This window comes from Sphingopyxis sp. LK2115, from assembly GCF_014595975.1.
Taxonomy (GTDB): Bacteria; Pseudomonadota; Alphaproteobacteria; order Sphingomonadales; family Sphingomonadaceae; genus Sphingopyxis.
This window is the reverse complement of sequence record NZ_JABWGQ010000036.1, coordinates 56,702-111,249: the sequence shown is the minus strand read 5'-3', so window position 1 is coordinate 111,249 and position 54,548 is coordinate 56,702. Positions and strand designations below refer to the sequence as shown.

The following is a 54,548-nucleotide window of genomic DNA, read 5'->3' as shown; positions in this document are numbered from 1 at the left end:
TGCGGAGCTGTGTGCCCGCCGCGCTGCGGCTGCTCACCGTATAGAGCCCCGCCTGCGGGTTCAGCTGCGCTGCGACGTCGCCCGACCGCAGCGACACGCCGACGATGCCCCAGTCGCGGTCGCCCGCGTCCATCGCGTCGTCGGTATACACCGCCTGATGCGCGCGGTGGAAAGCGCCGATGCCGATATGGACGATGCCCACCGCCTGGGCGGCGCGGTCGTATCGGGGCCGCCGCACCGATGCAGGCAGCGGCGTGTCGGCGCCCAGCCTCACAGCTTGTAGGCCGCCTTGGCGAGATTGTAGCTGAGGTCGACCGCGAGTTCGGCGGCCTCCCATTCCTCCAGCCGATGTTCGGCGACAAGCGCGGCGAGAAAGCCGCAGTCGATCCGCCGCGCGACATCGTGCCGCGCGGGGATCGACAGGAAGGCGCGCGTGTCGTCGTTGAACCCGACAGTGTTGCAGAAGCCCGCCGTCTCGGTCATCTGCGACCGGAAGCGCCGCATCCCTTCGGGGCTGTCGTGAAACCACCAGGCCGGGCCGAGCCGCAGCGCCGGATAGTGGCCCGCAAGCGGCGCGAGTTCGCGCGCATAGCTCGTCTCGTCCAATGTGAAGAGGATGATCGTCAGCGCGGCTTCGTTGCCATATTTTCCGAGGAGCGGACGCAGCGCGTGGACATAGTCGGTCGCGGTTGGAATATCTGCACCCTTGTCGCGCCCATAGGTCGCGAACAGCCACGGGTTATGGTTGCGGAACGCGCCGGGGTGTATCTGCATGACGAGCCCGTCGTCGAGGCTCATTCCCGCCATCACCGTCAGCATATGCGCGCGGAACAGCTCGGCATCGGCAGCGCAAACAGTCTCGCCGGTAACGCGCGCAAACAAGGCTTCAGCCTCGGCTTCGGACAAGTCAGCGGTTGCGGCGGTCGGATGTCCGTGATCGGTCGAGGTCGCGCCCATGCTGGCAAAGAAGGCGCGGCGACCCCGATGCGCGGCGAGATAGCCGGCATAGCTGAACGCATCCTCGCCCGACAGTTCGGAAAAGCGTTCGAGGTTATCGCGAAAACCCTCGAACTCGGGATCGACCACCGGATCGGGGCGATAGGCGGTGATGACGCGGCCCGCCCATTCGCCGCTGGCGTTGGCCGCGCGGATCGCGGCGTGATGGTCGAGCGTGTCGAGCGGGCTTTCGGTCGTGGCGATCACCTCGATACCGAAACGGTCGAACAGGGCGCGCGGGCGAAAGGCGTCGGTCGCCAGCGCCTCGGTGATCCGGTCGAAATAATGGTCCGACGTCTCGGCCGAAAATTGCACGTCGAAGCCGAACGCCTCGGCAAACACCCAGTCCATCCACATGCGCGACGGGGTGCCGCGAAAGAGATGGTAGTTTTGCGCAAAGATCCGCCAGCTTTCACGCGGGTCGGCGTCCGGGTTGCCGATGCCCAGCGCGTCGAGCGACACCCCCTGCGAATAGAGCATTCGGAACACATAATGATCGGGATGGAGCAGCAGCTCCGCCGCATTGCCGAAGGGCGCATTGCCCGCGAACCAGGCCGGATCGGTATGCCCGTGCGGGCTGACGATCGGCAGGCCCGCCACCTCCTTGTAGAGTCGGCGCGCGATATCGCGCTGCGCCGGGTCGGACGGAAAGAGGCGGTCGGGTGACAGGTGCAACGGGTGCGCCATGACGCTATCTTGCGCCTTCCACGCCGACCGGCGCAAGGCGCGGGCTGAGGACATGCACCACAAGCACCGCAAGGAAATAGACGGTCGTGCAGGCGGCGAAGATGATCGTGTAATTGCCCCCCGTCGCGTCGAGCACAAGTCCCGTCGACTTCGCCATGATCATCCCCCCGACGCCGCCCATGAAGCCGCCAAGCCCGATCACCGAACCGACCGCGCGTTTCGGGAACATGTCGGGCGGGATCGACAGGATCGTCGACGAAAAGGCCTGATGCCCCGCGAGCGCAATGCCGATGAGCACCACCGCCAGCCACATATTGTCGAGCCCGGTGACAAACAACAACGGCAGGACGCACAGACCGGCGCCGATCATCGTCACCTTGCGCGCAAAATTGACGCTGCGGCCGGTCTGGATCAGCTTTGACGACACCCAGCCGCCAAGGATGCTGCCGACGTCGGACAACAGATACATGATGATCATCGGCAGCAGCACGATCTTGAGGTCGACGTCATAGGTCGAGGCAAAATATTTGGGCAGCCAGAAGAGCATCAGGAACCACACCGGATCGGTCAGGAACTTCGCCGCCGCAAAGGCCCAGGCCTCGCGCTTGGTGACGATCCTGCCCCAGCCGATACGCTGGACCTTTTCGGGCGGGTCATGCTCGATCCACGCGAGCTCGGCCTCGCTGACCTTCCCGCTTTCGCGCGGGTTGCTGTAGAGCCAGACCCAGAGCAGCAACAGGACGACGCCGAAAATGCCGGTGTAGATGAAGGTTTCGCGCCAGTCGAAACCCAGCACGCGCATGAACAGCGCCACCGTCGGCGCGGTGAGGATCACGCCGATCGTCGTCGCGCTGTTGACCCAGCCGATCGCGTAGGAGCGCTCCTTTTGCGGGAACCATTCGCTCGACGCGCGGACGACCGAGGGGAAATGCCCCGCCTCGCCGACGCCCAGCACGACGCGCGCGAGCATGAAGGAAGCGACCGACGACGCAAAGCCGTGCGCGACATGACCGATCGTCCAGATCGAGATGGCGATCGCATAGCCGATCTTGGGACCGAAACGGTCGATCAGCCAGCCCATGACCAGAAAACCGAGTGCATAAGCCGCCTAGAAAGCGGTGACGATGTTGCCATAGTCATTCTCGCTCCACCCAAGCTCGGTGCCAAGCGTCGGCGCGAGCAGGCCGAGCATGGTGCGGTCGATATAGTTGACGGTGGTTGCCGCAAAGAGCACTGCGACGATCATCCAGCGGTAGCGGCCCGCGCGGGGCACCGGCACCGCCGCACCCGTGTCTGCGATTGCCTGCGCCATCATCCTCTCCCGTTCTTTGCTTCTAATAGCTTGTGATTGTGCAGCCGACGCGGATGTTTCCGTCGAACAGCGCCTCGGCCCGCTGGCCGGGCCGGACCTCGTGAATCCCCGTGATCGCCCCCGCCGACACCCAGGTGCCCGGCGCGATCGCAATGCCGCGCGCCCGCAAGATGCCGATCAGGAACAGCGCCGATCCGAACGGGCCGTCGAGCATAGCCTCCATCGTCGCGGCGCCGACGGGCGCACCATCGATGAACATCTCGACGGGCATATGGATAAGGTCGGCGTCCTGCCAGTCGGGGATCGACGGACCGATGATCAGCCCCTTGTTATTGCCATAGTCGGACGCCGTCACCGCGGGGCCGTGCCGGTTGATTTCGGGAAAGGGGGAACTCGCGATCTCGATCCCCGTGCGGACATCCACGATGCACTGCTTGACGCTGTCGATGTCATAATCGCGCGCGCCGACATCGCCGAAACAGAGCAGCACCTCGGCCTCGGCCGCTGCGAAACCGTCGGCATAGACGGGCATCGCCGGGTCGGCGGCGCTATCGACGATTTCATCGGCAAAGATCGGGCCGGTCAGGCGGTTGCCGCCGAAGCGGTCGACGAGCTCGGGCGCGATTCGTCCGACCTTCCATCCGCCGACGCGCCGCCCGTCGAGCGCAATCGCCCGATCCTGAATCGCATAGGCCTCCGCCATCGTTTGCGGCATCGCACCGGGATAGACGGTAAGCGGTGTCTTTCCCGCACGCGCGTCGATTAATTTGCGCGCCACATTTTCCGGATCGCTGATAGCCGCCATCTTTCTCATTTCCCTCTTCCGCGAAGCGGTGTAAGAGACACCGGTGTCAAAGGCAAGCGAATATCCGATGAATTGCGCGATCCGTATCGCTGGCGGCGACAATGTGGCGACCGCGATCGCCGACATTGCGCCGGGCCAGCCGATCCTCGCGGGCGCCGACCTTCGCGCCGCCGCGCCCATTGCACGCGGGCACAAGGTCGCTCTCGCCGCTATCGGGCGCGGCACGGCAGTGATCAAATATGGTCTTCCGATCGGCATCGCGCTGGCCGACATCGCGCCCGGCGAGCATGTCCACAGCCATAATCTGGCGACGGCGCTCGGCGGTGACGATGATTATCACTATGCGCCGCCGCCGGTTCGCGCGATTCCCCCCGGTTCGACACCCGGCTTTCGAGGCTATGTCCGCGCCGACGGCCGCGTCGGGACGCGCAACGAAATCTGGGTGCTGCCGACCGTCGGCTGCGTCGGCAACCTCGCCACGCGCGTCGCGCGGATTGCGGGTCAGCGCCATGTTGGCCGCGTCGACGGCATTCACGCTTTCAAACATCCCTTCGGTTGCTCGCAACTCGGCGACGATCTGGGCCACACCCGCGCGCTGATCGCCGCGCTCGCGCAGCATCCCAATGCCGGCGGGGTGCTGATCGTCGGGCTGGGGTGCGAGAGCAACCGGCTCGGCGCCCTGGTCGACCTGATTCCCGCCGACCGCCGCGGGCATATCCGTACTTTGTCCGCGCAAGCGGTCGAGGATGACGAAGCCGCATGCCTGGCGCTGGTCGACGAGCTGGTTGATGGCTGCGGCGACACGCCGCGAACCGACGTGCCGCTGTCGCGGCTGGTGCTGGGGGTCAAATGCGGCGGATCGGACGGCCTCTCGGGCCTCACCGCCAATCCGCTCGTCGGGCGCATGGCCGATGTCGTCGCGGCGGCGGGCGGCAAGGTCGTGCTGACCGAGATTCCAGAGATTTTCGGCGCCGAACAGATATTGATGGACCGCGCGGTGTCGCGCGCGGTGTTCGACGATGCGGTTGCGCTGATCCGCGACTTCAAAGACTATTTCATTCGCCACGGCGAGCCGGTGAGCGAGAATCCGTCGCCCGGCAATATCGCGGGCGGGATCACGACCCTGGAGGAAAAATCGCTTGGCGCGGTGCAAAAGGGAGGGCGGGCACCGCTTGTCGACGTGCAGCGCTATGGCGGCGAGGCGCGCCTGCCCGGCCTGACCCTTCTGGAGGCGCCCGGCAACGACGCCGTTTCCTCGACCGCCCTGACCGCGGCAGGGGCGACGATCATTCTGTTCACTACCGGCCGCGGCACCCCGCTCGGCTTCCCGGCGCCGACGCTGAAGATCGCGTCGAACAGTGCGCTGGCCGAGCGCAAGGCGGGGTGGATCGACTTCGATGCGGGGACCGTGCTCGACGCGGGATTTGATGGCGCGGCCGATGCCTTGCTCGACCTGATTACGGCCACCGCATCGGGGGCCCCTGCAAAAGCCGAGACAAAGGAGGAGCGCGACATCGCGATCTGGAAATCGGGCGTGACGCTATAATCGGCATTTCACGCAAAGCCACAAAGGGGGCGGCGCAGATTTCGGGACAAGCCGTCGCAGCAGGCGGCCCGACGATGCGCTTCGCACCGGCGGCGTGCGGGGTCGGTGTCACGGCGCCGCCCCTTTTTTGCCTTTGCGCCTTTGCGCGAACCAAACCCCTACGCCAACGCCGCAAAGCGGAAATTGCGAAAGCGCGCCTCGCCCACGCCCGCTGAATAAAGTCCGGGGCGCAGCATCAGAAAGCCCCCGCGCACATTATGGTGGTATCCCGACACCTCCATGCCGCGATCGAAACGCACCCAGGTTTTTCCGCCGTCGCCGCTCGTGTCATAAGTGACGATATGCCGGTCATTCGTGACGCGCATCCGCATCGTTCGGCCATGCGGATTGGCCGGACGCGCGCGTTCGATACCATATTGATGCGTCACGAAACGGTCGCCGTCGAAGCCGAGCCCGCAATAGAGTTTTTCGTCGTAAAAGAGGATCAGCCCGGCCGTGCCGCCGGGGGCGACTTCGATATCGCATTCAAAGCGGTAGGCCTGGTCACCCGCGATGAGCAGCAGGGGCGATGAGTCGGCGGGCGCCGAGCCGCGCGCCGCCAGCACCAGCGCGCCATCCTGAACGCGCGCGCGGCGATGTTCGTCCGGCGCAGGTTTGAAGAAGTTCCATTTGGCGCCGAGCGCGAGCGATGAAAAATCGTCCGACAGCGCCATGCCGTGCGGACCCGCGACCGTCCCGCCCTTTGGCTTGGCGATTGGTTGCGACAGGTCGCCGCCGGTCATGCGCAGCCAGCCGTCGGCGGTCCATTCGACCGGATCGAGCAAGGCCTGCCGCCCCAGGGTCCAGAAACCATTTTCATATCCGTGATAGACCGCCCACCAGTCGCCCGCCGGCCCCTCGACGAGCGTGGCATGGCCGCGCGACCACCATTTTTCGCTGGCCGAGCGCGTGCGCACGAGCGGGTTCGCCGGGCAATTTTCCCACGGCCCGTGGATCGATTTCGAGCGTGCCGCAATGACCATATGCCCCGTCGGCGGCCCCGCCGTGCCGCCCACCGCGGTGATCATGTAATAATAGTCGCCATGCCGTGTGATCTTTGGCCCTTCGGGCGCGAATCCTTCGACCACCCAGTCGGCGGGGTAGCGCCACGGGTCATAGACATGTTCGGGCTGGCCGATGCGTTCGAGGCCGTCGTCCGACAGGCGCACGCGGTCACCGCCCGACAAAAACAGCCAGCGCGACCCATCTTCGCCGACCGCATGGCCGGGGTCGATATGGTTGGGCAGGTTCAGATCGACGGGATCGCTCCACGGTCCCTCGATCCGGTCGGCCCAGATCACCCAGCTCGTGTTCGGACCCTTGGTGGGGATATACAGATAAAAGCGCCCCTCGTGCTTCACCAGTTCGGGCGCCCAGACCGAGCCGATATTCCGGTGCAGCGCGGGGCCGATCGGCCGCCAGTTCACCAGGTCGCGCGAATGCCAGATGACCAGCCCCGGATAGCTGTCGAAGGTCGAAAAGGTCATATAATAATCGGCGCCGTCCTTCAGGATCGACGGATCGGGATGATCGCCCGCCATGATCGGATTGAGGAAGCGCCCGTCGCCAAGGTCGGCGATGCGCTGACCGTCAAAGCCTTTGGCCCAGGCCGGCGCCGGACCCGCGGGCGCCGGAGCCGATCGCCCCAGAACGGCGGGCGCCGCGAAACCCGAAAGGCCTGTCGCGAGAAGGCCGGTCCCGGCCAGTTTGAGCATCTTGCGGCGACCCGTCACGCGCCTCTCCCTTGCAAAGAAAAAGGCCCGGCCCTTGCGAACGCAGGCCGGACCTTTTCCGGGACGACCATTTAACGTCAGATCTTGACGCGCGCACCGAAGAGGAAGGTGCGGCCGAAGTGGTTGTTCTCATAATTGCGGTCGGCATCGAAATCGGTGAAACGATACCGATATTCGTCGGTCAGATTGATCCCTTCGACCGAAATCTCGATATTGTCGGTGATCGCATAGCGCATCGACGCATCGACGTTGATCGTCGAACCATAGCCCTCGAAGATATTGCCGGTGCCACTGTTGGCGTCGACATAGCGGCTGCGGTAGCTGATCGATCCGCGTGCGCTGAACTTGCCGTCGTCATAGTAGAGCGTGCCGTTGAATGCGCGCTTCGACAGGCCGAACAATGTGCTGGTGCGGGTGGTGCCCTGAAGGGCGCCGCCGGGGACGATCGCCGGGCCGCTGACGCTATAGTCGGCATCGGAATCGACAAAGGTGGCGTTCACGATCCCGCCGAAATTGGACAGGAAGCCCGGCAGGAACCTGAACGGCGCCTGCAGCGACACCTCGACGCCCTTGAGGCTCGCGCCTTCGCCGTTGCCGATCGAATTGATCGTCCACAGCTGCCCTTCCGGATTGATCGCGGCGGGGCTGCTCGGCGGGATGACCGACAGTGGCAGTCCGGTCGAGGCAAAGGTGCCGCTCGACGTCGTCGACACCGGGAAGCTCGCGACATCCTTTTTGAACAGCGCGACCGAAAAGATCGACTGCGGCGCGAAATACCATTCGAACGCAATGTCATAGGCCGTCGCACGGAACGGGTCGAGGAAGGGGTTGCCGTAATTGATGCGATAGTTGAACCCGTCGACCGTTCCGCCGGGGGTCAGATTGCCAAGCGTCGGGCGCGTCATCACATCGGCCACCGCCGCGCGGATGATGATGTCGTCGTGCGGGAACAGCGCAAGGTTCACCGACGGCAGCCAATCCTCGTAGCCGCGCTCGACCGTCACGGCCGTGCCGCTGGAAAGACCGCTCGACGTCTGGTCGGTATGGACATAACGCACCCCGGCGTTGAGCGCATAGCGCAGCCCGCCGAGTTCGCCCTTTGCATCGAATTGCAGATAAGCGCCCTTCACCTCTTCGCGCACCGAGCGGTTATTGCCCGCGTCAAGCGCCGGGGTGCGATTGTACAGACCGGTGAAATCGGTCGCGGCGTCGAGATTGGGCACCAGCCATTCGGTCGTCGTCCCCGCCGGCTGCCCTGCCTTGCCCAGCCGGAACAGCTGCGAAAGCGCCGGAGTTACGGCAAAGCCATAGACGGCCGACGGGCCGAACGCGCTCGACGGCGAACAGGTGATTGTGCCAAGCACACGATCGACGCCGCCATTGCCGCACACCACCGTATCGCGCGTGAAGGCGACGCTCGCGAAGTCGAAGCGGCGATAGACGCCCCCCGCCTTGACGGTGAAATCCTCGCTGACGTCCCATTCGGTGCGCAGCTGGACGGTGCGGAACTTGTTTTCGACCTCCGACGGGCGGTCGCGGATCTCGGCGAGCTGGAAATTGGCCGGATCGGTGACGCTGGTGCCGAAGCTGAGCAGCGGGCGGCCCATGTCGCTATAGTCATAGCGATAATCCTGCGCGTCGCGATCGTCGAAAACGATCGTCGTTTCGAGCGGGATCGACGCGGTCGACTTCGAGAAACCACCGAGCAGGGTGAAGCGGAAGCTGTCCCCGACGTCCTGGTCCCAGCTGCCGCCGATCTGATAGAATTCGGTTTCGGCCTTGCGCAGATAATGTTCGGTGCGCACCCAGGCATCGTCGAGCGTTGCCGAAATCAGGTTGTTGTTCGCGTCGATCTCGTAATCGCTGACGTTGATCGAGCGCTCGTTGCTGCGCAGCAGCACTTCGGCCCATTGCTCGCGGCGTTCATGCTTGAACTTCGAATAGAGCGCGTCGAGCGAAATCTTGGTCGCATCGGTCGGTGCAAATTGCACCGATCCGGTCAGGCCCAGCCGCTGCTTGTCGTGGGCGATTTCGCCGTAGCGCGGAATGCGCGGATGGAACGCCAGCGCGACTTCGTTGCAAGCGGCGCTCGGCACATAGGTGCCGCCCGAATTGGCGGTGGTGAAGCAAGGCGTGCCATCGACCGAATCGAAACGCGCCTGCGCCCAGCGAACCGTGTTGTTGCCAAGTTCCAGCGTCTTCTGATCCGAATAGGCGGCCGAGACCGAAACGCCGAAGGTGCCCGCATCATTCACCCAGCTGAGCAGCCCGGCAATGCGCGGACCGACCTTGTCCGACAGGTCGTTATAGCTGCCCTGCGCCGACAGCGCGCCAGAGAAGCCCGAACGGCCGCCGAGCGGATTGCCCGTGTTGAGGTCGACGACGGCGCCGAGCGAGCCTTCGTCGAGTTCGGCGGAGGCGGTCTTGTGGACAACGATGGAGGTAAAGAGTTCGGACGCAAAAACATTGAAGTCGAAGGCGCGGTCGCGATTCGCCGACGCGCCGTCGGTCGATGTGGCGACGGTTTCGAGCCCGTTGACGCGAACGCGGGTGAATTGCGAACCAAGCCCGCGCACCGTGATCGCACGGCCTTCGCCGCCGTCGCGCTGGATCGTGATCCCGGGAATGCGCTGAAGCGATTCGGCAAGGTTCTGGTCCGGGAATTTGGCGATGTCTTCGGCAACGATCGCATCGACCGCCGCAACCGATTCGCGCTTTACGTCGAGCGCCTTGTCGAGCGAGGCGCGAAAGCCGGTGACGATGATCTCGTCTTCGCTCGCAACCGCGTCTTCGCCGGTGGCGGCTTCCTGCGCCCAGGCGGGCGACGCCGCCAGCACGGCAAGCGAGGCTCCGCACGCCAGCCGGGTCAAAGTGCGAACGCTCCGCATTGCTTGAATCGACATTTTCATCCTCCCTTAATCGCCCCGCATCCTCGCTCGCACAAGGAATGACACCGGTTACTTCGTTCGACAAAATGACGCGGCGCGCCACCCTGTCTGTTGATTGTCAGAGAGCGATAAGGGTGCGCGCGTCGTCGCCGCCGCCCCGATCAAAGCCTCTCCTTTGGAAACATTTTCTCGTTGACCGATTGGGGTAACCGGTGTCAGAAAGATTGAAGGATAGGCGACGCCCTGTCAAGACCCAAAGAATGAGGGAGAGAATTATGCGCCCGACCCCGTGGATAGCCGCGCTTTTTCTGACCTTAGCGCTGCCCTGTGCGCCGCTTGCTGCAGCCGAAGCGGCGGCGCGCGCCTTCCCCGGCGCGGTCGGACCGGCCGCCGAAACCCCCGGCGGGCGCGGCGGCAAGATCCTGCGCGTCACCACGCTGGCCGCCGACGGGCCGGGGTCGCTGAAGGCCGCGATCGACACGCCGGGACCGCGCATCATCGTGTTCGAGGTCGGCGGCGTGATCGACATGGGGCGTCGGCCCATCGAGATCAAACATCCCTATCTGACGATCGCGGGGCAAACCGCCCCCGGTCCCGGCATCACGCTGATCCGCACCGGCATCGACGTGAAGACGCACGACGTCATCCTGCGCCACCTGCGCGTCTATACCGGCGTCGATGGTCAGCCGAAGCGCAGCGGGTGGGAAACCGACGCCTTTTCAACCGTCGCCGCGCGCAATGTCATCGTCGATCATTGCACCTTCCTGTGGGCGATCGACGAAAATATGTCGGCGTCGGGCCCGCGCTTCACCGGCGAGAGCGTCGAGGAATGGCGAGCGGGCACGAGCCGCAACATCACCTTCTCGAACAATCTCGCCGCCGAGGGGCTTGCCGATGCGAGCCACCCCAAGGGCGAGCACAGCAAGGGGTCGCTGATCCACGACAATGCCACCGGCATCGTCTTTTACCGCAATGTCTGGGCGCATAATGTCGAGCGCGCGCCGCTGGTAAAGGGCGGCGCGCAGGTGCTGATGGTCAACAATCTGATCTACAACCCCAAACATCGCGCGGTGCATTACAATCTGATGAACCTCGAATGGACCGGGCGCGACTATGTCACGGGACAGATCACCGCGATCGGCAATGTGATGCGCGGCGGCAACGACACCGACGACGGCTTGCCCTTTCTGATGCTTGGCGGCGACGGCGACCTCGACTATTATGGCAAGGACAATCTGGCGGTCGATCGCCACGGCCGGCCGCTGCCCGAATTCGGCCGCTATGGCGAGACGCGCGCCGCGCTGATCCGCGCAAAGGCGCCGCTCGCGCCGGTCGAGGGTTACCATATCCTGCCGACGCGCGACGTCGAGACGTCGGTGCTCGCGACCGTGGGCGCGCGGCCGTGGGCGCGCGATGCCGAAGAGCTCCGCATAATTTTCTTCGTGGCCGAAGGGCGCGGCGCGATCATCGACGACGAGAAACAAGTGAGCGCCTATCCCGCGGTCAAGCCGCCGGTGCGCGCGCCCTTTGTCGACGCCGAGTGGGATCTCGCGACGATGGAGCCCCGATCGGGTCGCTATCCGGGGCAGACCGCGCCGATGCCGCAGGAACATCTGTCGGCACGCGACCGCGCCTCGCGCGGAGACGCGCCATGAGCGCACTGCTCGCGATATTGTTGGCCGGCGTCGGCGCCGCTCCCGCGATGGTCGTGATCGACGAAGCCGCGACGGTGCGCGAGGAAGCGCCGCCGCACGGGCAAATCGGCATGTCGACCGCGTGGCGGATCAGCGACGCCGTGCCCGCGCCGCGCAGCTTCGAGTTTCGCAAGCGCGCGCTGCACGTCGGTGCGGCGATCGGCATCCATCCCATCGACCATGACGAGATTTATTATGTCGTATCCGGAACCGGCATCGTCCATTCGGATGGAGAGGAACGGGCGCTCAGGACCGGCATGGCGGCGTGGCTCTACAAGGGCGCCAGGGTGGGGATTCGTCAGACCGGAAGCGAACCGCTGGTGCTCATCATCGCCTATCCCAATCAGGCGACCGGACAATGACGGTCGGTCGCCGCGCGCTGCTGACCGCCAGCCTCGTCCTGCCCTTCGCCAGCGCCGCCGCCCGCGCCGCATGGACGCGGCCCGCAACGGTGGTTCCCGACGCAAAAGTGCCGCTGTGGCCCCACGGCCATGTCGTCCCACCGCCCGGCCTGATCGAGCGCGTTGTCCAGCGCAGCGACGACCCGGACGCCAGCGACCGGATGATCGAGGGCATCACATGCCCGCGGCTCGACATCTTCCGCCCTGCCAGGCCCAATGGCGCCGCGGTCATACTCGCCCCTGGCGGCGGCTATCGTTATGTCGTGATCGACAAGGAAGGTTATGAGCTGGCGCGCTGGCTGAAGGAACGCGGCGTCACCGTTTACGTTCTTTTCTATCGCCTGCCCGGCGACGGCTGGACGAACGGAGCCGATGTCCCGCTCGCCGACGCACAGCGCGCGGTGCGGCTGGTGCGCAGCCGCGCGGGCGCCGACGACATCGACCCCGGGCGCGTCGCCTTCGGCGGCTTTTCGGCGGGCGGGCAGGTCGCGACGAGTCTGCTCACGCGCTTTGATGCCCGGGTCTATGCCCCGGTCGACGCCGCCGATGCGCTGCCCGCGCGGCCCGATGCGGTCGCCGCCATCTATCCGGTGGTGTCGATGGACCCCGCGATCGCCCATGCGGTGAGCCGCGAAAAGCTGATCGGCGCGAACCCCGGTGCGGCGCGCGAGGCGCTCTACTCGCCCGAACGCAATGTCCGCGCCGACCAGCCGCCGCTGTGGCTGGTCCATGCCGAGGACGATGATGTCGTCAGGATCGACAACAGCGTCCGCCTGCGCGACGCGGCGCGCGCCATCCATGCGCGATGCGAAGCGCATTTCTTCGAGCGCGGGGGCCATGGCTTCGGACTGATGAAAAGCGCGGGGCTGCCCGTCGCGATCTGGCCCGATCTGCTGTGGAGATGGCTCGGCTCGCACGGGATCGTCTGATCAAATCGTCATCCCGGCGAAGGCCGGGATGGTGGATGGACGATACGGCCTGCTCTCAACTTCCCGGCTGGATATAGGGCACGCGCGCGAACAGTTCGCGCTCCCACCGGCGCGGATCGCTTTCAACGCGGCTGTCGGCGTCGAAGATCATCGTCTGCCGCCGACGCAGATCATAGGCGGGCCAGCCCGGATCGCCCGTGCGCGCAAAGCGGACGAAGGCGTCCATCATCCGGTCGCTCATCGCCCGCTGCGCCGGACTGGCATCGGGAGTGGTGCCGAAGGCGAAACCGATGTCGTCGGTGTGCTTCGCCTCCTCGAAATCGAGCTGATAGACGAACGCCGGCGCCCCGGCGCGCGCGCGCGCCTCGGCCTCCTCGACCTGTCCGCGCCAGCTGCGGCCCGCGGTGACGATGCGGTGGAACAGTTCGAGCGGCGGGGCAGCGGGATAGCGCGCGCGAAACTGTGCCACCACCCATTCGGGATGCGCGTCCACCTTGATCTCGGGCGCGATGCGCTCTGCCAGATTGCCGAAACTCAGTCCCGCGAGCTGGTTGCCGTCGGGCGCATAAAAGGCGCGCGTTTCCAGCACCGTGTTGCCGAGCATCATCGGGATGTCGAGCGACTGCGGCGCTGCGTCGGGCCAGAAGGGGTGGCGCGTCAGATGTGTCATGTCGAGCACGGGACCCATATAGACCCCGCCGCCAAGGATGGGGTCGGCCGCATCCAGAGCAGCGATCAGTTGCTCGACCGGCACGGTCGCGGGATCCACCCCCTCGCCGAGCCTTGCAAGAAACGCCTTGGCGCGTTTGGTCGCGTTGAGCGGGCCCGATGCCGTGACCTGCTGGCCGCTCATCGTGATCGCCTTGTGGAACAGGCCCTTCGCCGCCGGCATCGCCATCAAGGTCGCAATCTTTGCGCCGCCGCCCGACTGGCCAAAGACCGTGACATTGCCGGGATCGCCGCCAAAGGCCGCGATATTGCGCTGAACCCATTGCAGCGCCGCGATCAGATCAAGCTGCCCCGCGTTACCGCTGTCGGGAAAGCGCGGATCGAGGCGCGCGAGATACAGATAGCCGAGCGCGTTCAGCCGGTGATTCACCGTCACCACCACGACATCGCCGCGCGCCGCCAGCGCCGTGCCGTCATGGATGGGATCGGTGACGCTGCCGGTCGAATAGGCTCCACCGTGGAAATAGACCATCACCGGACGTCTGGCATCGCCTGCCGTCGCGGGCGTCCAGACGTTGAGGAACAGGCAGTCTTCGGACTGCGGCGCATAGCGATCGCCGCGCTGCGGACAGGCGGGGCCGAAGTCGCCCAGCGCGGTGCGATTATCAGGCAATGACACCGGCGCCTCGAAGCGCTTGGCCGTCGCGTAGCGAATGGCTTTGAAGGTGCGGACGCCTCCCCCCGTTCGCGCGAAAAGCGGCGGCGCCAGCATGGCGGCGGCGCCTGCCGCGAGCAGCGCGCGGCGGGTCAGCTCAGCGCCGGACATCGAGTGTGCCGCCATGAAAAGCGTCGATGTCGACTTGCGCGAAACGGCTCGCATCGCCGGGAAGCGAATGTTTGAGGCAGGTGAGCGCGAGGCCGCTCGCCGCCATCGCTTCGACGGTGCCCCCGCCCAGATGCGCGTGAAGCACCCCCGCGGCAAAGGCATCGCCCGCGCCGATGCGGTCGACGATCCCCGTGACGTCGACCTCGTCGGTCTGGTGACAGCCACCGCGAAGATCGACGCGCGCCGCGATGCGGTGGTGGTCGGCAGTGACGGTGTGGCGCGCGGTCGAGGCGATCAGTTTCAGATCGGGAAAGGCGGCAAAACCCGCCTCTGCCGCCTCGCGCCGCCGGTCCGCACCCTCGCCGCTGAACGTCCGCCCCAGCACCAGCGACAGGTCGCGGTGGTTGCCGAACAATATGTCGGCGCTGCCGATCAGTTCGGTGAGCACGGCGCGCGGGTCGCTGTCCCACGCATCCCACAACATCGCGCGGTAATTGCCGTCGAAGCTGACAGGCACGCCCAGCCGCTTCGCCATACGCGCCGCCGCGAGCGCCGCTTCGGCCGAGCGCCGGCCGAGGGCAGGGGTGATGCCTGACAGATGGAGGAGCGCTGCGCCCTTCAGCAGCCCTTCCCAGTCATAATCGTCCGCGCCGCTCGCGGCAAAGCTCGATCCCGCCCGGTCATAGACGATTTCCGACGCGCGCAGCCCCGCCCCGACGCTGAGGAAATAAAGCCCCATGCGCCCCGGCGCGGTCGTGACGGCGGTGCAATCGACGCCCGCGCCGCGCACCGCCGCCACCGCGCCGCGACCCAGCGCATTATCCGGAACCCGCGACACCATCGCGCAGGCGTGGCCAAGATGCGCAAGTCCGATCGCCACATTGGCTTCGGCCCCGCCGACGTGGAGCGCGAGCTTGGGCGACTGCATCAGCAGTTCGTTGCCCGGCGCGTTGAGGCGGATCAGCAGTTCGCCGAAAAAGACCAGCTTGCCTTGCGCCATCCCTACTCCCTTCGCCCTGAGCCTGTCGAAGGGCTGTTCTTTTCTTTAGCGCCAAAGGAAGAACAGTGCTTCGACAAGCTCGGCACGAACGGTCCTTTGAAAATATTTCTACCGAGCCAGCCAGCCGCCGTCGACGGCGAGGATATGGCCCTGCACATAGTCCGACGCGCGCGACGCCAGGAACACCGCGGCCCCACCGATATCGGCGGGGTCGCCCCAGCGGCCCGCCGGAATGCGCTCCATGATCTGCCGGTTACGCGTCTCATCCGATTGCAGCGCGGCAGTGTTGTTCGTCGCTATATAGCCGGGGGCGATCGCGTTGACGTTGATCCCCTTTGCCGCCCATTCGTTGGCCAGCAGCTTGGTGAGTCCGCCGACCCCCGATTTCGACGCGGTGTAACTCGGCACGCGAATGCCGCCCTGAAAGGTCAGCATCGAGGCGATGTTGATGATCTTGCCCGACCCGCGCGCAATCATGTGCCGCCCGACGCTCTGGCAGAGAAAGAACAGCGTCTTCAAATTGGTATCCATCACCGCGTCCCAGTCTTCCTCGGTGAAATCCACCGCATCGGCGCGGCGGATGATCCCGGCATTGTTGACGAGGATGTCGATGCGCCCGAACTCGGCGAGCACGGCATCGACGAGCGGCTGCACCGCCGCGACGCGCGACAGGTCGGCGGCGAAATTCTCCCCCTTGCGGCCGAGCGCGCGCAGCTTTCCAACGGTTTCATCGGCAGGCGAGCGGCCCGCCGCGGCGACGTCGGCGCCCGCCTGGCCGAGCGCGAGCGCAATCCCCTGCCCGATGCCCGTATTGGCGCCGGTAACCAGCGCGACCTTGCCCGAAAGATCGAATAATTGCGTCATGTCAGGCGAGCGCCGGCTCCGCCGACAGGCTCTTCAGATAGGCGCTGATCGCCTCGTCCTGCGAATTGGCATAGAAATATTCGGCGAATTTCTCCCCCGCGATCGCCGCACGCAACAGATCCTGATCGACAGTCTGCAGCACTGTCAGCATGTCGTGGCACGACGCCGCCTTCAGTTTCTTCAAAATGCCGCGATTCGTCCGCATGATTTCGGCGCGCTCCTTGGGATAGCCAAGGCCGCGTTCGCCGTCGAACAGCTTGGCATAAACATCCCGGAGGTTGAGTTCGGCGGCCCAGCCGAACCCCTTGGCATAGGGCATCGAAATGGCGTTGCCGTCGTTGATCTGACCGAACAGAAAGGCATCGGTCGGATCGATCACCAGCCCGCAGAACACGCCGGGCATCGCGTTGCAGGCGAGCATCGAACCCATGCCCGTTCCGCAGCCGGTGACGACGAAATCGGCGGCCTTCGAATTGAGCAGGATACCCGCAAGCAGGCCGTTCATAACATAGGTCAGCGACGCCTTGTCGTCGGCCGAGTACATGCCATAGTTGAAAACCTGATGCCCCAGCGGCTCGGCGACCGCGGCCAGCGCTTCGTGGATGATGCCGTTCTTGGCGGCCTGGCTGTTCTCGGTGATCAGCGCGATCTTCATGTCCGGTTCCTTTGCTGCTTTCCAGACAGGCTACCCGTTTCGGTAACCGGTGTCAATATCCGGCACGGCCCGATAACGGCGTTGCGGACCGGACACCGGTATCAGTTATCAGCGCGCGCGCCCTGCGATGGTTGATTTTGGCGCGGCGAACGCCCATCACACGGCGGGAACGGCGGGCCAGAAGCCAGAACCACCCGCGGAGGAACAAGCGTATATGGCGGCACAGACCAGGGGACCGGGGGGCAGGCAGCCGACGATCAACGACGTCGCGGCGCTGGCGGGCGTATCAAAAAAAACGGTGAGCCGGGTGATCAACCGGTCACAGTTCCTGACCGACAAGACGCGCGCCGCGGTCGAAAAGGCGATCGAGCAACTGGGCTTCGTCCCCAATCCGCAGGCGCGCGCGCTTGCCTTTCGCCGCAACTTCCTCATCGCGCTGCTCCACGACAATCCGAACGCGCAGACGGTGCTCAATTTCCAGCGCGGGGTGCTCGACGCGATCAAGGACAGCGATCTTGCGCTGCTCGTCCGCCCGGTCGACCGCGGGTCGGACAAATTGCTCGACGATGTGCGCACCTTCCTGGAAAAACAGCGGCCGATCGGCGCGATGCTGTTGCCGCCCATTTCCGAGAATGACGAGCTGGCCGGGCTTTGCGAGGATCTGGGCGTGCGCTATGTGCGCATCGGTTCGGCGCCGCTCGACGACGCCAGACATTGCGTCTCGTCAAACGATCGCGAGGTGGTGGCAGAGGCGGTGCGCGGCTTGATCGCGCTTGGCCATCGCCGCATCGGTTTCGTCCGCGGCCCGGTGGGTTTCCGTTCGGCGGCCGAGCGCGAAAAAGGCTTTCTCGAAGCGCTCGCCGAGGCAGGACTCACGCTGCCCGGCGAACTCAACGCGCCGGGCAACTACCGCTACACGGCGGGGATCGAGGCGGGCGAGGCGCTGCTTGCGCGCGCCGATCCGCCGACCGCCATCTTCTGTTCGAACGACGAAATGGCGGCAGGAGTGCTGAGCGTCGCGCACGGCAAGGGGATCAAGGTGCCCGCCGAACTGTCGATCATCGGCTTCGACGACAGTCCGACCGCAACGCATATCTGGCCTGCGCTCAGCACGGTGCGCTGGCCGATCCGCGAAATGGGCGTGCGCGCCTCGCAGATCCTGGTTCCCGATTTCCTCGGCCCCGCGGCAAAGCTGGACGAGGACGATAATGTCCTGCCCTCGACCCTGATCGAGCGGCAGTCGGTCGCACCGCCGCCCGGCCGCTCAAAGCCGTAAATCCATGAACGAAGAAGCCCGGCGAATCGCTCCGCCGGGCTTCCCAAACATGCCTATGTCGGTCCGCTTATTCGCGGCTGCCCAGAAGGTTGAGCAGGAAGGTGAACATGTTGACGAAGTCGAGATAGAGCGACAGTGCGCCCATCACGACCGACTTGCCGACAAAATCGGTCCCGCGAACATAGAAATACATGCTCTTGATCTTCTGCGTGTCATAGGCGGTCAGGCCGGCGAAGATCAGCACGCCAATGACGCTGATCGCAAGGCTGAGCGCGCTCGACTGCACGAAGAAGTTGATCAGCATCGCAACCAGGATGCCGACGACGCCCATGATCAGGAAGGTGCCGAAACCCGACAGATCCTTCTTGGTCGTATAGCCGTAGAGGCTGAGACCGAGAAAGGCCGCCGCAGTCGCAAAGAAGGTCGTCGCGATCGACGTGGCGGTAAAGGCCAGAAAGATCGTCGACATCGACAGGCCCATCACCGCGGCATAGACCCAGAAGATCGCCTGCGCCGCCGGCGTCGACAGCTTGTTGATGCCAAAGCTCAGCACCAGCACGAAAGCCAGGGGCGCCAGCATCACCACCCACATCAGCGGGCTGCCGATCAGCGACGCGGTAAAGCCCGACTGAAAGGCCAGCAAAGCGACGATGCCCGTAAGCAGCACGCCCGATGCCATATAGTTGTAAACCGACAGCATGTACGACCGCAGACCGGCATCGACGGCCTGGTCCATTGCGTTCGCGCCGGCGCCAAAACCGGAAGCCGCCAACTTGGGGTCGTTCCAATTCGCCATTTTTCATCTCCATCACCGGCCAGCCCATACCGGCCGTGACCGCAATATCGGGACTTTCCCTGTCCGATTCAAGCGAAACCGGACAGAAAGGCAGCGACGCGGGACTCGCGGCAAGCGGCGACACGCCCTATGCTCATACCATGTCGACGCACCGCCTGTTCGTCGCGTTGCGACCGCCACCGCCGGTCCGCGCGCTTTTGCTGCGCGCGATGCACGGCATTGCGGGGGCGCGCTGGCAAAGCGACGAGCAGCTTCACCTGACGCTGCGCTTCATCGGCGAGGTCGACCGCCACATGGCCGAAGACATCGCCGCGGCGCTGGGTGCGCTCCACGCGCCGCCAGTCACCGCGCGAATCGCGGGCGTCAACCTGTTCGAACGGCAGGGGTGGCCGCACATGGTCTGGGCCCGCGTCACCCCTGAAGCCGCGCTGGCGGCGCTGCACCGCAAGGTCGAACAATGCCTGGCGCGCGTCGGCATCGCGGCCGAAACACGCGCCTTTGTGCCGCATATCACGCTGGCGCGCCTGAACCGCGCGTCAGGGCCGGTCGCGCCTTTCCTCGCGCTGCACGGCGACCTCGCGAGCGATGCTTTCCCGTTCGGCCATGTCACGCTTTACGAGAGCGAAATGGGGCACGGCGGCTCACGCTATCACCCCGTCGCGCGCTATCCGCTCGTCGACCAGCGCGCGGCGAGCGCCGACGCGACCGCCGCCACATCCTCCCACGTCGCGGCAAAACCCTCGTCCGCGCCATAATAGGGATCTATCACCCCCTGCCCCGCGCGTCCGGGAACAAGATCGAGCATCAGGCACAGCTCGGCGGTCGCATCGTCGGGGCGGATTGCCAGCGCGTCGCGCAGATTGCGTTCGTCGGCGGCAAGAATCAGGTCAAAGCGGTAAAAATCGTCGCGGACCAGCTGACGCGCGCGCAGCCCCGAAATGTCGATGCCGCGGCGCCGCGCTTCGGCCTGTGCCCGGCGATCGGGCGGTTGGCCGACATGCCAGTCGCCCGTTCCCGCCGAATCGATATGCGCGTCGATCCCCGCAGCGGCGAAGGCCGCACGCGCCGCGCCCTCGCCAAGCGGCGAGCGGCAGATATTGCCGAGGCACAGAAACAGGATTGCCGGCGGCGCGCTTCCGTCCTTGTTCATATCACTCCTGCTCCGCCAAAGTTGAACCGACTTTCAACTTGCACCGCCGCGCGCCTCTGCTAGCCATGATTCGCAACAGATAGATGGTCAGGGAGAGGGTTGCCATATGGCCGATGCCGCGAGCGAAAACAGCATGTCCGGTGCATCGGCACCCACCGAACCCAAGGCCACCGCATATAGCTGGTATGTGCTGTCGGTGCTGGTGATCGTCTATATCCTCAATTTCATCGACCGGCAGATCATCAGCATCCTCGCCGTCGACATCAAGGCCGACCTGCAGCTCAGCGATTCGGACATGGGTTTCCTCGGCGGCGCGGCTTTTGCCGTCTTTTACGCGCTGTTCGGCATCCCGCTCGGCCGCCTTGCGGACAATTGGAGCCGTGTGAAGCTGCTGTCGATCGGCCTGTCCCTGTGGTCGGCGATGACCGCGGCGTCGGGCTTCGCCTATGACCGGCTGACGCTGACGCTGGCGCGCATGGGGGTCGGCGTCGGCGAAGCGACCGCGAGCCCGACCGCCTATTCGCTGATCTCCGACTATTTCCCGAAAAGGCAGAAGGCGACGGCGCTCGCCATCTATTCGTCGGGCCTTTATCTCGGCGGCGGCGTGTCGCTGTTCATCGGCGCGGTGATCGTCGAAAGCTGGAACAATGCCTATCCCGCGGGCGGGCCACTGGGGCTCGTCGGCTGGCAGGCGGCCTTCCTGGCGGTCGGCATCCCCGGCCTGCTGCTCGCGCTGTGGGTCGCCAGCCTGCGCGAGCCGGTGCGCGGCGCGATGGACGGCGTGCCGACGCAAAGTTCGCCGACGCCGTTCCGCGCGTTCGGCAGGGATCTGTCAATGATCGTGCCGCCGCTCACCCTCTATGGCGCGTGGCAGCGCGGGCCCGCGGCGCTCGCGATCAACGTCGGCGTCGCGGCCGCGCTCGCCGCCTTTGCCTGGTGGATGATCGAACTGACGGGCAATCTGCCACAATGGTCGGCGGTCGCGCTCGGCTATTATGCGGTCTTTTCTTGGGCGAGCACGCTGCGCGCCAATGATCCCGCGACCTTTCGCCTGATCTGGGGCACGCCCGCGTTCATCTGCACGACGCTCGGCTATGGTCTCGTCGCGCTTGCCGCCTATGCGCTCGCTTTCTGGTCGGCGCCCTATGCCGAAGTCGTGCTGGGACTGCCCAAGCAGCAGCTTGCCTCGATCCTCGGCGCCAATGGCGCGCTCAGCGGCTTCATCGGCGTCATCATCGGCGGCCGCGTCGCCGACGCGCTGCGCGCGCGCCACCCCGCGGGGCGCATCTGGATGATCCTGTTCGGCGTCGTCGCGCCGATCGTCCCGATCTGGATCGGTTACACCACCGAAAATGCCGCGCTTTTCTATATGATGAACTTCCTCGCCGGGCTGTTTGGCGCCGCCGCGCTCGGCGCGGCAGCGGCGACGACGCAGGATCTGGTGCTGCCGCAGATGCGCGGCACCGCGACCGCGGCCTTCTTCCTTGGCACGACGCTGATCGGCCTGTCCTTCGGCCCCTATATGGTCGGACAGATATCGGACCTGACGGGCACCATCGTGAACGGCCAGCTGGTCGGCAATCTGCGCGTCGGCATATTGTCGCTGATCGGGGTTGCGCCGGTCGCCGTCGCGCTGCTGCTTTATGCCTATCGTGCGCTGCCCGAGGCGGAGGCGACGCTTGTTGAGCGGGCGGCCGCCGCGCGCGGCGACGGCTGACCGGTCAGCCGCCGACCGTCGGCGCGCCCGCAACGATCACGCCGCACGCGACGCGCCCGCCGCTGTTGCCGCTGGGGTCGGTCCGGTAATCATCGGGACCGGCGTGAATGACGAAGGCCGCGCCGTCGGCGTCGAGCAGGCCGCCGTCGCCTTCAAAGCGTGAACCGACCATGCGCAGCGTCGCACGCCCGATCTGGTCGGGCTCGACCACCAGGTTGGGCAGATCGCCATGATGTGCACCCATCGGATTATCGCGGCCGTGCTGAACCCCCGTCGGGTTCCAGTGTGCGCCCGCGCTCGTGAAATCGGGCGGCCTGCACTGGCCGACGGCATGGACATGCATGCCATAGGTGCCGGGCCCGAAACCGCGCGCAACCAGTTCGATGCGCAGACCGCTGGCGTCGCGATAAATGTCGGCGCGGCCGCGGTCGGCGCCGCTCGCGTCGTAAAGCTGGGCATGGGCATCGGGCGGCGGCAGCGTCGTCGTCGGCGTCTTGCCGCCCATCCCCGCGCAGCCCGCGAGGAGCAGCGCACACGCGACGGCGCCACCGTGGGCCAGAAACTGTTTGTGCTGCGAACCGATCGTCATGTGACTGCTCCCTGCTATCCTGTCGGGATCAGAACGCCGTAGCGGCGCGTTTCGATCCCCAGCCACGATGCCGCTTTTTGGAACAGCTTCCAAGGGCATAGTGGCGCGCAGCTTGCGGTCAGGGCATTTCATCGTCGCACGGGGCGGCCGCGATCCGGCGGGCGCCGGGCGACTTTCGACCTGCGGGGGGGCGATTGTCCAAACGGCCAGCGTCCGCTTGCGGTCGGTTTCCGACCTGGTCAGCCGCCATGGCAAAGGGGCCGCGAATCGCTTCGCGGCCCCCGTTTTGCCATGCGGCGCTGATGTCAGAAATCAGAAGACGCGGGCATATTGTTCGTTGCCGACAAAGCCGAGCTTGCCGACGCCGCTGCGCTTGATCACCGCCATGACATTGTCGACGACGATATAGCGGGCATAGGGGTCGGGCTGAACCTGCAGTTCGGGTTCGACCGGCAATGCCTTGGTCTGTTCCAGATATTGCGCAAGCTGCGCCAGATCGACCGGCGTGCCATTCCAGGTGATCGTCCCCGCACGGTCGATCATCACCTTGTTCTTTTCGGGGTCGACGTTGCTCTGACTGTCGGTCGGGACCGGCAGGTCGATCTTCACCGCGTGAGTCTGGACCGGGATGGTGATGATGAACATGATGAGAAGCACGAGCATGACGTCGATAAGCGGCGTCGTGTTCATGTCCATCATCGGTTCATTCTCGTCCCGTTCGCCAACTGACATGGACATTGGTTATTCCTTCATATCTGGGCGGAACGCCTTAGAGGCGGCCCACCGTGCCCGAGCCAGGAGCCGGTTCCGAAATGAACCCGATCTTCTGGAAGCCGGCATATTGCATCGTGTAGATCACGCCGCCGATGCACTGGTACGGCGTGTTGACGTCGCCGCGGATATGCACTTCGGGGAAGTTTTCTTCGGTGATGTTCTGCGGCCCGCCGATATCTTCGAGCAGCTTTTCCAGCTTCGCCTGTCCGCGTTCGAGCAACTGCCGCGAATCGACCGGGGTCTGACCCCAGTAAACTTCGCATGCCGTGCTTTCCGGGTTGGGCAGGCCATCGCCATCGGTGTCGGCCGAGCGGATCGACAGCAGCACATTTTCAGGCTTCGTCGTCGTCGGTTCAAAGACCACGTCGGGCAGCTCAAGCTCCACCGTCTCCAACACCACGGGGACCGTGATGAGGAAGATGATGAGAAGCACGAGCATGATGTCCACGAGCGGGGTCGTGTTGATTTCGGACATCGGGGCGTCTTCGCCGCCCTTGTCGCCTACACTCATCGCCATAGGATTAGCATCCTGTCACAAAATTATCTGTCATGGACGGCGAACAGGGCCGTCCAGCGGACCCCGCCCACCCCGGAAGGCGGGCGGGGATCCAGGAGCCGAATCAGGCTTTCTTCGGCGCGGCGGCCGGGGCAGCGGCCTTTGCCACCGTCGGCGACGCCGGCTTCACCTGGCCGTTCGACATGATCGAACCGAGAACGTCGTTCGAGAAGATCGACAGACGGCGGGCAATCATCTTGTTGCGGCTCTGGAGCCAGTTGAACGCGAGCACCGCGGGAACCGCGACGATCAGACCGATGGCCGTCATGATGAGCGCTTCGCCGACCGGACCGGCGACGGTGTCGATCGACGCCTGACCCGATGCGCCGATCTTCACCAGCGCGCGCAGAATGCCGATAACGGTACCGAACAGCCCGATGAACGGCGCGGTCGAACCGACAGTCGCAAGGAAGGCGAGGCCGCTGTTCAGTTTCGAATTGATGTGGTTCTGCGAACGTTCGAGCGTGCCGTGCATCCAGTCATGCGCTTCGACGGGGTCGGTCAGCTTGTTATGCTCCTCATTCGCGCGGAGGCCGTCTTCGACGACCTGGCGATAGGCGCTGTTCTTTTCCAGCTTGGAAACGCCATCGGCAAGCGTCGGCGCGCGCCAGAAGGTAGCGTCGACGGTCTTGCCCTGGTTGATCACCTTGTTCTGTTCGAACAGCTTGGTGAACAGGATGTAGAGCGTCCCGACAAACATGATGAGCAGGATGAGGAAGGTGAGCTGCGAAACGACGCCGCCCTCGCACAGCGCGGGAACCAGACCATAGGGGTTCTGGCCTTCTTCCTTCACGCACATGGAAGCGGGCATCAGGCTGAGGCCTGCGTCGTGAGCGGCGGCCGGCGCCGCAGCGGCGGCGTTTGCGATCAGATTAAACATACTGGAAATTCCCTCTCAAAGAATTTGTTCAAATCGAAAATGGTTAGGATCGCGTCAGATCAGCGGGGGATCTGCCAACGGATACGATTGCTGTATGAGCCCCCTGTCGGATTGCCCGCGCGGTCCTTGCCCGGATTGAACCGGGCGCGGCGCGTGATCAGCTTGCAGGTTTCGGCATCGAGGTCGGCGTGCCCGCTCGACGAGGTAATGTCGCACGAGGTAACGCGGCCATCGGCCCCATAGGTCACACGGAATCCGGTCGTGCCTTCGCGTTCTTCGCGCATGGCGCGCGCCGGATAATCGTCGTTCGTCGCCCAACGCGCCGGGTTGCCGCGCGGCGAGCCGGCCTCGCTGAGGTCGGGCGCCGGGGGCGCCGGGGGCGCGGGCGGCGTGAACACGGGCGGCGGCGGCGTCGGCGGCGCCTTCGGCACCGACTGAATCGTGTTCGTCGTGACCGGCGGCGGGATCGGCGACGGCGGCGTCACCACCGGCGGCGGCGGCGGCAAGACATTGTCCGGCGGCGGCGGCGGCGGCGGTTCCTCCGGCGGCGGCGGCTCTTCAACGTCCACCACGTCCAATTTTTCGGCGATCTTCTTGACGATGCTGATGTTCAGGCCGTTGACCAGGCCGTAGCCCAGAACAGCGGTGAACAGACCGACCAAGACGATTGCCACTACCCTGTTTTTAGGGTCGACACTATCACCATAAGCCATTCAGGGACGACGCTCCTTGCTAGATCATCCTGACACCAATTCCAACCATCGGGACGGTTGCCAAATGCCCGGATGATTTCCGATGCGCTTTCACAGACCCGACGGCACTGCATCCGGCATATTATGTTCTCGCCGGACACTTCGCGCCCGTCCTATCGCGGTGGCGGCACATTCGCAAACCCTTTATCAGCGGTTAATGTGCCCTGTCCCATGATGGGGTTTCCGACACCGATACCGGTGTCACCGACGATGCGAAAAAAATGGAAAGAGGATCGACCATGCGCCTCCCCCACGCCGTCTTCATCGCCGGCGCTCTGACGCTAACCCTTGGAATCCCCGGTGTTTCGGCGATGCAGACAAACGAACCGGCCACCGGAACCAGTCCCTATAGCTATGCCGACATCGCCGACCTTGCCACCGCAGCGCCGATCGTGCTGCACGCGCGCATCCACCGCGCCGCGGCGCTGAAAGCCGAGCGCGCGCCCGGCGTCGCGCCCGCCCACACGCGATTCTATGTGGAGGCCGACGTCGTGCGCCTGATTCGCGGGAACGATCCCCTGGCTGCCCGAATCTCCTATCTGGTCGACTTGCCGAACGACGCGCGCGGCAAGCCCGCGAAGCCGAAGCGCAAGCAGCCGGTCCTGCTCTTTGCCCGCCCCGTCGCGGGCGCCGCGGCGGGAACGAACGACACGGGCAGCGTCCAGCTGGTCGCGCCCGACGCGCAGCTTCCATGGGATGCAGCGACCGAGGCGCGACTGCGCGCGATCCTGACCGAGCTCGTCAAACCGGGCGCTCCGCCCGCGATCACCGGCATCGCCAACGGTTTTCACGTCCCCGGCACGCTGCCCGGCGAGGGCGAGACGCAGCTGTTCCTGAATACAGCCACGGGAGAACCCGTATCGCTGACGGTGCTGACCGCCGCCGACGGGTCGCGGCGCTGGGCCGCGGCTTTCGGCGAGATCGTCGACGGGTCGGCGGCGGTGCCCGCGCGCGAAACGCTCGCCTGGTATCGCCTCGCCTGCGGCCTGCCGCGCCGGTTGCCGCTGGGCAAGCTGGCGGGCACCGCGCCCGCGGATCGGCAAAAGGCGGCGTCGGATTATGCCGTGGTGCTCGGCGCGCTCGGCGAATGCACGCGAACGCGCAAGCCACCGGAGGGATAAAGCCAGGGGGTAAAGATCGGCTTCGGCGCGCGAAAGGCGCAGCAGGCTTGTCTCCAGCGGAAAAGCCGATAGGGCGGCGGCCATGACGGGGGCTGCCCCCGCAAGCCTTTGCCTGGAGTTTTCGATCATGTCGTCCCCTGTCGCCCCGCCCGCCGCCCGCCCGCCGCTGCGCGTCGCGCTTGCCGGGATCGGTGTCGTCGGCGGGGGCGTCGTGCGGCTGCTCGAGGCGAATCGCGCACTGATCGCGCGGCGCGCGGGTCGGCCGATCGAAATCGTCGCGGTGTCGGCGCGCGACCGGCACAAGGACCGCGGTATCGACCTGTCCCCCTATCGCTGGGAAGACGATATGGACGCGCTGGTCGCGGCGGGCGACGTCGATGTCGTCGTCGAGATGATCGGCGGCGCCGACGGATCGGCGCTGACGCTGGCGCGCCGCGCGCTCGGCGCGGGCAAGGCGCTGGTCACCGCGAACAAGGCGATGATCGCGCATCACGGGCTGGATCTGGCGCGAATCGCCGAGGAAAAGGACACGCCGCTGAAATATGAAGCCGCGGTCGCGGGCGGCATTCCCGTCATCAAGGCGATCCGCGAAGGCGCGTCGGCGAACGAGATCGCGCGCGTCTATGGCATCCTCAACGGCACCTGCAATTATATACTGACCCAGATGGAACGGAATGGCGCCAGCTTCGCCGACGCGCTCGCGGCCGCGCAGGCCGAGGGCTATGCCGAAGCCGACCCGACCTTTGACGTCGACGGCATCGACGCCGCGCATAAATTGTCGATCCTCGCCGCGCTCTGTTTCGGGACGCGGCTCGACATCGGCGCGGTGGCCGCCGAGGGCATCCGGGGCCTGATCGCCGCCGACATCCGCGAGGCCGAAGCGCTCGGCCACCGCGTCCGCCTGATCGGCATGGCCGAACGGGGGGCGACCGGCCTGTATCAGCATGTCCAGCCGTGCCTGGTGCCCGCCGACCATCCGCTCGCCTATGTCCCCGGCGCGCTCAACGCCGTGGTCGCCGAGGGCAATTTTGTCGGCCGCCTGTTTTTCGAGGGCGCGGGCGCGGGCGCCGGGCCGACCGCCTCCGCGATCGTCGCCGACATCATCGACATCGCGCGCGACGAATATGGCCCCGCCTTTGCGATGCCCGTCGATGCGCTCGACGCCGCGCCCGCCGCCGATGCCGGCGCGCGCGTCGGCAAACATTATGTCCGCCTGATCGTCGAGGACCGGATCGGCGTGCTCGCCGAAATTGCGGCGGCGATGCGCGATGCCGGGGTGTCGATCGAAAGCCTGATCCAGCGCGGCAGCGAGGATGGCGACGGCGTCGTCATCGTGCTGGTGACCCATGAAGGCCCGGCCAGCGCAATCCATGCGGCGCTCGCGGCGCTCGGCGCGTCGGAGCATGTGGTCGGCGCGCCGATGCACATGCCGATACTGGCGCTTTAGGGCGCTTCCCCTGCGGGCGCGGGCGGCGGATCGCCCGCATCGGGATCGGTGCGCTCCTTCGCCATTTCGTAAAGCGCATTATATTCGGGGCCGGGTTTTCCCCGACCGCCGATCGAGACCCAGTTATAGGGCAGCTTGTCGAGGCTCATTGCCCGCGCTTCGGCGCGCGGCAGCTTCGGCGACGCCTCGCCGCCGACGCCCGCTATCGCGCGCAGTTCGGGGGTCAGCCGGTGGCGTTCGGTGTCGGTGCCGCAGACGGTGATCGTGCCGTCGTCGGCAGGCTTGCAGCGCCGGACCGGGTCGACAAGCTCCCTGGCATTGGCGATCGCGCTTTCGGCATCGCGCGGCGGCGGCGGCGCGGGCGGCCCCTGCACCTGCGCCCCCGCCGTCACGGGGATGACGCACAAGAGCGCGAAAGCCGCCGCGAATCGGACGAAGCATTCTCGACAAGCGGGGCGGCGGGCCATATGGCGCCCACCATGCCGAAGGGGCGCAGCAAGTAAAGACGGAGAGTGGCGGAGATGACGAAAAGCGGCAGCAACCTCGACCGGGTGCTCGTGCTCGAAATGGTGCGCGTCACCGAAGCCGCGGCGATCGCCGCCGCCAGGCTGATCGGCCGCGGCGACGAGAAAGCCGCCGACGCGGCCGCCGTCGAGGCGATGCGGAGCGCCTTCAACACGCTCTATATGGACGGCACGATCGTCATCGGCGAGGGCGAGCGCGACGAGGCTCCGATGCTGTATATCGGCGAAAAGGTCGGCAACGCGCCCGGCAAGGGGCCGAAGATCGACATTGCGGTCGACCCGCTCGAAGGCACGACGATCACCGCCAAAGCCGGTCCCAACGCGCTCGCGGTGCTCGCGATCGCCGAGGAAGGCTGCCTTTTGAACGCGCCCGACGTCTATATGGACAAGCTGGCGGTCGGCCCCGGCTATTCGCCGGACATCATCGGGTTCGACAAGAGCGTGCAGGAGAATGTCGCCGCGGTCGCGCGCGAAAAAGGCGTCGCACCCGAAGAGATTATCGTGTGCGTGCTCGACCGCCCGCGCCACGAGGCGATCATCGCCGAACTGCGCGCGATCGGCTGCGGCGTGGCGCTGATCCCCGACGGCGACGTCGCCGGGGTGATCGCGACGACCAACCCCGACACCAATATCGACCTCTATATGGGGTCGGGCGGCGCGCCCGAAGGCGTGCTCGCCGCCGCGGCGCTGCGCTGCGTCGGCGGCCAGTTCAAGGGGCGCCTCCTGTTCCGCAACGACGACGAACGGCTGCGCGCGAAAAAATGGGGGATCGACGATCTCGACCGCGTCTATGATCTCGACGACCTGGCCAGGGGCGACGTGATCTTCGCCGCGACGGGGGTGACCGACGGGTCGCTGCTGCGCGGCGTGAAGCGCCGCCGCGGCGGCGTGCTGACCACCGAAAGCGTCGTCATGCGCGCGTCGTCGGGCACCGTGCGCTGGGTGCGCGGCGAGCATCGCGCGGGCTGACCCTTTGCGGGCGCTCTTGCGGCCCGTTCGGGCGCGCCGACGCAAGGCTTTGCCTTGGCGCGCCAGCCTTGCTATCGGCGGCCGACAATGGCCAGCACAATCGACGATCTTCCCCCTTCCGAACCCGGCACCAGCATCGATACCCCGTTCGACAGCGCGCTGTCCCAGCGCTATCTCGTCTATGCGCTATCGACGATCACGGCGCGCTCGCTCCCCGACCTGCGCGACGGGCTGAAGCCCGTCCACCGCCGCCTGTTGTGGGCGATGCGCGCGATGCGGCTCGACCCGGGCCAGGGTTACAAGAAGTCGGCGCGCGTCGTCGGCGACGTCATCGGCAAGTTCCACCCGCACGGCGACACCGCGGTTTACGACGCGATGGTCCGCCTCGCACAGGATTTTTCGCTCCGCTATCCGCTTGTCGACGGTCAGGGCAATTTCGGCAATATCGACGGCGATAATGCCGCTGCCTATCGCTATACCGAGGCGCGGCTGACGCGCGTTGCCATCGACCTGATGGCGGGGCTGGACGAAGGCACGGTCGATTTCAGGCCGACCTATAATGGCGAGGATGAAGAGCCCGAGATCATGCCCGGCCTCTTCCCCAACCTGCTCGCCAATGGCGCGAGCGGGATTGCGGTCGGCATGGCGACCAACATCCCGCCGCACAACGCGGCCGAAGTGATCGACGCCGCACTGCTGCTGCTCGACAATCCGAAGGCCGAGCTTTCGGACCTGCTCACCCATGTAAAGGGCCCCGATTTCCCCACCGGCGGCATCGTCGCCGACAGCGCCGAAACGATCGCGCAGGCCTATGAAAGCGGGCGCGGCAGCTTTCGCGTCCGCGCGCGCTTTTCGACCGGCAAGGATGCGGGCGGCCAATGGGAAGCCGGCGGGGTCGAGAAGCTGTCCGGCGGCACCTGGCAGCTCGTCATCAGCGAAATCCCCTATGGCGTCGCCAAGGGCAAGCTGATCGAACAGATCGCGCAGCTGATCGCCGACAGGAAACTGCCGATCCTGGAGGATGTCCGCGACGAAAGCGCCGAGGATATCCGCATCATTCTGGTGCCCAAGAGCCGCAACGTCGACCCCGAAGTGCTGAAGGACAGCCTCTATCGGCTGACCGACCTCGAAAGCCGCTTCGCGCTCAATCTGAACGTCCTCGACGCGACGCGCACGCCGAAGGTGATGGGGCTGAAACAGTTGCTCGCCGAATGGCTCACGCACCAGATCGTCGTGCTCGTCCGCCGCGCGCAGCACCGGATCGCGAAGATCGACGATCGGCTGGAGCTGGTTGCCGGATACATTATCGCCTTTCTGAACCTCGACCGGATCATCGAGATCATCCGCACCGAAGACGAACCCAAGCCGGTGATGATCGCCGAGTTCGAGCTGACCGACCGTCAGGCCGAGGCGATCCTCAACATGCGCCTGCGGTCTTTGCGCAAGCTGGAGGAAATGGAACTGAAGCGCGAGCAGGCCGATTTGACCGCCGAGCGCGAGGATCTGGCCCGGCTGGTCGAGAGTCCCGCGCTGCAACGAAAGCGGTTGCGCGCCGACCTCAAGAAGCTCAGCGACGTCTATGGGCTCGAAACGCGGCTTGGTGCGCGGCGCACGACGATCGCGGAAGCCGCTCCGACGCGCGAGATTCCGCTCGACGCGATGATCGAAAAGGAACCGGTGACGGTGATCCTGTCGAAGCGCGGCTGGATTCGCGCGCAGCGCGGCCATGTCGCGGAGAGTCAGTGGAGCGAGTTCAAGTTCAAGGAAGGCGACGAGCTGCTCTTTGCCGCACACGCGCAAACGACCGACAAGCTGTTGATCGCGGCAAGCGACGGGCGTTTTTTCACCGTCGGCGCCGACAAATTGCCCGGCGGGCGCGGATTCGGCGAGCCGCTGCGGCTGATGGTCGACATCGACCCCGACGCACGCATCGTCGCGATGCTCCCCGCGAGCGCCGAGGGCCGCCTGCTGCTCGCTTCGACGAGCGGACATGGTTTCATCGTCCAGACGGACGACGTCACCGCCGAGACGCGCAAGGGCCGCAACGTCGTCAACCTGAAGCCCAGGGCGACGCTTGCGGTCGTGCGCCCGGTCGCGCCCGGCGACGACAGCGTCGCGGTCGTCGGCGAGAATCGCAAGCTTGTCGTCTTTCCGCTGGCCGAAGTGCCGGTGATGGGGCGCGGCCAGGGGGTGATGCTGCAACGCTATCGCGACGGCGGCCTGTCCGACGCGGTGAGCTTTGTCCTGGCCGACGGGCTTAGCTGGACGATGGGCGGCGACAGCGGCCGCACGCGCACCGAAACCGATCTGGCGCCGTGGCGCGTCGCGCGCGGCGCGGCGGGACGGATGCCGCCGACCGGATTTCCGCGCAACAATCGCTTCGACTGAGCGCAAAAGCGCGCTGCCGTAAATCCCTTCTTTACTCCCCATAGCCTAGGCATGGGTAAATGGGGAAAGGTCGCACAAAACCCGCTGTCATGCCTATTGATCGAACCGGCGAAGACCGGCCTTTGCTGTTTGTCGGCTGGATCGACGCGCTGCCGGTGCCGGCCGCGCTGGTCAGACCGATGACGCGCGGCAATTTCCGCCTTCACGCAAGCAACGCCGCTTTCGACCGGCTGAACCTGTCACCGGTCGGCGCCGACGCGCCGATCGAGCTTGTGCGCGCGGTCGAACGCGCATCGCAACAGTCGGGCGAGGTGCAGGAGTTTTCGTGCCAGCTCGGCGAGGGACCGGCAGCGCGCGACCTGCGCGGACATATCGGCCCGTTGCCCAACGAAACGGACGACGACGGGCTTTATCTGCTGACGCTGATCGATCGCACCCAGGAAATGATGACCGAGCGCAACCTGCGCCGCGAACTGGTGTCGGACAGCCTGACCGGCCTGCCCAACCGCGCGGGGTTCGAGGAACTGGTCGAACAGCGCGCGTATGGCGAAGCGCCCGGCGCCGATCATGCCGTGCTGCTGCTCGACCTTGCACGTTTTTCGCGCATCAACGAACATATCGGCCCAATGGCGGGCGACGAGCTGATCATCACCGTCGCGCGACGGCTGAAATCGAGCCTGCGCAGCGGCGATATATTGGCGCGCACCGGGGGCGACGAGTTCGCAATTTCGACGCGAATCGTCGGCGGACGCGCCGATGTGCGCGAAATGGCGCGGCGCATCCGCGGCTGTTTCGATCATCCGTTCCGCATCGGCGAACTGAAGGTCAGCGTCGATTGCGCCCTTGGCTGTTCGATCCTGCCGACCGACGAAATCGACGTGGCGAATCAGATCCGTCACGCGCAGATCGCACTCAAGCGCGCGAAGCAGACCGATCGCATCGAAATCTATGAACCCGAAGCGGCGATGCTGTCCGACAACCGCTTCGGACTCGAAACCGAACTGCGCAACGCGATCGAGGAGGATCGGCTGCACCTCGCCTTTCAGCCGCTTGTCGAGATGGCGACGGGGCGCGTCGCGGGGTTTGAAGCGCTCGCGCGCTGGGACAATGGCGTCGGTGTCGCGGTGTCGCCGACCGAGTTCATCCCGATCGCCGAGGATTCGGGGTTGATCGTCCCGCTCGGCCAATGGGCGATCGGCAAGGCGGCGGCGGTGCTCGCCGACTGGGACCGGCAGAACGGCGGACAGGTCGTCAACGCCTATTTCTCGGTCAATGTCTCGGCGATCCAGCTGGTGCGCGACGATGTTGCCGGGGTTGTGCGGCAGGCGCTCAAAAAAAACGGTATCGGCGGCGAACGGCTGATGATCGAACTCACCGAAAGCGCGATCATCGGCGATCCCGACCTGGCGCTGTCGGTGCTGCGCGAACTGAAGGCGCTCGACGCGCGCGTCGCGATGGACGATTTCGGCACCGGCTATTCGAATCTGGCCTATCTGCAGCGGCTGCCGATCGACGTGCTCAAGATCGACCGCAGCTTCGTCGAACATATGGTCGACGACCGCGACAAGGTGGCAATCGTCCGCACGATCCAGAGCCTCGCCGAAGTGCTGGGGATGAAAACGACCGCCGAGGGGGTCGAGACGACCGATCAGGCGCGGCTGCTCTCGGCGCTCGGCTGCGATTTCGGGCAGGGATATTTGTTCGCGCGGCCGATGGATGGCGATGCCGCGCTCGACTATTGGCGTCAGTCGCTCACGCGACCGATCTTCTGATCGACCAGTTCGACGACGCGCGCGGGGCCGGGAAAATCCTCCGCCACCCACGCCGCCTCGACCGCCTTCAGGATGCGCGCCACTTCCGGCCCCGCGGCGATGCCGCGCGCGACGATGTCGCCGCCTTTGAGCGGCAGCGCCGGAACCTGCCAATCGGCCAGGGCAGCAAGCGCCGCGGGGTCGCCCGCGAGCAGATGCACGTCGCGCGCCGCATCGATGCCGATCGCGTGCGCGAGCTGGCGCGCCGGGCGCACGACATCATGGCGATGGCCGCCGAGCGCGGCGAGATGCTTGCGCTGGCGCGTCGACAGGCGCAACCGGCTCGCCACCTGTTCGGCGATCGCGGCATCGGCAGGAAGCAAAGCGGCGAGGCGGCGGAGCGGGGCGGGCGCGATGCCCGCCGCGGCTTCGTTCGCGAGCAGCCGGTCGAGCGTCGCGGCAAAGCCCGTGTCGAGTTCGGGCAGCAGCACCGCGAAGATGCCGTCGCCGTGCATCTGCGCGACGATCGCGCGCGGATCGGGGAGCGCCAACAGCTTGGTGAGCTCGTCGGCGATGCGCTCGCGCGACAGGCTTTTGAGCGACTGGCGCGCGGCGACGACCGCGGCATGGCTTTCGGGGTCAAGGTCGCCGCGTCCGAAGCGCGCGGCAAAACGATAGAAGCGCAGGATGCGCAGATGATCCTCGGCAATGCGTGTCGCGGGGTCGCCGATGAAGGCGACGCGGCCAACCGCAAGATCGGCGAGGCCGCCGAACCAGTCGTCGACCTCTCCCGTATCGGGGTCGGCATAGAGCGCGTTGATCGTGAAATCGCGCCGCGCGGCGTCGTCGCGCCACTCCTCGGCAAAGGCGACCGTCGCGCGGCGGCCATCGGTCGCGACGTCGCGGCGCAGCGTTGTAATCTCGTGATGGTCGCCGCTGGCGATCGCGGTGACGGTGCCGTGGGCGATGCCCGTCGGGATCACCTTGATCCCCGCCGCCTCTAGCCGCCGCGTCACTTCCTCCGGCACCAGCGGGGTCGCAAGATCGACGTCGGTGACGTCCAGACCCAGCAGCGTGTCGCGCACCGCGCCGCCGACGACCTTGACCGCGCCGCCATCGGCCGCAAGCGCGGCGACGACGCGGCGCAGCCCCGGCCGCTCGCGCCATGGGGCGCCGGGCAGACGCGTCACCGGTGCCACCCCGCGGGCAGGCGCCGCGCCAGATTGACGATGATGCCCGCGGTCACGCCCCAGATCCGCCGTCCCTGCCAGTCCATGTCATAATAATGCCGGTCCTGTCCCTGCCAATGCGCCTGCTGGCGCGCATAATTGTCGGGGTCGAACAGGATGTCGAGCGGCACCTCGAACCAGTCCTCGACCTCGTCGGGATTGGGATCGAGCGGTAGGTCGGGCGGGATGACGCCAAGCACGGGGGTGATGCGATAGCCGCTGCCCGACCGATAGGGTTCGGTAACCCCCGCGATCATCACGTCGCGGCGGCTGAGGCCGATCTCCTCCTCCGCCTCGCGCAGCGCCGCGTCGATCGCGTCGCGATCGCCGGGATCGATCTTGCCGCCCGGAAAGGCGACCTGCCCCGCGTGGCTGCGCAACCATTGCGGCCGCTGGGTCAGGATGACTCCGGGGTCGGGACGGTCGGTGAAGGCAATGAGCACCGCGGCATCGCGCAGCGTCGGCGTGCCCAGATAGGCTTCGTCCTCGCCCGGTCCGGGGAGCAGATTGGCAAGCGCATCGCGCAATTTGGCGGAAAGCATCAGCGGTCGACCAACGGAAATTGCGCGCCGTTCGACCAGATTGCGAGCGGATCGCCGCCCTCCGCCAGCGCGATGTCGGCAAGTTCGTAATAGAGCGTCCGGTTGATCCGCGCCTCGAGCCCGTTGCCGATCGCGCCGCGCACATGCAGTCGCGGGTCGGGATGGTCGGGGTCGCGGCCGAAGCAGAGCGGGTGATCGGCGCCCGCGAGTATCAGGTCGTCAGTGTCGAGGCGAAAGATGATCTTGCGCGTGGCGCCGGTGCCTTCGCTCTTCATCTCGACCGCGCGAAAGGGCGTGTCCTCGACCGCGATGACCAGCTTTTCGGCCGGGGTGACAAGAACATGGCTGCCGTCGGGCTCGCGGCGAAGGATCGTCGAGAAAAGTTTGACCATCGCGGGCCGGTTGATCCGCCCGCCTTCATGGTACCAGCTGCCGTCGGCGCGGATTTCCATCGCGCTGTCGCCGGTGCGGTCGGGGCGCCAGCTTTCGACCGGCGGCAGCTTCCGCGCGGCGAGCCGTTCGGCGGCCTCGGCCAACGAAAGCTGCGAAAAATCCCTGGGGAGCGTGGGCGCAATGCTGACCATCCCCCCGACATAGGAATGTGCGGGCACAAGTAAAGCCGCAGCTGGAGGAACGGGATGGAGACTATGGCCAAGGGCCATGCCGCGCGACCGATGGAGAACGCCGGTTTTACGGCGCGATCAGGCCGCCCGGACCGATGCCCGACCATGGAGACGGCCGGTGGTGGAGATTTCCTGTCCTTATATCTTCGTCATTCCCGCGAGGGCGGGAACGACCAGCCGACCTATTCAGCGCAGCACGCCATTCGCCGCCTGCGCGCGCGCATAAAGGAACAGCGCGATCAGTATCGCCCAGATCACCGCGGTAAAGATCATGGGGAACGTCCCGAACATCCGTTCCAGCTCGCCATAATGCATCCCGAACTGATAGATGCTGCTGATCGCCAAGCCGACGAGCGACAACAGAAAGGCGGCCACGGCATGGCGGCTGCGCGCGAGCAGCAGCGCCGATCCCAGCACCGACCCCCACACCCCCAGCGCCCAGCCGACATTGGCCCAGAGCGGAAAATTATAGAAATACGCCTGCTGTTCGGGCGTGAACGCCGCCATATAGTCCGGATTCTTGAGCTTGGTCATGACATAGTCGAACGCGCCAAAGGCGTTCCACAGCAACGACACGATCCCCACCACCCACAGGTGCCAGGGCGTCCTGACGGCATCGGTCATCATCCTCTCTCCCCCCTCCAGCAAGATCGGGCGAAACTATCACGCTTCGCCGTCGCCAGCAACATGGTGATATAGTCGCGCAACACAGCAAAGTTGCAGTCGAAATAGCCGATGTTGCAAAAGGTGCGCGCCCGCATCGCCGCGCCTTCCATCACCATCGGCACGAGTTCGCCGAGTGCCTTTGCGTCGGTGCCGGGCGGCGTGCGGCCGAGGGCCGCGTCGAAACAGCGCGCGATCGCCGCGGACCAGTTGGCGAAGTTCGCCGCCATCAACGCGCGCACCACCGGGTCGGGCTGGTGGATTTCGAGCGCGAGGCTGTCGATCGGGCGGCCATCGAAGACTTGGCAAGACTTCCGATCGACCCGATATGGGCACGCATGTGCGTCGTCGCCCTTGCCCACCGCGTCCATCCCGAATGGCCGCTCATCCTCATCGGCAACCGTGACGAGTTTCATGCACGCCCCGCCGCGCCGCTCCATGCGTGGAACGACGGCAGTGGCATTGTCGCGGGGCGCGATCTTCGGGCGGGCGGCACGTGGCTGGGTATCCACAGCCAGAGCGGCCGCGCCGTCGTCGTGACCAATGTTCGCGGCGCGATGCCCGACCCGGCGAAGGAGTCGCGCGGCGCGCTCGTGACCGATCTGCTGCGCGGGCAAGGCCGCTTCGCCAACCCGGCGGCGGCCGACCTCGACCGCTTCAACGCCTTCAACCTGTTTGCGATTGGCCCCGGCGGTCCGCACCGTTTCACCAACCGCCCGCGGCCGCAGATTTCAAGTCTTGCGCCGGGCGTCCACGCGCTCGCGAACGAACCGGTCGACCGCCCCTGCCCGCGCGCAGAGCGGCTGCGCGCTGCGCTCGCGGCGGTGGTGGCGACGGGCGGTGATCCCGAAGGGCTGCTCGACACGCTGACGGCGGACGGCAACCCGGCGCTGTTCCTGATGGGCGACGTTTATGGCACGCGCGCCTCGACCCTGATCGCTGTGGCGGCGAACGGCGCAGCCCGGATGGTCGAGCGCCGATATGAAGCGGGCGGCCGCCCCGGTGGAACGACCGCCCTCGATTTTCGGATCGGCGAATGACCTCGTCGTCCCTGCGAAGGCGGGGCCGCCATCGCGGGGTGACGGTCCCTGTTTCGCCTGACGCCTATTTCGGGGCCAGCACCATCAGCATCTGACGGCCTTCGGTGCGCGGGTGCGCCTCGATCTTCGCGACCTCGGCGGTCAGTTCGGCGACGCGCTGGAGCACATTCAGGCCAAGCTGGGTGTGGCTCATCTCGCGGCCGCGGAACCGCATGGTCATCTTGACCTTGTCGCCTTCCTCGAGGAAGTCGAAGACCTTCTTCATCTTCACATCGAAATCATGGTCGTCGATGTTCGGACGCATCTTGATCTCCTTGATCTCCTGCGTCTTCTGGCTCTTGCGGGCGAGGTTCGCCTTTTTCTGCGCCTCATATTTATACTTGCCGACGTCGAGGAACTTGCACACCGGCGGGTCGGCGTTGGGGGACACTTCGACAAGGTCGAGCCCGACCTCGGCCGCCTGTTCAATCGCTTCGGCAGTCAGCATTACGCCCAGATTTTCGCCTTCCTCGTCGATCACGCGGACTTTGGGGGCGGCGATGAATTCATTGTATCGCGGGCCGTTCTTCGGCGGCAGCGGCGCCATCGGGCGACGGGTCATGGGCGGGCGTATAGCTGTATCTCCTTGATCGTTTCACAGGCGCGCGCGACATCAAGTCGCGACACGGCCGCTGTTCATATAGTGATCGCGGCGCCGCCGTAAAGGTGGCGCTGGCAATCCGGCGCGGCTTTTCGGCCGACTGTGGCCGCGCAGCCACTACCTCCCTGCGCTCACCATTTGGTCGGCGCCGGGTCGATGACGCGAAAGCCCCCGGCACCGATCTCGCTCACCTCGAGCGCGCGCTCGGCAATGCCGCGATTGTTGAAACGAAAAATGCCGTCGATGCCGCCGAAGCCGTCGGCGGCAAGCAGCCGGTTCACCGGGAAACCGGTGCCCGGTTTCCAGTCGCGCGCGATCCGAACGGTCAGCAGCACCGAATCATAACCCAGGCTGGCAAGCCGGTACGGCGCGCGGCCGAAGCGCGTGCGATATTTGGTCGCGAGCTGGCCATAGAGGCCGTCGGAGACGCTCGCGAACCACGCCCCGCGCATCGCCGCATTGCCGCCGAGCGACGCGTCGGTGTTCCACAGTTCGGTGCCGAGAATCTGGCGCGCGCCCGCGCCCTTGATCACCGGAACGGCGCGAATGGCATTGCCGCCGCTGTCGGCGATCAGCACCGCGTCGATCGCGCCCGCATTGGCCAGCCGCCGCGCCGCGCCGGTCAGCGCGGCGGCGCTGCGGTCATAGCTTTCGAGCGCGACGAGCGTGCCCCCCGCCTTGGCCACCGCGGCGCGGAAGGCCGCCGCCGAGCGGTCGCCATAGACATTCCTGGGCACCAGCGCGCCGAAGCGCTGATGCCCCCTGGTGCGCGAAAAGGCGACGATGCGCTCGACCGACTGGCCGGGGACGAACCCCATGATGAACACGCCATTGCCCGCAACGCTCGTGTCGTTCGAAAAGCTGAGCACGGGGATTTTCGCGCCGCGCGCGATCGGCGCGACCGCGGCGACATCTTCGCTCAGCAGCGGCCCCAGGATCAGCTTGTTGCCGTCGGCAACCGCCTGACGCGCCGCCGCGGCCGCGCCGAGCGCCGTGTCATAGGTGGTGATGCGCACACGCTCGGTGCGCGAATCGAGCAGCGCCATCGTTGTCGCATTGGCGATCGCGGTGCCGACATCGGCGTTGGGGCCGGTCTGCGGGACGAGCAGCGCGACGCGGTGACGGTCGGTGTCGGTGGGCAGGCCGGGGCCGACGGTTTCGCCCGGATCACTCGGCGGCGGCGGAGTCGCCGGTCCGCCGGTCTTTGGCACGACCTGGCATGCGGCGAGCAGCCCCGCCAGCGCCACGGCGCCCAGCCCGCGCAGCATGTGCCGACGCGACGACGCATCGTTCCGGCGCGCGCCGTCATAGCAGTTTGGAGCAGTTTCTGCCATTTTCGGCGCCATGCCAGATTCGACCATCTCAGATTCTCCCTTGCCCGGTCTCTATATCGTCGCGACCCCCATCGGCAACCTCGGCGACATCGGCGCGCGCGCCGCGGCGACGCTGGCGTCGGCCGACCTGATCGCGGCGGAGGATACGCGCGTCACCGCCAAGCTGCTGACGCACCTTGGGCTGCGCGTGCCGATGACCCCCTATCACGACCATAGCGACGACCGCACCCGCGCCGCGCTGGTTGCGCGCATGGCGGAGGAGGTCGTCGTGCTGGTGTCGGACGCCGGAACCCCGCTGATTTCGGACCCCGGTTACAAGCTGGTGCGCGACGCGCGCGCGGCGGGGCGGCACATAACCACCCTGCCCGGCCCCTGCGCGGCGATCGCCGCGATCACCCTGTCGGGGCTGCCGAGCGACCGTTTCCTCTTCGCGGGCTTCCTGCCCAACAAGGCCAAGGCCCGCGCCGACACGATCGCCGAGTTCGCGGGGCTTCGCGCCACGCTGGTCTTTTACGAAAGCGGCCCGCGCCTTGCCGCGGCGCTGACGGCGCTCGCCGCCGGACTCGGCAATCGCGAGGCGGCGGTCGCACGGGAAATGACCAAACTTTACGAGGAATGCGTGACCGGCCCGCTCGCCGAGCTCGCCGCGCGCTATCAAAATGCCCCGCCCAAGGGCGAGATCGTCATCGTCGTCGGCCCGCCGGGCGACGCCGTCGCCGAGGACGCCGACGACGCGACGCTCGACGCCGCGCTGCACGACGCAATGGCCGACAGCCCCGTCGCGCAGGCGGCGAAGGCGGTGGCCAAACGCTTCGGCCGCGACCGCCACGAAATCTATGCCCGCGCGCTCGCGCTCAAGGATCAGGCTTGACCCGCGCCACCGCCGAAGCGCGCGGCCGCATGGCCGAGCGCCGCGCCGCTTGGTGGCTGCGCCTCCACGGCTGGCGCATCCTGGGCAAGCGGCTGCGGGTTCCCGTCGGCGAAGTCGACCTGATCGCGCGTCGCGGGCGCACGGTCGCCTTCATCGAGGTCAAATGGCGCGACCGCGCCGCCGACCTGGACCTGGCGATCGACCAATATCGCCTGCGCCGCGTCGCTGCGGCGGCGGAAATGCTGCACCCGCGCTTCGCCCGGCCGCACGACGCCATACGGATCGACGTGATGCTGCTTGCACCGCGGCGCCTGCCACGCCATCTGATCCACGTCTGGCAGCCGTGACGCTTGCCCGAATGGTTCAGCCATCTCCTGAAGGAGGAGGGCTTGAGAAGGATAGAATGATGACCCTGCGCGCCGCGGTGCAAATGGACCCGATGGACAAGATCAACATCGGGGGCGACAGCAGTTTCCACCTGATGCTGAAGGCGCTCGAACGCGGTTATGACCTTTATCATTACGATGTGCGCGGGCTGACGTGGGAGGCCGGGCGGCTGACGACAAGGGCGCATCGCGTGGTCGAGGCAAAGCGCGAGCCGGGCGATCATTATCGCTTTGGCGATTCCGTCACGCTCGACCTCGGCCGCGACGTCGATGTCGTGCTGATGCGGCAGGATCCGCCCTTCGACCTCGGCTATCTCACCGGAACCTGGCTGCTCGAACGCATCCGCGACGAAACTTTGGTGGTCAACGATCCCGTGTCGGTGCGCAACGCCCCCGAAAAGGTCTTCGTGCTCGATTTCCCCGAATATATGCCGCCGACGATGGTGACGCGCGATCTTGACGCGGTGAAGGATTTTCAGTCGCGTCACGGCGCCATCGTCATCAAGCCGCTGCACGGCAACGGCGGCAAGGCGGTGTTCCGCATCGACGCCGACGGCAGCAACCTCGGCGCGCTCGTCGAGCTGTTCGGACAGGTGTGGCCCGAACCCTTCATGGTCCAGCAGTTCCTGCCCAGCGTGCGTGAGGGCGACAAGCGCATCGTCCTCGTCGATGGCGAGGTCGCGGGCGCGATCAACCGCAGGCCCGGCGAGGGCGAGTTCCGATCGAACCTCGCGGTCGGCGGCTATGCCGAAGCGGCCGTGCTGACCCCGCGCGAGCAGGAAATCTGCGCCGCGCTTGGCCCCGCGCTCAAGGAACGCGGGCTGATCTTTGTCGGCATCGACGTCATCGGGGGCGAATGGCTGACCGAAATCAACGTCACTTCGCCCACCGGGATCGTCGCCATCGACCGCTTCAACAACAGCGACACCGCCGGCATGATCTGGGACGCGATCGCGCGGCGGATCGGCCGATAATGAACGCCGTCGCCCGCCCACCCGCCCCCTTTGAAGGGGAAGGCAGCGAGACTTGCCAGCTTGCTGGCCTGATCGCAGCGGAGAGGGCGCGCTTTCGACGGGACAAGACCGCGCAAGGACGCGGCCGCACGCTCATCCAACTTTGCCTGGCCGCTTCGCGGCAAGGCTCCATAGCCTTCTCCCGTCAAGGGACAAGGACCAGCGACGACAGGAAACCGCATCTCCCATGACCGAATTCATCCTCGATCTCATCCACTCGTGGGGCTATTTCGGCATCGCGATCCTGATGTTCCTCGAAAATGTGTTCCCGCCGATCCCGTCAGAGGTCATCATGAGCCTCGGCGGCGTGATGGTCGGGCAAGGACGCTTCGATTACTGGACACTGGTTGCTTTCGCGGTCGCGGGCACCACGCTCGGCAACTGGGTGTGGTACTGGATCGGCCGCTGGTACGGCTATGAGCGGCTGAAACCGCTCGTCGACCGCTACGGCCGCTGGCTGACGCTCGACTGGGACGAGGTCGAAAAACTGCACGACTGGTTCATCCGCTATGGCTCAGGCATTGTCTTCGTGATGCGCTTCATGCCGATCGCGCGAACGATGGTGTCGCTGCCCGCCGGAATGGTCGCGATGAACCAGGCCAAGTTCCTGGTCTGGACCGCCGCCGGTTCGACGATCTGGATCGCCGCGCTCGCCGGCGCGGGCAGCTGGTTCGGCCGCCAGTTCGCCGAGGTCGAACGCTTCATCGGCCCCGTCGCGCTGATCGCCATCGGCTCGATCATCCTGCTCTACATCTATCGCGTCGTGACGTGGAAGCCAAAGGTGCGCCAGGATTGATCGCCGCCGTCGCGACAGCGACGCTCTATCGGAACGCGGCATCGCAATCCCAAAGCCGGTCCTTGCGGGTCACTCCGCGCGCGGATGCGCGCTGCGGTATATGTCGAGCAGGTGCGCCGCATCGACGGCTGTATACACCTGTGTCGAGGCAAGGCTTGCGTGACCGAGCAGTTCCTGCAGGCTGCGCAGGTCGGCACCGCCCGCCAGCAGATGCGTCGCGAAGCTGTGGCGCAGCGCGTGCGGCGTCGTCCGATCGGACAGCCCCAGCGCGCGCCGCGCCGCGCGCACGCTGGCGCGCACCACCCCGGGCTGGAGCGGCCCGCCGCGCGCGCCGAGGAACAGCGGCGTCTGTTTCGCGATCGGATAAGGGCACGCCGCGACATAACGTGCCACCGCCGCCGCGACCGCGGGCAGGACCGGGACGATCCGCGTCTTGTTTCGCTTGCCGGTGACGCGCAGCGTATCGCCGAGCGGCAGCGCAGCGCCGGTCAGCGTCAACGCCTCACCGATGCGCAGGCCCGCGCCATAGAGCAGCAGCAGCAGCGCGAAATCGCGCGCGCCGACCCAGCCTTCGCGCGCGTTGTGCTCGACGTCCTGCGCCAATTGCATGGCTTGGGCGGGCGCAACCGGGCGCGGCAGGCCTTTTTTGACGCGTGGCCCGCGCATCTGCGGGACGCTGGCGCCCGATCCGCCGACAAAGCGCAGGAAGGTGCGCAGCGCGCTGAGTTCGCGCGCCGCCGACGCATTGCCCAGCCCTTCGGCCCGGCGGTCGGCCAGAAAGGCGCGCAGGTCGTTGGGGGTCAGCGCCTTCAGCATCGCCGCATCGACCGCGCCGCCGCGATGCCGCGACAGAAAGGCACAGAAGCGCCCCGCCGTCGCGATATAGGCGCGGCGCGTATGCTCCGACCGGCGCTGCTCATGCGCCAGATGGGCGTCCCAGTCGCGGATCAGATGTTGCGGCAACCCATGTCCCCATTCCCGCTCGCATCGAGCGAAGTCGAGAGGTCCATCAGCGCAGCGCAAGATCGAGGGGTGTCTCGACTTCGCTCGACACGAACGGACCAGGGGCAAGCTAGTGGGTTTTGACCACTTCGGAAAGGATCGAGTCGAGCAGCAGGATTCCCGCATCGGTGACGCGCAGCCGGTCGCCATCCGCGACCATCAGGCCCTGCCGCGCCAGCCGCGTCGCCGCGCCCGCATCGACAAACGCCTCGCGCCCCAGCCCGCACCGCGCCTCGATGCGCGCCAGATCGACGCCTTCGCTCAGCCGCAGCCCCATCAGCATCGCCTCCGTCGCGCGCTCGTGCGCGGGCAGGTCGCTTTCGACCTTCAGCCCGTGGCCGTTGCGCGTCACCGCGGCGATAAAGTTTTCGGGCTTCCGGTGCCGCTCGGTCGCCTGCGCGAGCCGCCGCCCGTGCGCCCCCGGCCCGACCCCCGCATATTCGCCATAGCGCCAATAGGAGAGGTTATGTCGGCTCTCTTCGCCCCGCCGCGCATGGTTCGACACTTCATAGCGCGGCAGGCCCGCGGCGCGCGTCATCGCCTGCGTGGCATCGAACAGGTCGGCCGCGGCGTCGCCGTCGGGAATCACCAGCTCGCCCCTTGCCGCGAGCGCCCAGAAACGCGTCCCCGGCTCGATGGTCAGCTGATAGAGCGACAGATGGCCGGTGCCAAAGCCGAGCGCGTCCGACAGTTCGCCTTCCCATGCCGCCAGCGTCTGCCCCGGCCGTGCATAGATGAGGTCGAAGCTGACGCGCGGAAAATGCTCCTGGGCCACCGCGATCGCCCGCCGCGCCTCATCCTCGCTGTGCGCGCGGCCCAGAAATGCAAGCACGTCCGCGTCAAAGCTCTGGACGCCAACCGACACGCGGTTGACCCCCGCCGCCGCCAGATCGGCAAAGGCCGCGACTTCGACCGAATTGGGGTTCGCTTCGAGCGTGATCTCGCAATCGTCCGCCAATCCCCAGCTTGCGGTGGCTTCGGCGATCACCGCCGCGACTGTCGCCGGCGGCATCAGGCTGGGCGTCCCGCCCCCGAAAAAGATCGACGTCACGGTCCGCCCCGGCAGCAACGCCGCCTCGTGCCGCAAATCGGCGATCAGGGCGGCGCGCCACGCATCCTGATCGACCGCGTCGCGAACATGGCTGTTGAAGTCGCAATAGGGGCATTTGCTGACGCAAAAGGGCCAGTGGATATAAAGGGCAAGCGTTTCGGACATGAAAATGATATAGGCTCAATTCGATGCGATGGCACGTCGCACCCGCGCAGGCGGCGGCCGCCAGCGGCCTTCCGCGTCAAGGCAGGTCAAACCGACAACCGCGCCCCTGCACGGGGGCGACACAAACGCTAGAACACCCCGGCCACCAGCTTCGCAAAAGCATCCGCCCGGTGGCTGATCGCATGTTTTTCTGCCGGCGCAATTTCCGCAAAGGTCAAGGACTGGCCGACCGGCACGAACACCGGATCATAGCCGAACCCCAGCGTGCCGCGCGGCGGCCAGGTCAGGCTGCCCTCGACGCGCCCTTCGAACGCCTCGGCATGGCCATCGGGCCAGGCGAGCGCCAGCGTGCAGACGAAGCGCGCGCTGCGGTCGACGTCCGGCCCCTGTTCGGCGAGCAGCCCCTCTACCTTGCCCATCGCCAGATACCAGTCGCGTGCCTTCCACTCTTTTCCGGGCTCGCCCTCGAACCACTGCCGTTCGGCCCAGTCGGCGGTGTAAACGCCCGGCCGCCCGCCGAGCGCGTCGACGCAAAGCCCGCTGTCGTCGGCGAGCGCCGGAAGCCCCGACGCGCCCGCGCTGGCGCGGGCCTTCAGCAGCGCATTTTCGGCAAAGCTCGTCCCCGTCTCCTCCGGTTCGGGCAGGCCCAGATCGCCCGCCGACACCGGATCAATCCCATAAGGTTCGAGCAGCGCCCGAATCTCGCGCACCTTGCCTGCATTATGGCTCGCGATCACGAGCTTTCCGGGGGCGAGCTTGCGATGAGGATGGGCCGGCTTCCCCGTCACAGCTCGCCCCGAATGGAATCGAGTTTCCCGATCAACTGGCGGAACATGCGATCCTTGCGTGCGGCATAGGCAATACGACGCGCCTGAACGAGAGCATAGACGATCGGCACCGCCGCCGCCCCCACGGCGCCGGCGGTTACCGGTTCGATCAGCGCCGCAATCTTCCACGCCTTGACCAATCCGGGGGCAAGATAGCCGGCAAATCCGGTTCCGATCGCCACCCCCACGGCCTCGCCGGAACTGATGGGCTGTGCCTTGGCTGCCGCCAGAATATGGGATCGCGCCACAATCAATATCTCGCGAATGCGCGCACGATCGTCGAGCCCGGAAGGGAGAGTTTCGGGACGGGACGACAGCCAGTCGGACAAGGCTGCGTGAACCCTGTCTCCACTCAGGTCCATTCGCAGATCTGGAAAACGCGTCAGCCAATTGCGCCAGTGCTCGTCTTTGACGCGTCGGACAGATGGGTCGATCAAGCCATATCGCCTTCGCCGCTTTCGAGCGAAGCCACCTGACCGGCGCCGGCGTCGCGGGCGGCGGTTTCCAGTCGGCTTCCTTCGTCCTGCTCGTCGAGCAACAGCATCCGGCTTTTCAGTATTTCCTCATCATAGCGCAGCTGGCGCCACCGGTCGAACAGCCAAAAAGCCAGAATCAGAAGCCCCGCAAAGACGGAAACAAGCTGGAGCAGTTCCAACGCGCCCGAAGGCAACAGCGCGGCGAGGCCCGCCGCGCCCGACAGGCGCAGCATCTGGTCGATCAGAACCGCCGCGAGGACCGTTGCGCCGGCCGCGACCGTCGCCACCACGGTCCTGTAGCCACGCTGACGCTGTTCGAGCCGTTCGCGCTCGCGTTCCAGCATATGACGCCGCCACAGGCGCAGCTCGGCCGCATTTGCGACATCCATGAACGAGAGATCATTCATGGGTCCAGCCTATCAACGACAGCGCGTTTTTCCAACGCTTTTGCTATCGCCCCACCGCCTTCATCTGTGCCGCGACAATCTCCCCGCAGCCGATGCGGGCAAGGCGGAGCAGGCGCAAGAGGCCCTCCTCGTCATAGGTCGCGCCCTCGGCGCTCGCCTGCACCTCGACGATGCGCCCCTTGCCCGTCAGCACGAAATTGCCGTCGGCCTCGGCCACCGAATCCTCGTCATAATCGAGGTCGAGCACCGGCGTGCCCTGATAGATGCCGCAGGAAATCGCCGCGACACTGTCGACGATCGGGTCTTCGGCGATCAGCTTTGCAGCGATCAGCTTGTCGACCGCCAGCCGCAACGCGACCCAGGCACCCGAAATGGAGGCGGTGCGCGTTCCGCCGTCGGCCTGGATCACGTCGCAGTCGACGACGATCTGGCGCTCACCCAGCTTTTGCATGTCGACGACCGCACGCAAGCTGCGGCCGATCAGTCGCTGGATTTCCTGAGTCCGCCCGGACTGCTTGCCCTTTGCCGCCTCGCGGCTGCCGCGCGTATGCGTCGCGCGGGGCAGCATCCCATATTCGGCGGTGACCCAGCCCTGCCCCTTGCCGCGCAGGAAGGGCGGCACCTTCTCCTCGACACTGGCCGTCACCAGCACCCTGGTGTTGCCGAAGCTGACCAGCACGCTTCCTTCGGCATGGATGGTGAAATTGGTTTCGATGGCGATGGAACGCATCTGGTCTGCCGCGCGGCCGGAGGGGCGCATGAATCTTTTCTCCTCGTGAAGCTGTGCCGCGGCGCTTAGCGGCGCACAGGGGGATTGGCCAGAGCATAGCTTGCTCTTGCCGCACCCGCTCCCTAAATCCTCCCCATGACAACGCCCCCGATCACCGAACTCACCACGCGCGCGCGCGACGTGTTCCGGCTGGTCGTCGACGCCTATCTGGAGACGGGCCAGCCGGTCGGGTCGCGCACCCTGTCGAAACTCGCGACGCTGAACCTGTCGCCCGCCTCGATCCGCAACGTCATGCAGGATCTGGAGGAGATCGGCCTGCTGGCCAGCCCGCATACCAGCGCGGGGCGCCTGCCGACCGAACAGGGACTGCGCCTGTTCGTCGACGGGATGATGCAGGTCGCCGAACCGAGCGCGGAGGACCGCGCGCAGATCGAGGCGAGCCTGTCCGAGGGCGGGCCGATCGAAAGCGCGCTGGCGCAGGCGACCGCCGCGCTGTCGGGCCTGTCGGCGTGCGCGGGGCTGGTGCTCGTGCCCAAGCATGAGCGCGTGCTGAAACATCTCGCCTTCGTGCCGATGTCGCAGGGGCAGGCGCTTGTGGTGCTCGTGGCGGGCGACGGCACGGTCGAGAATCGCGTCATCGACGTGCCCGCGGGGCTCCACCCCTCGGCGCTGGTCGAGGCGGGCAATTATATCTCGGCGACGCTGTCGGGGCTCACACTGACCGAAGCGATGGCGCGCGTGCGCCGCGAGATCGAGGCCGAGCGCATCGCGATCGACCGCGCCGCGCAGGATCTGGTCAACCGCGGCCTGGCCGTCTGGTCGTCCGACGGCGCCGACCGCCCGGTGCTGATCGTCCGCGGGCAGGCGAAGCTGCTCGACGACAGCGCCGTCGGCGACCTCGACCGGGTGCGGCAATTGCTCGATGAACTGGAAACCAAGCAGGACATCGTGCAACTGCTCGACAGCGCGCGTGAAGGCAGCGCGACGCGCATATTCATCGGGTCCGAAAACAAGCTCTTTTCGCTGTCGGGTTCGTCGGTTATCGCCGCGCCCTATCGCGGCGCCGACGGGCGCGTCGTCGGCGTCGTGGGGGTGATCGGCCCGACGCGCTTGAACTATGCCCGCATCGTTCCCATGGTGGATTTCACCGCCCAATCACTCTCCAGACTGATACGATAGGTTTATGACGAACAAGGAAAATGACACGCCCGTCGACGAAGGACAGGCCGACGACGCCGCAACCCAGACCGCGGCGACCGAAACTGCGGTCTCAGAGCCGCTGGATGAAACGGCAAAGCTCGCCGAACAGCTCGCCGCGGTGCAGCAGGACCTGCTCTATGCGCGCGCCGAGACGCAGAATGTCCGCCGCCGCGCCGAAAAGGAAGTCGCCGACGCGCATACTTATGCCGCGACCAGGTTCGCGCGCGACATTTTGTCGGTCGCCGACAATCTGGGCCGCGCGCTCGCCGCGCTCAGCGACGAACAGCGCGCCGACGAGGCGATCAAGCCGCTGGTGACGGGGCTGGAGGCGACCGAGCGCGAACTGATGGCGGTGTTCGAACGCCACGGCATCACGCGCATTGCCGCGATCGGGCTGCCGCTCGACCCCAACCAGCATCAGGCGATGCTCGAAGTCCCGAGCGACAAGGCGCCCGGCACGATCGTGCAGGAAATGCAGGCGGGTTATATGATGAAGGACCGGCTGCTGCGTCCCGCAATGGTGGCGGTGGCAAAGGCGGCGGAGTGATGCTGCGGCCCGAATAATTGCATGTATCCCCGCGCAGGCGGGGATTCATCACCGATCGTTTCGGGTTCACGCCGCTGGAAGATGCCCCCGCCTGCGCGGGGGCACACGCCTGTTTAACGCCTAAGCCGCCTTGCGCAGCTTCGCGAGCTTTTTCAGCACCATTTCGCGCTTCAGCCGCGACAGATGGTCGATGAACAAAATGCCCTCCAGATGGTCGTGCTCGTGCTGGATGCACGTCGCCATCAGCCCGGTCATGCGTTCCTGATGGGGCTTGCCGTCCTCGTCCTGCCAGTCGACGGTGACTTCGGCGGGGCGCGACACATCGGCATATTGTTCGGGCACCGACAGGCAGCCCTCCTGATAGACGCTATGTTCGTCCGAAAAGTCGGAAAAGACGGGGTTGATGAACACCCGCGGGTTGCGGATCACCTTCTTGCCCTCGGGATCGTCGGGATCGGCTTCCTGCAGGTCGATCACCAGGATGCGCTTCGGCACCCCGACCTGTATCGCGGCCAGCCCGATGCCGGGGGCATCGTACATCGTCTCGAACATGTCGGCGACAAGCTGCTTGAGCTCGGCGTCGAAGGTCTCGACGGGCTTGGAAATGACGCGCAGCCGGGGATCCGGGGTCTCGATGATGGGTAGGATGGCCATGGATGCCATTTAGGTATGCACGGCCAACCGGTCAATGATCGGCGCGATGCCGATTCACCCCACCGGTCGCCGCGCCCGAAGCGCCTGCGCCAGCGTCCCCTCATCGAGATAATCCAGCTCACCCCCGACCGGCAGGCCGTGCGCCAGCTGGGTCAGCCGCACCGGATAGCCTTCCAGCCGCTCGGCCAGATAATGTGCGGTCGTCTGTCCTTCCAGCGTCGCGTTCATCGCCAGCACGACCTCGTCGATGCCGCCCGCGGCGACGCGCGCGACGAGTGCGTCGATGCCAAGATCCTGCGGCCGCACGCCTTCCAGCGCCGACAGGCGCCCGCCGAGCACATGATATTTACCGGGGAACAGCCGCGACTTGTCGAGCGCCCACAGGTCGGACACCTCCTCGACGACGCACAGGCTGCGCGCATCGCGGCGCGGGTCGGCGCAGATCGCGCAGGGATCGTGCGTGTCGACATTGCCGCAAATGGTGCAGGTGACAAGGCGGTCGGACACGGTTTGCAGCGCGGCCAGCAGCGGCGCAAAGGCGCTTTCGCGCTTCTTCATCAGATGCAGCACCGCGCGCCGCGCCGAGCGCGGGCCGAGGCCGGGGAGCCGGGCAAGTTGCTGGACAAGGGCTTCGATTTCGGTGGAGGCCATGGCGGGGTGGTAGTGGCGCGCGACAGCGGGTGCAATAACCCTTCCCCGCACCTTCCCCGTCACCCGACCGCCGAACACCCGTCAGCCGAAACGACGACGAAACCAGCCCCGCTTTTTGGGAACGACCGGCGACTGGCCGGAAATGCGGACCAGATAATGGCCCAGGACCGCCGCTTGCTGCTTGGTCATCAGGAACCGGAACAGGTCGGGGTCGTGCGCCTTGGCCGCTTCCGAAGATTGCACGCTTTCCAGCCGGAGCATGATGCGGTCGCCCGCTTCATGATGGCCCCAGCCGACCAGTGCCCCGAAACTCTCCATCATCGCGCCCCTCTCCCTCCATCGTCGCGCCGCCGACGCCATCCGCGAGAAAGGCGCCTTTACCAGAGCTGCGGCGAAATGTCGTCCAATGGTCGAAAGACAGCCAGTTCGCGGCCCCGCTTGTTCCGAATGTCTTTCCGGCCGAACCCGCCACCACCGTGCCGCAACGGGCTGACCTTTGCCGACCTTTGGCGGGCAAGCGGTGCTCGGTGCGGGGTGCCGGGTCGACGTGCCTCCATGCCCGGATAGGGCAACAGCGGTTACCAGCGACGGGAGAAAGCGATGCGAGGCCTTGTGGCGCTGATGGCGGGTGCGATGCCTCGCACGACGCGCAACGAACATTGACGGCCGGAATCGGCCCCGCGATAGTGGACGACCAGGGTCATCGCCCGCCGCATTCGCGCTTCCGTCCTGTGCCGCAGGCATGGGGAGGACGCGCCAAACCACCCAGGAGAAACACCCCCATGCGCTCCCCCATCCGCATCCTCACCCTTGCCGCGCTGCTGATACTCGCGCCTGCGGCGGCGGCGGCGGAATCCTCGTCCGCCGCCCGACCCGCGCCGCTGCAACAGCTGCGCATCTACGAAATCCCGCGCGCCAACGAGGACGTGTTTCACGATCGGTTTCGGGATCATGCGCTGCGCATCATGGCGCGCCACGGCTTTGCGGTGCGCGCGATCTGGCGCAGCGAGCATGACGGCAAGGTCGAGTTCGTCTATCTGCTCGACTGGCCCGACGCGGCCGCGATGAAGGCGGCGTGGGCAGCCTTCATGGCCGACGAGGAATGGGCCGCGATCAAGCGCGAGACGGGCGCGCGGCACGGCCGCTTCGTCGATGCGATATCGGACCGCACGCTCGAACCCTTGCCCTGGTCGCCCGACCGCGCGGGCGCCGCGGCACCGCCTTGTTGCTGATTCCTCGGTCGGGGACGCCGCGGGGATCGAAAGTCGGCGATGCGCCCGCATCTCGCCCATCCGGTCGGCCTTGAGGTCGTGATAGGGGACAAGCAGCCGAGTCGGGTCGCGCCGCGCTTCCCGAACGCGTCTTCCATCGTGATAAAAGGAGGTGATCGCGGCTGCTATCCGGCGATTTCGGCGGTCGCGGCACGCTCGATCGCCGGGCGCCAGTGGCGCGCGACCGGCAGCAGGAAAATCTCCGCCAGCACGCGTTCGATCTGGTCGGCGGTCAGGTGACGGCGGTCGATCCGCCCGTCGGCCAGCCGCACCGTCAGCCGATTGTCGCGAAGGCCATAGCGCGCCTCGGCGCTCGTCCGGGCGGCGATCAGCTGGTGGCGAAAATGCGAATCGGGATGCGCGGACGTGTACCAGTTGCCGACCTCATAATCGATCGCCGGCGGCGGCGCGTCCTCGATCCGATAGAGCGTCCGCCATTCGCTTTCGATCAGCGCCGCGACCTGCCATTCGGCGCCGTGGCGGACGATGCGATAGCTTTCGTGGCGCGTCGGCTGCGGCGATTCATCGTCCATCGCCAGCGGCTGTGGCGGCACGGCGGCGCCAAAGCCGACGTCGGCGAGCCAGGCGCGGCCGTCGATCCTGACGCGCACCACCATATGCGAACGCGGCGTCGGCGGCGCATCGTCGGGCAGCATCCAGCGCACCCGGCCGATCAGCCCCTCGGCATCGAAGCCGATCGCATGCAGCGCGCGCAGGAACAGGCCGTTCTGCTCGAAACAATAACCGCCGCGCCGCCGACCGATCAGCTTGGCCTCGACCGCCGCCGCGCCGATGTCGACCCCGGCGCCGGTCAGCGCGTCGATCGCCTCGAACGGAATCGCCGCGATATGCGCCGCCTGCAACGCTGCAAGCACGTCGAGCGTCGGCGCAGGCGCGCCGCGATAGCCGATCCGCGCCAGATAACGCGCCAGAAAGGCATCGGACGCGGATTCGTCGCCGACATGGACGGAATCGGACGCGGGGGCGGTGGGTTGGTGCAGCATGATCGGGGCTCCATTGCGAATCAATGGAGCATCTTATGAAAGCTCAAGCGCGGTTTAGATCAAGCGCTTATCGCCGCCCGGCGCGCCTAATTCTCCAGACGATGTTCGAGCGTTATTTCGCAATCGAGCAGCTTCGACACCGGGCAATTTTTCTCCGCCTCGGCGGCGAGCGCCGCAAACTCTTCGGCACCAATCCCCGGCACTTTGGCGTTCAACGTCAACGCCGACTTGGTGATCGTAAAGCCGCCCTCCCGCTGCTCCAGCGTCACCGCCGCGCTCGTTTCCAGCGTGTCGCCCGAATAGCCCGCACGCGCGAGCCCGAAGGACAGCGCCATGGTGAAGCACGCGGCGTGCGCCGCAGCGATCAGTTCCTCGGGGTTGGTCCCCGGCTGCCCCTCGAAGCGCGTGCCAAAGCCATAGGGCTGTTCATCAAGCACACCCGATCGCGTCGTGATCGACCCCCTGCCCTCCTTGCCGAAGCCTTCGTAGCGGGCGGATGCGCGGTTGACGGTCATGGCAATGTCTCCTTGGCTGGGATCAGCGCGCCTTTTGGCTTGCGCTTATCAATTGTGCCGCGCCACGCCCGCGCGGTCGAGTTCGGGGCCGAGCCGCCCGGTCAGCCACAGCCCCCACATCCTGAAATCGGCGGCAAGGCTCCACAGCGGATAGGTGAAGGTGGCGGGCCGGTTCTTCTCGACCGCGAAATGCGCGACCCACGCAAAGGCATAGCCCGCAACCGGCAGCGCGATCAGCCAACCCCAGCGCCCGGACAGCACGACGCCGATGGCAATCGCAACGACCAGACTGGTCCCGACATAATGCAGGGCGCGCGTCGAGGCCTTGCTGTGCTCGCGCAGGTAAAAGGGCCAGAAATCGGCAAAGCTCGTATAGCGGTGAGCCATGGCGCGAAGCATGTCGCGCCCGCACCGCGCGGTCAAGCCGGACGACGCCGAAGCCGCACCAGCGCCGCGTCGAGCGCCTGCAAGAATTGCGAGCGGTCGGCCTTTGAAAAAGGCGGCGGCCCGCCCAATCCGTCGCCCATCCCGGCGCGCAGGTCGGCCATGATGGCGCGCATCGCGATTGCAGGGCCGATCGACGCCGGCGTGAACGGCTTGCCATTGGGGGCAAGCACGCTCGCCCCCGCCTTCAGCGCCCGATCGGCGAGCAATATGTCGGCGGTGACGACGATGCTCTGCGCGTCGGCCGCTTGGGCGATCCAGTCGTCAGCGGCGTCGAAACCGTCCGACACCACCACCCGCTCGATCAGCGGGTGGTCGGGCACGCGCAGCCGGCTGTTGCTCACGACCTTGACCTTGGCCCCGTGCCGCCACGCGACGCGATAGATTTCCTCCCTCACCGGGCAGGCGTCGGCATCGACGAGGATGACGGGCACGCTCATCCGCCAAGCCCGTCCCAGAGCAGCTTCGCGCCAAGCAGCACCATCAGCCCATAGATGAGCGCATAAAAGCGCTCGGGCTGCATCGCCTTCATCCAACGCACCGTGAGCAGCGTCGAAACGATCGCGAGCGGCATCAGCAGCATCGCCGCGACGACGACGTCGTGCGGAAAGGCGCCGAGCGCCCAATAGGCAGGCACCTTCATCCAGTTGACGATGGCAAAAAGGATCGCGCTCGTCCCGATGAAGCTCAGATGCGGCAGTTTGCGCGGCGCCACCCACATCTGAAACGGCGG

59 protein-coding genes and 1 pseudogene (2 of these 60 running past the window's edge) are annotated in these 54,548 nt (G+C 66.3%); 20 read left to right on the top strand and 40 right to left on the bottom strand.

Annotated elements, in window-relative coordinates:
* From HUW43_RS06250 to HUW43_RS06235, 5 genes and pseudogenes are all read right to left on the bottom strand, one after another.
* Window positions 1-274 carry the 5' end (the start) of a mannitol dehydrogenase family protein gene (locus HUW43_RS06250; RefSeq protein ID WP_317450832.1) on the bottom strand. The gene continues 1,049 nt to the left of window position 1, outside the view, so 274 of the gene's 1,323 nt are visible here — the first part of the coding sequence; it begins with the start codon at window positions 272-274; the stop codon falls past the left edge of the window.
* A complete protein-coding gene (gene uxaC, locus HUW43_RS06245; protein WP_188236567.1) occupies window positions 271-1,683 on the bottom strand; it encodes a glucuronate isomerase in 1,413 nt (470 codons plus the stop codon). The genes HUW43_RS06250 and uxaC overlap by 4 nt, the downstream gene beginning before the upstream one ends.
* A 4-nt stretch (window positions 1,684-1,687) precedes the next feature.
* Window positions 1,688-2,776, bottom strand: a pseudogene (locus HUW43_RS06240) (MFS transporter); the annotation flags it as partial.
* A gap of 15 nt (window positions 2,777-2,791) precedes the next feature.
* Window positions 2,792-2,995 carry a hypothetical protein gene (locus HUW43_RS15945; protein ID WP_317450831.1) on the bottom strand — a complete coding sequence of 68 codons (204 nt, stop codon included), beginning with the start codon at window positions 2,993-2,995 and terminating at the stop codon, window positions 2,792-2,794.
* Window positions 2,996-3,017: 22 nt separating this feature from the next.
* The gene (locus HUW43_RS06235) at window positions 3,018-3,773 is read right to left on the bottom strand and encodes a 2-keto-4-pentenoate hydratase (RefSeq protein WP_317450830.1); all 756 of its coding nucleotides are present in this window, start codon (window positions 3,771-3,773) and stop codon (window positions 3,018-3,020) included.
* Window positions 3,774-3,867: 94 nt separating this feature from the next.
* Here HUW43_RS06235 and HUW43_RS06230 point away from each other — a divergent pair, with 94 nt between their 5' ends.
* The gene (locus HUW43_RS06230; RefSeq protein WP_188236608.1) at window positions 3,868-5,346 is read left to right on the top strand and encodes a UxaA family hydrolase; all 1,479 of its coding nucleotides are present in this window, start codon (window positions 3,868-3,870) and stop codon (window positions 5,344-5,346) included.
* Between the two features lie 158 nt (window positions 5,347-5,504).
* Here the strand turns inward: HUW43_RS06230 and HUW43_RS06225 are convergent, their stop codons facing one another.
* The gene (locus tag HUW43_RS06225) at window positions 5,505-7,100 is read right to left on the bottom strand and encodes a family 43 glycosylhydrolase (protein WP_188236607.1); all 1,596 of its coding nucleotides are present in this window, start codon (window positions 7,098-7,100) and stop codon (window positions 5,505-5,507) included.
* Window positions 7,101-7,195: 95 nt separating this feature from the next.
* Complete coding sequence (locus HUW43_RS06220) at window positions 7,196-10,027, bottom strand: TonB-dependent receptor (protein ID WP_188236565.1); 2,832 nt, start codon at window positions 10,025-10,027, stop codon at window positions 7,196-7,198.
* Window positions 10,028-10,281: 254 nt separating this feature from the next.
* Between HUW43_RS06220 and HUW43_RS06215 the strand changes: the two genes are divergently transcribed.
* Genes HUW43_RS06215 through HUW43_RS06205 form a run of 3 tightly spaced genes read left to right on the top strand, consistent with a single transcriptional unit; the run spans window position 10,282 to window position 13,030 of the window.
* Entirely contained in the window at window positions 10,282-11,661 is a 1,380-nt protein-coding gene (locus HUW43_RS06215) for a polysaccharide lyase family 1 protein (RefSeq protein WP_188236564.1), read from the top strand.
* Window positions 11,658-12,062, top strand: coding sequence for a cupin domain-containing protein (locus HUW43_RS06210; RefSeq protein ID WP_188236563.1), 405 nt, complete (start codon window positions 11,658-11,660; stop codon window positions 12,060-12,062). The genes HUW43_RS06215 and HUW43_RS06210 overlap by 4 nt, the downstream gene beginning before the upstream one ends.
* On the top strand, window positions 12,059-13,030 hold the full coding sequence (locus tag HUW43_RS06205) for an alpha/beta hydrolase (protein ID WP_188236562.1): 972 nt from the start codon (window positions 12,059-12,061) through the stop codon (window positions 13,028-13,030). The genes HUW43_RS06210 and HUW43_RS06205 overlap by 4 nt, the downstream gene beginning before the upstream one ends.
* A 55-nt stretch (window positions 13,031-13,085) precedes the next feature.
* Here the strand turns inward: HUW43_RS06205 and HUW43_RS06200 are convergent, their stop codons facing one another.
* From HUW43_RS06200 to HUW43_RS06185, 4 genes are all read right to left on the bottom strand, one after another.
* A complete protein-coding gene (locus HUW43_RS06200; protein WP_188236561.1) occupies window positions 13,086-14,525 on the bottom strand; it encodes a carboxylesterase/lipase family protein in 1,440 nt (479 codons plus the stop codon).
* Window positions 14,512-15,525, bottom strand: coding sequence for a sugar kinase (locus tag HUW43_RS06195; protein ID WP_188236560.1), 1,014 nt, complete (start codon window positions 15,523-15,525; stop codon window positions 14,512-14,514). Before HUW43_RS06195 ends, HUW43_RS06200 begins: the two co-directional genes overlap by 14 nt.
* A 108-nt stretch (window positions 15,526-15,633) precedes the next feature.
* Window positions 15,634-16,389 (bottom strand): 2-dehydro-3-deoxy-D-gluconate 5-dehydrogenase KduD, encoded by a 756-nt coding sequence (gene kduD / locus HUW43_RS06190; protein WP_188236559.1) that lies wholly within the window; start codon window positions 16,387-16,389, stop codon window positions 15,634-15,636.
* A gap of 1 nt (window position 16,390) precedes the next feature.
* Window positions 16,391-17,044 (bottom strand): RpiB/LacA/LacB family sugar-phosphate isomerase, encoded by a 654-nt coding sequence (locus tag HUW43_RS06185; RefSeq protein WP_188236558.1) that lies wholly within the window; start codon window positions 17,042-17,044, stop codon window positions 16,391-16,393.
* 214 nt (window positions 17,045-17,258) lie between these two features.
* Between HUW43_RS06185 and HUW43_RS06180 the strand changes: the two genes are divergently transcribed.
* Complete coding sequence (locus HUW43_RS06180; RefSeq protein ID WP_188236557.1) at window positions 17,259-18,320, top strand: LacI family DNA-binding transcriptional regulator; 1,062 nt, start codon at window positions 17,259-17,261, stop codon at window positions 18,318-18,320.
* 67 nt (window positions 18,321-18,387) lie between these two features.
* Here the strand turns inward: HUW43_RS06180 and HUW43_RS06175 are convergent, their stop codons facing one another.
* Window positions 18,388-19,116, bottom strand: coding sequence for a Bax inhibitor-1/YccA family protein (locus HUW43_RS06175; protein WP_188236556.1), 729 nt, complete (start codon window positions 19,114-19,116; stop codon window positions 18,388-18,390).
* A gap of 140 nt (window positions 19,117-19,256) precedes the next feature.
* Between HUW43_RS06175 and thpR the strand changes: the two genes are divergently transcribed.
* Window positions 19,257-19,871: an RNA 2',3'-cyclic phosphodiesterase gene (gene thpR, locus HUW43_RS06170; RefSeq protein ID WP_188236606.1), complete on the top strand. Its 615-nt coding sequence runs from the start codon at window positions 19,257-19,259 to the stop codon at window positions 19,869-19,871.
* On the opposite strand, the gene HUW43_RS06165 is transcribed toward thpR, so the two are convergent.
* The gene (locus HUW43_RS06165; RefSeq protein WP_188236555.1) at window positions 19,781-20,266 is read right to left on the bottom strand and encodes a low molecular weight protein-tyrosine-phosphatase; all 486 of its coding nucleotides are present in this window, start codon (window positions 20,264-20,266) and stop codon (window positions 19,781-19,783) included. The genes thpR and HUW43_RS06165 overlap by 91 nt on opposite strands.
* A 106-nt stretch (window positions 20,267-20,372) precedes the next feature.
* On the opposite strand from HUW43_RS06165, the gene HUW43_RS06160 reads away from it, so the two are divergent.
* Entirely contained in the window at window positions 20,373-21,983 is a 1,611-nt protein-coding gene (locus tag HUW43_RS06160; RefSeq protein ID WP_188236554.1) for a spinster family MFS transporter, read from the top strand.
* Window positions 21,984-21,987: 4 nt separating this feature from the next.
* Here HUW43_RS06160 and HUW43_RS06155 read toward each other — a convergent pair whose 3' ends face one another.
* The 5 genes from HUW43_RS06155 to HUW43_RS06135 all read right to left on the bottom strand — a co-directional run bounded on the left by HUW43_RS06155 (window position 21,988) and on the right by HUW43_RS06135 (window position 25,495).
* Window positions 21,988-22,572, bottom strand: coding sequence for a superoxide dismutase family protein (locus HUW43_RS06155; protein ID WP_223181325.1), 585 nt, complete (start codon window positions 22,570-22,572; stop codon window positions 21,988-21,990).
* A gap of 312 nt (window positions 22,573-22,884) precedes the next feature.
* Entirely contained in the window at window positions 22,885-23,310 is a 426-nt protein-coding gene (locus HUW43_RS06150; protein WP_188236553.1) for an ExbD/TolR family protein, read from the bottom strand.
* Window positions 23,311-23,341: 31 nt separating this feature from the next.
* On the bottom strand, window positions 23,342-23,863 hold the full coding sequence (locus HUW43_RS06145; RefSeq protein WP_011541116.1) for an ExbD/TolR family protein: 522 nt from the start codon (window positions 23,861-23,863) through the stop codon (window positions 23,342-23,344).
* A gap of 103 nt (window positions 23,864-23,966) precedes the next feature.
* On the bottom strand, window positions 23,967-24,782 hold the full coding sequence (locus HUW43_RS06140; protein ID WP_188236552.1) for a MotA/TolQ/ExbB proton channel family protein: 816 nt from the start codon (window positions 24,780-24,782) through the stop codon (window positions 23,967-23,969).
* Window positions 24,783-24,841: 59 nt separating this feature from the next.
* Window positions 24,842-25,495, bottom strand: a complete 654-nt coding sequence (locus HUW43_RS06135) for an energy transducer TonB (RefSeq protein ID WP_188236551.1) — start codon at window positions 25,493-25,495, stop codon at window positions 24,842-24,844.
* Window positions 25,496-25,845: 350 nt separating this feature from the next.
* Between HUW43_RS06135 and HUW43_RS06130 the strand changes: the two genes are divergently transcribed.
* Window positions 25,846-26,655: a hypothetical protein gene (locus HUW43_RS06130; protein WP_223181324.1), complete on the top strand. Its 810-nt coding sequence runs from the start codon at window positions 25,846-25,848 to the stop codon at window positions 26,653-26,655.
* A gap of 127 nt (window positions 26,656-26,782) precedes the next feature.
* Entirely contained in the window at window positions 26,783-28,102 is a 1,320-nt protein-coding gene (locus tag HUW43_RS06125; protein WP_188236604.1) for a homoserine dehydrogenase, read from the top strand.
* Here HUW43_RS06125 and HUW43_RS06120 read toward each other — a convergent pair.
* Window positions 28,099-28,494, bottom strand: coding sequence for a hypothetical protein (locus tag HUW43_RS06120; protein ID WP_317450829.1), 396 nt, complete (start codon window positions 28,492-28,494; stop codon window positions 28,099-28,101). The two genes, HUW43_RS06125 and HUW43_RS06120, sit on opposite strands and share 4 nt — an antisense overlap.
* A 129-nt stretch (window positions 28,495-28,623) precedes the next feature.
* Between HUW43_RS06120 and glpX the strand changes: the two genes are divergently transcribed.
* The 3 genes from glpX (at window position 28,624) to HUW43_RS06105 (ending at window position 33,755) form a co-directional block, all read left to right on the top strand.
* On the top strand, window positions 28,624-29,595 hold the full coding sequence (gene glpX, locus HUW43_RS06115; protein ID WP_188236603.1) for a class II fructose-bisphosphatase: 972 nt from the start codon (window positions 28,624-28,626) through the stop codon (window positions 29,593-29,595).
* 87 nt (window positions 29,596-29,682) lie between these two features.
* On the top strand, window positions 29,683-31,983 hold the full coding sequence (gene parC / locus HUW43_RS06110) for a DNA topoisomerase IV subunit A (RefSeq protein ID WP_188236548.1): 2,301 nt from the start codon (window positions 29,683-29,685) through the stop codon (window positions 31,981-31,983).
* A gap of 89 nt (window positions 31,984-32,072) precedes the next feature.
* The gene (locus HUW43_RS06105) at window positions 32,073-33,755 is read left to right on the top strand and encodes a putative bifunctional diguanylate cyclase/phosphodiesterase (protein WP_223181323.1); all 1,683 of its coding nucleotides are present in this window, start codon (window positions 32,073-32,075) and stop codon (window positions 33,753-33,755) included.
* Here the strand turns inward: HUW43_RS06105 and HUW43_RS06100 are convergent.
* From HUW43_RS06100 to HUW43_RS06080, 5 genes are all read right to left on the bottom strand, one after another.
* A complete protein-coding gene (locus tag HUW43_RS06100) occupies window positions 33,728-34,924 on the bottom strand; it encodes a CCA tRNA nucleotidyltransferase (RefSeq protein ID WP_188236546.1) in 1,197 nt (398 codons plus the stop codon). The genes HUW43_RS06105 and HUW43_RS06100 overlap by 28 nt on opposite strands.
* Window positions 34,921-35,505, bottom strand: a complete 585-nt coding sequence (locus tag HUW43_RS06095; RefSeq protein WP_188236545.1) for a CoA pyrophosphatase — start codon at window positions 35,503-35,505, stop codon at window positions 34,921-34,923. The genes HUW43_RS06100 and HUW43_RS06095 overlap by 4 nt, the downstream gene beginning before the upstream one ends.
* The gene (locus tag HUW43_RS06090; protein WP_188236544.1) at window positions 35,505-36,089 is read right to left on the bottom strand and encodes a DUF1285 domain-containing protein; all 585 of its coding nucleotides are present in this window, start codon (window positions 36,087-36,089) and stop codon (window positions 35,505-35,507) included. The genes HUW43_RS06095 and HUW43_RS06090 overlap by 1 nt, the downstream gene beginning before the upstream one ends.
* A 225-nt stretch (window positions 36,090-36,314) precedes the next feature.
* Window positions 36,315-36,752, bottom strand: coding sequence for a hypothetical protein (locus tag HUW43_RS06085; protein ID WP_188236602.1), 438 nt, complete (start codon window positions 36,750-36,752; stop codon window positions 36,315-36,317).
* The gene (locus tag HUW43_RS06080) at window positions 36,752-37,153 is read right to left on the bottom strand and encodes a hypothetical protein (protein ID WP_188236543.1); all 402 of its coding nucleotides are present in this window, start codon (window positions 37,151-37,153) and stop codon (window positions 36,752-36,754) included. Before HUW43_RS06080 ends, HUW43_RS06085 begins: the two co-directional genes overlap by 1 nt.
* Between HUW43_RS06080 and HUW43_RS06075 the strand changes: the two genes are divergently transcribed.
* Window positions 37,130-37,831, top strand: a complete 702-nt coding sequence (locus tag HUW43_RS06075) for an NRDE family protein (RefSeq protein ID WP_188236542.1) — start codon at window positions 37,130-37,132, stop codon at window positions 37,829-37,831. The two genes, HUW43_RS06080 and HUW43_RS06075, sit on opposite strands and share 24 nt — an antisense overlap.
* Before the next feature lie 64 nt (window positions 37,832-37,895).
* Here the strand turns inward: HUW43_RS06075 and infC are convergent, their stop codons facing one another.
* On the bottom strand, window positions 37,896-38,432 hold the full coding sequence (gene infC, locus HUW43_RS06070; RefSeq protein ID WP_188236541.1) for a translation initiation factor IF-3: 537 nt from the start codon (window positions 38,430-38,432) through the stop codon (window positions 37,896-37,898).
* A 170-nt stretch (window positions 38,433-38,602) separates the two neighbouring features.
* Window positions 38,603-39,739, bottom strand: coding sequence for a penicillin-binding protein activator (locus HUW43_RS06065; RefSeq protein WP_188236601.1), 1,137 nt, complete (start codon window positions 39,737-39,739; stop codon window positions 38,603-38,605).
* 76 nt (window positions 39,740-39,815) lie between these two features.
* Here HUW43_RS06065 and rsmI point away from each other — a divergent pair, with 76 nt between their 5' ends.
* The 4 genes from rsmI to HUW43_RS06045 all read left to right on the top strand — a co-directional run bounded on the left by rsmI (window position 39,816) and on the right by HUW43_RS06045 (window position 42,871).
* Window positions 39,816-40,676, top strand: coding sequence for a 16S rRNA (cytidine(1402)-2'-O)-methyltransferase (gene rsmI / locus HUW43_RS06060; protein WP_188236540.1), 861 nt, complete (start codon window positions 39,816-39,818; stop codon window positions 40,674-40,676).
* Entirely contained in the window at window positions 40,673-41,023 is a 351-nt protein-coding gene (locus HUW43_RS06055) for a YraN family protein (RefSeq protein WP_188236539.1), read from the top strand. Before rsmI ends, HUW43_RS06055 begins: the two co-directional genes overlap by 4 nt.
* Before the next feature lie 59 nt (window positions 41,024-41,082).
* Window positions 41,083-42,036, top strand: a complete 954-nt coding sequence (gene gshB / locus HUW43_RS06050; protein WP_188236538.1) for a glutathione synthase — start codon at window positions 41,083-41,085, stop codon at window positions 42,034-42,036.
* 226 nt (window positions 42,037-42,262) lie between these two features.
* Window positions 42,263-42,871: a DedA family protein gene (locus HUW43_RS06045; RefSeq protein ID WP_188236537.1), complete on the top strand. Its 609-nt coding sequence runs from the start codon at window positions 42,263-42,265 to the stop codon at window positions 42,869-42,871.
* Window positions 42,872-42,940: 69 nt separating this feature from the next.
* On the opposite strand, the gene HUW43_RS06040 is transcribed toward HUW43_RS06045, so the two are convergent.
* From HUW43_RS06040 to rph, 6 genes are all read right to left on the bottom strand, one after another.
* Window positions 42,941-43,834, bottom strand: coding sequence for a tyrosine-type recombinase/integrase (locus HUW43_RS06040; protein WP_188236536.1), 894 nt, complete (start codon window positions 43,832-43,834; stop codon window positions 42,941-42,943).
* Window positions 43,835-43,943: 109 nt separating this feature from the next.
* Window positions 43,944-45,089, bottom strand: coding sequence for a radical SAM family heme chaperone HemW (hemW, locus tag HUW43_RS06035; protein WP_188236535.1), 1,146 nt, complete (start codon window positions 45,087-45,089; stop codon window positions 43,944-43,946).
* 128 nt (window positions 45,090-45,217) lie between these two features.
* The gene (rdgB, locus tag HUW43_RS06030) at window positions 45,218-45,877 is read right to left on the bottom strand and encodes an RdgB/HAM1 family non-canonical purine NTP pyrophosphatase (RefSeq protein WP_188236534.1); all 660 of its coding nucleotides are present in this window, start codon (window positions 45,875-45,877) and stop codon (window positions 45,218-45,220) included.
* On the bottom strand, window positions 45,874-46,353 hold the full coding sequence (locus HUW43_RS06025; RefSeq protein ID WP_188236533.1) for a hypothetical protein: 480 nt from the start codon (window positions 46,351-46,353) through the stop codon (window positions 45,874-45,876). Before HUW43_RS06025 ends, rdgB begins: the two co-directional genes overlap by 4 nt.
* Window positions 46,350-46,799, bottom strand: coding sequence for a hypothetical protein (locus HUW43_RS06020; RefSeq protein WP_188236532.1), 450 nt, complete (start codon window positions 46,797-46,799; stop codon window positions 46,350-46,352). Before HUW43_RS06020 ends, HUW43_RS06025 begins: the two co-directional genes overlap by 4 nt.
* Window positions 46,800-46,842: 43 nt before the next feature.
* A complete protein-coding gene (rph, locus tag HUW43_RS06015; protein WP_188236531.1) occupies window positions 46,843-47,559 on the bottom strand; it encodes a ribonuclease PH in 717 nt (238 codons plus the stop codon).
* A 105-nt stretch (window positions 47,560-47,664) separates the two neighbouring features.
* On the opposite strand from rph, the gene hrcA reads away from it, so the two are divergent.
* Complete coding sequence (gene hrcA, locus HUW43_RS06010; protein WP_188236530.1) at window positions 47,665-48,708, top strand: heat-inducible transcriptional repressor HrcA; 1,044 nt, start codon at window positions 47,665-47,667, stop codon at window positions 48,706-48,708.
* A 4-nt stretch (window positions 48,709-48,712) separates the two neighbouring features.
* A complete protein-coding gene (gene grpE, locus HUW43_RS06005) occupies window positions 48,713-49,276 on the top strand; it encodes a nucleotide exchange factor GrpE (protein ID WP_188236529.1) in 564 nt (187 codons plus the stop codon).
* A gap of 120 nt (window positions 49,277-49,396) precedes the next feature.
* On the opposite strand, the gene def is transcribed toward grpE, so the two are convergent.
* The 3 genes from def to HUW43_RS05990 form a co-directional block, all read right to left on the bottom strand.
* A complete protein-coding gene (def, locus tag HUW43_RS06000) occupies window positions 49,397-49,930 on the bottom strand; it encodes a peptide deformylase (protein ID WP_188236528.1) in 534 nt (177 codons plus the stop codon).
* Between the two features lie 54 nt (window positions 49,931-49,984).
* Window positions 49,985-50,581: a recombination mediator RecR gene (gene recR, locus HUW43_RS05995; protein ID WP_188236527.1), complete on the bottom strand. Its 597-nt coding sequence runs from the start codon at window positions 50,579-50,581 to the stop codon at window positions 49,985-49,987.
* 81 nt (window positions 50,582-50,662) lie between these two features.
* Complete coding sequence (locus HUW43_RS05990; RefSeq protein ID WP_188236526.1) at window positions 50,663-50,902, bottom strand: hypothetical protein; 240 nt, start codon at window positions 50,900-50,902, stop codon at window positions 50,663-50,665.
* A gap of 461 nt (window positions 50,903-51,363) precedes the next feature.
* On the opposite strand from HUW43_RS05990, the gene HUW43_RS05985 reads away from it, so the two are divergent.
* Window positions 51,364-51,813, top strand: coding sequence for an NIPSNAP family protein (locus tag HUW43_RS05985; protein ID WP_188236525.1), 450 nt, complete (start codon window positions 51,364-51,366; stop codon window positions 51,811-51,813).
* 164 nt (window positions 51,814-51,977) lie between these two features.
* On the opposite strand, the gene HUW43_RS05980 is transcribed toward HUW43_RS05985, so the two are convergent.
* From HUW43_RS05980 to HUW43_RS05960, 5 genes are all read right to left on the bottom strand, one after another.
* Window positions 51,978-52,856 (bottom strand): arylamine N-acetyltransferase family protein, encoded by an 879-nt coding sequence (locus HUW43_RS05980; protein WP_188236524.1) that lies wholly within the window; start codon window positions 52,854-52,856, stop codon window positions 51,978-51,980.
* Window positions 52,857-52,942: 86 nt separating this feature from the next.
* A complete protein-coding gene (locus HUW43_RS05975) occupies window positions 52,943-53,371 on the bottom strand; it encodes an OsmC family protein (RefSeq protein WP_188236523.1) in 429 nt (142 codons plus the stop codon).
* Window positions 53,372-53,419: 48 nt separating this feature from the next.
* Complete coding sequence (locus tag HUW43_RS05970; RefSeq protein ID WP_188236522.1) at window positions 53,420-53,758, bottom strand: DUF962 domain-containing protein; 339 nt, start codon at window positions 53,756-53,758, stop codon at window positions 53,420-53,422.
* A 32-nt stretch (window positions 53,759-53,790) separates the two neighbouring features.
* Window positions 53,791-54,255, bottom strand: coding sequence for a YaiI/YqxD family protein (locus HUW43_RS05965; RefSeq protein ID WP_188236521.1), 465 nt, complete (start codon window positions 54,253-54,255; stop codon window positions 53,791-53,793).
* Window positions 54,252-54,548, bottom strand: the 3' end of a protein-coding gene (locus HUW43_RS05960) for a sulfite exporter TauE/SafE family protein (protein ID WP_188236520.1). It continues 462 nt past the right edge of the window; only the last 297 of its 759 coding nucleotides appear in the window; the start codon falls outside the window, past its right edge — the gene reads right to left on this strand; it ends in the stop codon at window positions 54,252-54,254. Before HUW43_RS05960 ends, HUW43_RS05965 begins: the two co-directional genes overlap by 4 nt.

What these genes read in the sequence shown, in the direction of transcription:
- HUW43_RS05990 (WP_188236526.1), bottom strand. Translation starts at nt 50,902, where the DNA reads ATGATGGAGAGTTTCGGGGCACTGGTCGGCTGGGGCCATCATGAAGCG.
- HUW43_RS06135 (WP_188236551.1), bottom strand. Translation starts at nt 25,495, where the DNA reads ATGGCTTATGGTGATAGTGTCGACCCTAAAAACAGGGTAGTGGCAATC.
- HUW43_RS06220 (WP_188236565.1), bottom strand. Translation starts at nt 10,027, where the DNA reads ATGAAAATGTCGATTCAAGCAATGCGGAGCGTTCGCACTTTGACCCGG.
- HUW43_RS05975 (WP_188236523.1), bottom strand. Translation starts at nt 53,371, where the DNA reads ATGACCGTCAACCGCGCATCCGCCCGCTACGAAGGCTTCGGCAAGGAG.
- HUW43_RS06155 (WP_223181325.1), bottom strand. Translation starts at nt 22,572, where the DNA reads ATGACGATCGGTTCGCAGCACAAACAGTTTCTGGCCCACGGTGGCGCC.
- HUW43_RS06215 (WP_188236564.1), top strand. Translation starts at nt 10,282, where the DNA reads ATGCGCCCGACCCCGTGGATAGCCGCGCTTTTTCTGACCTTAGCGCTG.
- hrcA (WP_188236530.1), top strand. Translation starts at nt 47,665, where the DNA reads ATGACAACGCCCCCGATCACCGAACTCACCACGCGCGCGCGCGACGTG.
- HUW43_RS06180 (WP_188236557.1), top strand. Translation starts at nt 17,259, where the DNA reads ATGGCGGCACAGACCAGGGGACCGGGGGGCAGGCAGCCGACGATCAAC.
- HUW43_RS06130 (WP_223181324.1), top strand. Translation starts at nt 25,846, where the DNA reads ATGCAGACAAACGAACCGGCCACCGGAACCAGTCCCTATAGCTATGCC.
- HUW43_RS06205 (WP_188236562.1), top strand. Translation starts at nt 12,059, where the DNA reads ATGACGGTCGGTCGCCGCGCGCTGCTGACCGCCAGCCTCGTCCTGCCC.
- recR (WP_188236527.1), bottom strand. Translation starts at nt 50,581, where the DNA reads ATGGCCTCCACCGAAATCGAAGCCCTTGTCCAGCAACTTGCCCGGCTC.
- thpR (WP_188236606.1), top strand. Translation starts at nt 19,257, where the DNA reads ATGTCGACGCACCGCCTGTTCGTCGCGTTGCGACCGCCACCGCCGGTC.
- rsmI (WP_188236540.1), top strand. Translation starts at nt 39,816, where the DNA reads ATGCCAGATTCGACCATCTCAGATTCTCCCTTGCCCGGTCTCTATATC.
- infC (WP_188236541.1), bottom strand. Translation starts at nt 38,432, where the DNA reads ATGACCCGTCGCCCGATGGCGCCGCTGCCGCCGAAGAACGGCCCGCGA.
- HUW43_RS05970 (WP_188236522.1), bottom strand. Translation starts at nt 53,758, where the DNA reads ATGGCTCACCGCTATACGAGCTTTGCCGATTTCTGGCCCTTTTACCTG.
- HUW43_RS06200 (WP_188236561.1), bottom strand. Translation starts at nt 14,525, where the DNA reads ATGTCCGGCGCTGAGCTGACCCGCCGCGCGCTGCTCGCGGCAGGCGCC.
- HUW43_RS06140 (WP_188236552.1), bottom strand. Translation starts at nt 24,782, where the DNA reads ATGTTTAATCTGATCGCAAACGCCGCCGCTGCGGCGCCGGCCGCCGCT.
- HUW43_RS06195 (WP_188236560.1), bottom strand. Translation starts at nt 15,525, where the DNA reads ATGGCGCAAGGCAAGCTGGTCTTTTTCGGCGAACTGCTGATCCGCCTC.
- HUW43_RS06105 (WP_223181323.1), top strand. Translation starts at nt 32,073, where the DNA reads ATGCCTATTGATCGAACCGGCGAAGACCGGCCTTTGCTGTTTGTCGGC.
- HUW43_RS06185 (WP_188236558.1), bottom strand. Translation starts at nt 17,044, where the DNA reads ATGAAGATCGCGCTGATCACCGAGAACAGCCAGGCCGCCAAGAACGGC.
- HUW43_RS05980 (WP_188236524.1), bottom strand. Translation starts at nt 52,856, where the DNA reads ATGCTGCACCAACCCACCGCCCCCGCGTCCGATTCCGTCCATGTCGGC.
- HUW43_RS06160 (WP_188236554.1), top strand. Translation starts at nt 20,373, where the DNA reads ATGGCCGATGCCGCGAGCGAAAACAGCATGTCCGGTGCATCGGCACCC.
- HUW43_RS06085 (WP_188236602.1), bottom strand. Translation starts at nt 36,752, where the DNA reads ATGACCGATGCCGTCAGGACGCCCTGGCACCTGTGGGTGGTGGGGATC.
- kduD (WP_188236559.1), bottom strand. Translation starts at nt 16,389, where the DNA reads ATGACGCAATTATTCGATCTTTCGGGCAAGGTCGCGCTGGTTACCGGC.
- HUW43_RS05985 (WP_188236525.1), top strand. Translation starts at nt 51,364, where the DNA reads ATGCGCTCCCCCATCCGCATCCTCACCCTTGCCGCGCTGCTGATACTC.
- HUW43_RS06145 (WP_011541116.1), bottom strand. Translation starts at nt 23,863, where the DNA reads ATGGCGATGAGTGTAGGCGACAAGGGCGGCGAAGACGCCCCGATGTCC.
- HUW43_RS06230 (WP_188236608.1), top strand. Translation starts at nt 3,868, where the DNA reads ATGAATTGCGCGATCCGTATCGCTGGCGGCGACAATGTGGCGACCGCG.
- rph (WP_188236531.1), bottom strand. Translation starts at nt 47,559, where the DNA reads ATGCGCCCCTCCGGCCGCGCGGCAGACCAGATGCGTTCCATCGCCATC.
- parC (WP_188236548.1), top strand. Translation starts at nt 29,683, where the DNA reads ATGGCCAGCACAATCGACGATCTTCCCCCTTCCGAACCCGGCACCAGC.
- HUW43_RS06095 (WP_188236545.1), bottom strand. Translation starts at nt 35,505, where the DNA reads ATGCTTTCCGCCAAATTGCGCGATGCGCTTGCCAATCTGCTCCCCGGA.
- HUW43_RS06065 (WP_188236601.1), bottom strand. Translation starts at nt 39,739, where the DNA reads ATGCTGCGCGGGCTGGGCGCCGTGGCGCTGGCGGGGCTGCTCGCCGCA.
- HUW43_RS05965 (WP_188236521.1), bottom strand. Translation starts at nt 54,255, where the DNA reads ATGAGCGTGCCCGTCATCCTCGTCGATGCCGACGCCTGCCCGGTGAGG.
- HUW43_RS06020 (WP_188236532.1), bottom strand. Translation starts at nt 46,799, where the DNA reads ATGAATGATCTCTCGTTCATGGATGTCGCAAATGCGGCCGAGCTGCGC.
- def (WP_188236528.1), bottom strand. Translation starts at nt 49,930, where the DNA reads ATGGCCATCCTACCCATCATCGAGACCCCGGATCCCCGGCTGCGCGTC.
- HUW43_RS06090 (WP_188236544.1), bottom strand. Translation starts at nt 36,089, where the DNA reads ATGGTCAGCATTGCGCCCACGCTCCCCAGGGATTTTTCGCAGCTTTCG.
- hemW (WP_188236535.1), bottom strand. Translation starts at nt 45,089, where the DNA reads ATGTCCGAAACGCTTGCCCTTTATATCCACTGGCCCTTTTGCGTCAGC.
- HUW43_RS06125 (WP_188236604.1), top strand. Translation starts at nt 26,783, where the DNA reads ATGTCGTCCCCTGTCGCCCCGCCCGCCGCCCGCCCGCCGCTGCGCGTC.
- HUW43_RS06175 (WP_188236556.1), bottom strand. Translation starts at nt 19,116, where the DNA reads ATGGCGAATTGGAACGACCCCAAGTTGGCGGCTTCCGGTTTTGGCGCC.
- HUW43_RS06150 (WP_188236553.1), bottom strand. Translation starts at nt 23,310, where the DNA reads ATGTCCATGTCAGTTGGCGAACGGGACGAGAATGAACCGATGATGGAC.
- HUW43_RS06075 (WP_188236542.1), top strand. Translation starts at nt 37,130, where the DNA reads ATGTGCGTCGTCGCCCTTGCCCACCGCGTCCATCCCGAATGGCCGCTC.
- grpE (WP_188236529.1), top strand. Translation starts at nt 48,713, where the DNA reads ATGACGAACAAGGAAAATGACACGCCCGTCGACGAAGGACAGGCCGAC.
- HUW43_RS06210 (WP_188236563.1), top strand. Translation starts at nt 11,658, where the DNA reads ATGAGCGCACTGCTCGCGATATTGTTGGCCGGCGTCGGCGCCGCTCCC.
- HUW43_RS06225 (WP_188236607.1), bottom strand. Translation starts at nt 7,100, where the DNA reads ATGCTCAAACTGGCCGGGACCGGCCTTCTCGCGACAGGCCTTTCGGGT.
- HUW43_RS15945 (WP_317450831.1), bottom strand. Translation starts at nt 2,995, where the DNA reads ATGGCGCAGGCAATCGCAGACACGGGTGCGGCGGTGCCGGTGCCCCGC.
- glpX (WP_188236603.1), top strand. Translation starts at nt 28,624, where the DNA reads ATGACGAAAAGCGGCAGCAACCTCGACCGGGTGCTCGTGCTCGAAATG.
- gshB (WP_188236538.1), top strand. Translation starts at nt 41,083, where the DNA reads ATGACCCTGCGCGCCGCGGTGCAAATGGACCCGATGGACAAGATCAAC.
- HUW43_RS06045 (WP_188236537.1), top strand. Translation starts at nt 42,263, where the DNA reads ATGACCGAATTCATCCTCGATCTCATCCACTCGTGGGGCTATTTCGGC.
- HUW43_RS06165 (WP_188236555.1), bottom strand. Translation starts at nt 20,266, where the DNA reads ATGAACAAGGACGGAAGCGCGCCGCCGGCAATCCTGTTTCTGTGCCTC.
- uxaC (WP_188236567.1), bottom strand. Translation starts at nt 1,683, where the DNA reads ATGGCGCACCCGTTGCACCTGTCACCCGACCGCCTCTTTCCGTCCGAC.